At 73.9% G+C, this 42,416-nt stretch carries 45 protein-coding genes and 2 pseudogenes; 15 read left to right on the top strand and 32 right to left on the bottom strand.

What is annotated here, in order from left to right; genetic code table 11:
* Positions 1-501 (top strand): annotated as a pseudogene (locus tag IH61_RS0136085) (hypothetical protein); the annotation flags it as partial.
* Between the two features lie 257 nt (positions 502-758).
* Here IH61_RS0136085 and IH61_RS0136080 read toward each other — a convergent pair.
* The 12 genes from IH61_RS0136080 to IH61_RS50440 form a co-directional block, all read right to left on the bottom strand.
* Complete coding sequence (locus IH61_RS0136080; protein WP_031077861.1) at positions 759-1,061, bottom strand: DUF6087 family protein; 303 nt, start codon at positions 1,059-1,061, stop codon at positions 759-761.
* Positions 1,062-1,340: 279 nt separating this feature from the next.
* Positions 1,341-2,009: a hypothetical protein gene (locus IH61_RS0136075; protein WP_031077859.1), complete on the bottom strand. Its 669-nt coding sequence runs from the start codon at positions 2,007-2,009 to the stop codon at positions 1,341-1,343.
* A 92-nt stretch (positions 2,010-2,101) separates the two neighbouring features.
* Positions 2,102-3,100 (bottom strand): NRDE family protein, encoded by a 999-nt coding sequence (locus IH61_RS0136070; protein WP_051838618.1) that lies wholly within the window; start codon positions 3,098-3,100, stop codon positions 2,102-2,104.
* A gap of 14 nt (positions 3,101-3,114) precedes the next feature.
* Positions 3,115-3,654 carry an NUDIX domain-containing protein gene (locus tag IH61_RS0136065; protein WP_078911652.1) on the bottom strand — a complete coding sequence of 180 codons (540 nt, stop codon included), beginning with the start codon at positions 3,652-3,654 and terminating at the stop codon, positions 3,115-3,117.
* On the bottom strand, positions 3,651-4,166 hold the full coding sequence (locus tag IH61_RS43550) for an NUDIX domain-containing protein (protein WP_051838617.1): 516 nt from the start codon (positions 4,164-4,166) through the stop codon (positions 3,651-3,653). The genes IH61_RS0136065 and IH61_RS43550 overlap by 4 nt, the downstream gene beginning before the upstream one ends.
* 4 nt (positions 4,167-4,170) lie before the next feature.
* The gene (locus IH61_RS0136055; RefSeq protein ID WP_031077851.1) at positions 4,171-4,911 is read right to left on the bottom strand and encodes an aldo/keto reductase; all 741 of its coding nucleotides are present in this window, start codon (positions 4,909-4,911) and stop codon (positions 4,171-4,173) included.
* Positions 4,908-5,510 carry an AAA family ATPase gene (locus tag IH61_RS43545; protein ID WP_051838616.1) on the bottom strand — a complete coding sequence of 201 codons (603 nt, stop codon included), beginning with the start codon at positions 5,508-5,510 and terminating at the stop codon, positions 4,908-4,910. The genes IH61_RS0136055 and IH61_RS43545 overlap by 4 nt, the downstream gene beginning before the upstream one ends.
* Complete coding sequence (locus tag IH61_RS0136045) at positions 5,504-6,115, bottom strand: 3'-5' exonuclease (protein ID WP_031077846.1); 612 nt, start codon at positions 6,113-6,115, stop codon at positions 5,504-5,506. Before IH61_RS0136045 ends, IH61_RS43545 begins: the two co-directional genes overlap by 7 nt.
* Positions 6,116-6,123: 8 nt before the next feature.
* Positions 6,124-7,299, bottom strand: a complete 1,176-nt coding sequence (locus IH61_RS0136040) for a radical SAM protein (protein WP_031077843.1) — start codon at positions 7,297-7,299, stop codon at positions 6,124-6,126.
* Positions 7,296-7,817 (bottom strand): nucleoside-diphosphate kinase, encoded by a 522-nt coding sequence (locus IH61_RS0136035; RefSeq protein ID WP_051838615.1) that lies wholly within the window; start codon positions 7,815-7,817, stop codon positions 7,296-7,298. Before IH61_RS0136035 ends, IH61_RS0136040 begins: the two co-directional genes overlap by 4 nt.
* Positions 7,814-8,833 carry a thymidylate synthase gene (locus IH61_RS0136030; RefSeq protein ID WP_234327485.1) on the bottom strand — a complete coding sequence of 340 codons (1,020 nt, stop codon included), beginning with the start codon at positions 8,831-8,833 and terminating at the stop codon, positions 7,814-7,816. Before IH61_RS0136030 ends, IH61_RS0136035 begins: the two co-directional genes overlap by 4 nt.
* A 62-nt stretch (positions 8,834-8,895) precedes the next feature.
* Positions 8,896-9,708: an ATP-binding protein gene (locus IH61_RS50440; RefSeq protein ID WP_420714052.1), complete on the bottom strand. Its 813-nt coding sequence runs from the start codon at positions 9,706-9,708 to the stop codon at positions 8,896-8,898.
* A 291-nt stretch (positions 9,709-9,999) separates the two neighbouring features.
* On the opposite strand from IH61_RS50440, the gene IH61_RS0136020 reads away from it, so the two are divergent.
* Complete coding sequence (locus IH61_RS0136020) at positions 10,000-11,262, top strand: hypothetical protein (protein WP_031077837.1); 1,263 nt, start codon at positions 10,000-10,002, stop codon at positions 11,260-11,262.
* On the opposite strand, the gene IH61_RS0136015 is transcribed toward IH61_RS0136020, so the two are convergent.
* A complete protein-coding gene (locus IH61_RS0136015) occupies positions 11,243-11,902 on the bottom strand; it encodes an HAD family hydrolase (RefSeq protein ID WP_031077835.1) in 660 nt (219 codons plus the stop codon). The genes IH61_RS0136020 and IH61_RS0136015 overlap by 20 nt on opposite strands.
* On the opposite strand from IH61_RS0136015, the gene IH61_RS49820 reads away from it, so the two are divergent.
* Positions 11,901-12,272 carry an aldo/keto reductase gene (locus tag IH61_RS49820; RefSeq protein WP_078911651.1) on the top strand — a complete coding sequence of 124 codons (372 nt, stop codon included), beginning with the start codon at positions 11,901-11,903 and terminating at the stop codon, positions 12,270-12,272. The two genes, IH61_RS0136015 and IH61_RS49820, sit on opposite strands and share 2 nt — an antisense overlap.
* Before the next feature lie 600 nt (positions 12,273-12,872).
* Here the strand turns inward: IH61_RS49820 and IH61_RS0136005 are convergent.
* From IH61_RS0136005 to IH61_RS0135995, 3 genes are all read right to left on the bottom strand, one after another.
* A complete protein-coding gene (locus IH61_RS0136005; RefSeq protein WP_031077832.1) occupies positions 12,873-13,964 on the bottom strand; it encodes a polyprenyl synthetase family protein in 1,092 nt (363 codons plus the stop codon).
* 101 nt (positions 13,965-14,065) lie between these two features.
* On the bottom strand, positions 14,066-14,362 hold the full coding sequence (locus tag IH61_RS0136000) for a hypothetical protein (protein ID WP_031077830.1): 297 nt from the start codon (positions 14,360-14,362) through the stop codon (positions 14,066-14,068).
* Positions 14,363-14,557: 195 nt separating this feature from the next.
* A complete protein-coding gene (locus IH61_RS0135995; RefSeq protein WP_037973808.1) occupies positions 14,558-15,226 on the bottom strand; it encodes a TetR/AcrR family transcriptional regulator in 669 nt (222 codons plus the stop codon).
* Positions 15,227-15,544: 318 nt separating this feature from the next.
* On the opposite strand from IH61_RS0135995, the gene IH61_RS0135990 reads away from it, so the two are divergent.
* Together IH61_RS0135990 and IH61_RS0135985 are read left to right on the top strand one after the other, a co-directional pair.
* Positions 15,545-16,114, top strand: a complete 570-nt coding sequence (locus IH61_RS0135990) for an NAD(P)H-dependent oxidoreductase (RefSeq protein WP_199823437.1) — start codon at positions 15,545-15,547, stop codon at positions 16,112-16,114.
* Between the two features lie 5 nt (positions 16,115-16,119).
* Positions 16,120-17,562 carry a DHA2 family efflux MFS transporter permease subunit gene (locus tag IH61_RS0135985; protein WP_078911649.1) on the top strand — a complete coding sequence of 481 codons (1,443 nt, stop codon included), beginning with the start codon at positions 16,120-16,122 and terminating at the stop codon, positions 17,560-17,562.
* Positions 17,563-17,691: 129 nt separating this feature from the next.
* Here the strand turns inward: IH61_RS0135985 and IH61_RS0135980 are convergent, their stop codons facing one another.
* Positions 17,692-18,348, bottom strand: coding sequence for a scabin-related ADP-ribosyltransferase (locus IH61_RS0135980; RefSeq protein WP_031077822.1), 657 nt, complete (start codon positions 18,346-18,348; stop codon positions 17,692-17,694).
* A gap of 175 nt (positions 18,349-18,523) precedes the next feature.
* On the opposite strand from IH61_RS0135980, the pseudogene IH61_RS0135975 reads away from it, so the two are divergent.
* A pseudogene (locus IH61_RS0135975) lies at positions 18,524-19,648 on the top strand (UDP-N-acetylglucosamine--N-acetylmuramyl-(pentapeptide) pyrophosphoryl-undecaprenol N-acetylglucosamine transferase); the annotation flags it as partial.
* Between the two features lie 270 nt (positions 19,649-19,918).
* Here IH61_RS0135975 and IH61_RS0135970 read toward each other — a convergent pair.
* The 4 genes from IH61_RS0135970 to IH61_RS47475 form a co-directional block, all read right to left on the bottom strand.
* Positions 19,919-21,013, bottom strand: a complete 1,095-nt coding sequence (locus IH61_RS0135970) for a protein-L-isoaspartate O-methyltransferase family protein (protein ID WP_031077817.1) — start codon at positions 21,011-21,013, stop codon at positions 19,919-19,921.
* Positions 21,014-21,022: 9 nt separating this feature from the next.
* Positions 21,023-21,175 (bottom strand): hypothetical protein, encoded by a 153-nt coding sequence (locus tag IH61_RS47485; RefSeq protein ID WP_158845688.1) that lies wholly within the window; start codon positions 21,173-21,175, stop codon positions 21,023-21,025.
* A gap of 590 nt (positions 21,176-21,765) precedes the next feature.
* Entirely contained in the window at positions 21,766-22,299 is a 534-nt protein-coding gene (locus IH61_RS47480) for an ATP-binding protein (RefSeq protein ID WP_158845685.1), read from the bottom strand.
* A gap of 163 nt (positions 22,300-22,462) precedes the next feature.
* Positions 22,463-22,831, bottom strand: a complete 369-nt coding sequence (locus IH61_RS47475; RefSeq protein WP_051838612.1) for a hypothetical protein — start codon at positions 22,829-22,831, stop codon at positions 22,463-22,465.
* 149 nt (positions 22,832-22,980) lie between these two features.
* On the opposite strand from IH61_RS47475, the gene IH61_RS0135950 reads away from it, so the two are divergent.
* Genes IH61_RS0135950 through IH61_RS0135940 form a run of 3 tightly spaced genes read left to right on the top strand, consistent with a single transcriptional unit; the run spans position 22,981 to position 25,556 of the window.
* Positions 22,981-24,066 (top strand): hypothetical protein, encoded by a 1,086-nt coding sequence (locus IH61_RS0135950; RefSeq protein WP_031077811.1) that lies wholly within the window; start codon positions 22,981-22,983, stop codon positions 24,064-24,066.
* Between the two features lie 13 nt (positions 24,067-24,079).
* A complete protein-coding gene (locus IH61_RS0135945) occupies positions 24,080-24,748 on the top strand; it encodes a YdcF family protein (RefSeq protein ID WP_031077809.1) in 669 nt (222 codons plus the stop codon).
* A complete protein-coding gene (locus IH61_RS0135940; protein ID WP_078911646.1) occupies positions 24,696-25,556 on the top strand; it encodes a WbqC family protein in 861 nt (286 codons plus the stop codon). Before IH61_RS0135945 ends, IH61_RS0135940 begins: the two co-directional genes overlap by 53 nt.
* A 525-nt stretch (positions 25,557-26,081) precedes the next feature.
* On the opposite strand, the gene IH61_RS0135935 is transcribed toward IH61_RS0135940, so the two are convergent.
* The 3 genes from IH61_RS0135935 to IH61_RS0135920 all read right to left on the bottom strand — a co-directional run bounded on the left by IH61_RS0135935 (position 26,082) and on the right by IH61_RS0135920 (position 27,946).
* Positions 26,082-26,441, bottom strand: a complete 360-nt coding sequence (locus IH61_RS0135935; RefSeq protein WP_031077806.1) for a hypothetical protein — start codon at positions 26,439-26,441, stop codon at positions 26,082-26,084.
* Positions 26,438-27,019: a hypothetical protein gene (locus IH61_RS0135930; protein ID WP_158845681.1), complete on the bottom strand. Its 582-nt coding sequence runs from the start codon at positions 27,017-27,019 to the stop codon at positions 26,438-26,440. The genes IH61_RS0135935 and IH61_RS0135930 overlap by 4 nt, the downstream gene beginning before the upstream one ends.
* A gap of 393 nt (positions 27,020-27,412) precedes the next feature.
* Entirely contained in the window at positions 27,413-27,946 is a 534-nt protein-coding gene (locus IH61_RS0135920) for an SRPBCC family protein (RefSeq protein ID WP_031077801.1), read from the bottom strand.
* A gap of 222 nt (positions 27,947-28,168) precedes the next feature.
* On the opposite strand from IH61_RS0135920, the gene IH61_RS0135915 reads away from it, so the two are divergent.
* Positions 28,169-29,080, top strand: coding sequence for a LysR family transcriptional regulator (locus IH61_RS0135915; protein ID WP_051838611.1), 912 nt, complete (start codon positions 28,169-28,171; stop codon positions 29,078-29,080).
* Between the two features lie 29 nt (positions 29,081-29,109).
* Here the strand turns inward: IH61_RS0135915 and galE are convergent, their stop codons facing one another.
* From galE to IH61_RS0135890, 5 genes are all read right to left on the bottom strand, one after another.
* Positions 29,110-30,123 (bottom strand): UDP-glucose 4-epimerase GalE, encoded by a 1,014-nt coding sequence (gene galE, locus IH61_RS0135910; RefSeq protein ID WP_031077798.1) that lies wholly within the window; start codon positions 30,121-30,123, stop codon positions 29,110-29,112.
* A gap of 251 nt (positions 30,124-30,374) precedes the next feature.
* On the bottom strand, positions 30,375-30,854 hold the full coding sequence (locus IH61_RS43530) for a ricin-type beta-trefoil lectin domain protein (RefSeq protein ID WP_051838610.1): 480 nt from the start codon (positions 30,852-30,854) through the stop codon (positions 30,375-30,377).
* Positions 30,855-31,099: 245 nt separating this feature from the next.
* Positions 31,100-31,390: a hypothetical protein gene (locus tag IH61_RS0135900; RefSeq protein WP_031077794.1), complete on the bottom strand. Its 291-nt coding sequence runs from the start codon at positions 31,388-31,390 to the stop codon at positions 31,100-31,102.
* A gap of 88 nt (positions 31,391-31,478) precedes the next feature.
* Positions 31,479-32,582: an NADH:flavin oxidoreductase/NADH oxidase gene (locus IH61_RS0135895; RefSeq protein WP_031077792.1), complete on the bottom strand. Its 1,104-nt coding sequence runs from the start codon at positions 32,580-32,582 to the stop codon at positions 31,479-31,481.
* Positions 32,583-32,736: 154 nt separating this feature from the next.
* Complete coding sequence (locus tag IH61_RS0135890; RefSeq protein ID WP_031077790.1) at positions 32,737-34,131, bottom strand: uracil-xanthine permease family protein; 1,395 nt, start codon at positions 34,129-34,131, stop codon at positions 32,737-32,739.
* Between the two features lie 618 nt (positions 34,132-34,749).
* Here IH61_RS0135890 and lanKC point away from each other — a divergent pair.
* Positions 34,750-37,386, top strand: coding sequence for a class III lanthionine synthetase LanKC (lanKC, locus tag IH61_RS0135885; protein WP_051838609.1), 2,637 nt, complete (start codon positions 34,750-34,752; stop codon positions 37,384-37,386).
* A gap of 278 nt (positions 37,387-37,664) precedes the next feature.
* Positions 37,665-38,381, top strand: coding sequence for a DUF4328 domain-containing protein (locus tag IH61_RS42020; RefSeq protein WP_051838608.1), 717 nt, complete (start codon positions 37,665-37,667; stop codon positions 38,379-38,381).
* Between the two features lie 24 nt (positions 38,382-38,405).
* Here the strand turns inward: IH61_RS42020 and IH61_RS0135870 are convergent, their stop codons facing one another.
* The gene (locus IH61_RS0135870; RefSeq protein ID WP_234327483.1) at positions 38,406-39,176 is read right to left on the bottom strand and encodes an MBL fold metallo-hydrolase; all 771 of its coding nucleotides are present in this window, start codon (positions 39,174-39,176) and stop codon (positions 38,406-38,408) included.
* Between the two features lie 78 nt (positions 39,177-39,254).
* Between IH61_RS0135870 and IH61_RS0135865 the strand changes: the two genes are divergently transcribed.
* A complete protein-coding gene (locus IH61_RS0135865; protein WP_031077784.1) occupies positions 39,255-39,845 on the top strand; it encodes a CGNR zinc finger domain-containing protein in 591 nt (196 codons plus the stop codon).
* Between the two features lie 92 nt (positions 39,846-39,937).
* On the opposite strand, the gene IH61_RS47470 is transcribed toward IH61_RS0135865, so the two are convergent.
* A complete protein-coding gene (locus IH61_RS47470; RefSeq protein ID WP_158845678.1) occupies positions 39,938-40,093 on the bottom strand; it encodes a hypothetical protein in 156 nt (51 codons plus the stop codon).
* Positions 40,094-40,608: 515 nt separating this feature from the next.
* On the opposite strand from IH61_RS47470, the gene IH61_RS0135855 reads away from it, so the two are divergent.
* Positions 40,609-40,809: a hypothetical protein gene (locus tag IH61_RS0135855; protein WP_031077782.1), complete on the top strand. Its 201-nt coding sequence runs from the start codon at positions 40,609-40,611 to the stop codon at positions 40,807-40,809.
* Between the two features lie 50 nt (positions 40,810-40,859).
* A complete protein-coding gene (locus IH61_RS0135850) occupies positions 40,860-41,639 on the top strand; it encodes a class I SAM-dependent methyltransferase (protein WP_158845674.1) in 780 nt (259 codons plus the stop codon).
* Between the two features lie 180 nt (positions 41,640-41,819).
* Here IH61_RS0135850 and IH61_RS0135845 read toward each other — a convergent pair whose 3' ends face one another.
* On the bottom strand, positions 41,820-42,149 hold the full coding sequence (locus IH61_RS0135845) for a hypothetical protein (protein ID WP_051838606.1): 330 nt from the start codon (positions 42,147-42,149) through the stop codon (positions 41,820-41,822).
* Positions 42,150-42,416: the final 267 nt, after the last annotated feature.

The raw sequence follows: 42,416 nt of genomic DNA, 5'->3' as shown, positions 1-42,416 counted from the left end.
ACCACCCCCGCCCCGGCGGCCCCCACCACCCACGGAGCCCCCGCCGCCACCGCCTTCGCCGACTGGGTCCCCTGCGACGCCATCGGCGCCGACCAGCAGGACGCCGCCAAACTGCGCCCCATGCTCCAGCGCAACGTCTGCCTGGGCGCCACGGTTCGCGAATGGACCACCCCCGACGGCACCCGCACCCAGATCCGCCTGCTGCGCTTCGCCTCCGCGGGCGAAGCCTGGGACGCCTACACCACCGTGCGCGCCCGCAGCGTGCCCAAGGCCGTCCCCGAGTCCGACACCATGTCCCTCAAGGACTGGGACAGCGTCGACGGCGTCACCCTCACCGCCCTCAACGGGCGCAAGAAGGCCGCCAAGGACCTGCCCACCGGCCGCCTGGCCTACCTGTGCGCCTCCGACGTCATGGGCGTGGTCACCATGACCAACCCCGACGGCGTCCCCCTCGCCTCCTTCCGCCAGGTCGCCACCCTCCAAGCCGACCTCCTGGGCTGAACACCCGCGCGTCATCCCGTTGTTGAGCAACAGCACCCGCCGTTCCCCACCGTCCACCCCCCACCCGCCTGCCGGCGGGTGCCCGCCCCCGGCCTGGCCGTGCGCCGCACGGCCAGGCCGGGTGGCACACCGGGACCGCACCGCACGCTCGCGCCGTCATGCCCCAGGCCGAGCTGGCGAAGCAGGAGTCCGAGCAGCAGAGGGCAACGCACCGGGGCCACACGGGGGAGGGGCCTCGCCGCGCTTCGGACCCGCAGTCAGTCCTTGCGGTGCCGCCCGCTCCCCTTGCGCAGCAGCGCAACGGGGGTGTCGTCCTGCGGCGGAGCGAAGTCGGCGCCGCGCCGGACGATGACCGGGTACGCCTCCGAGTAGTTCTCGGCCACACCGACCGGCTGCCATTGGGCCCCGTCCCATTCGACGACCAGACGGGGCGTGTCCTCGAGGAGGCATCTGCGGGCGTCGGGGTCGAGGGCTATGGCATCGCGCGTGCCCGCCGGCCGGTATCGGCTGCGTCGGGCGGTGTACCAGGCGGACACGCTCTCCTCGTCGGGGTCGAGCACCGTTGCCCACCTCTCCTTCGCCGTCCCCCAGAGGCTAGTGGCCGAGCCTGCCCGGTGGTGGGAGCCAACAGGGCCTTCCGCCAGGTCGTCACCCTCCAGGCCGACCTCCCGGCCCGGCCCCGGGGCGAACGCCCGTGCGTGGCCTCCATGTTGAGAAGTCTCGCCGCCGTTCCCCACCGCCCACCCCCACCCGCCTGCTCCGTCCGGGGCCCGGCGGGCTTCGCCGGGCGCCGGACCACCGCCCGGGGCAGGGGCGGCTGGGCGGCCGTGGCCGGGCGGCTACTTGCTTCCCGGCGTCCACTTCATGCCGAGCCGGTAGGCCCGGGAGATCGCGTCGTGGATGATCGGGCCGTCCTTGGGGGTGAACCACCTCACCTCGCGCCCGACGACGAGTTCGCCCTTCTGCCGCTTGATCAGAGCGATCGCACATGCGTGTGCCTGCGGCGGGCACTCGTCGAGACGCACCTCGAACCGGTCGCCGCGGTCGGAGGTGAGGGTCACCACCGCGTCGAGGCCGCGGAAGTCCCCGGACCCGCCGTAGATGTAGACGAAGAGCAGCAGCTTGGAGAACTCGGCCTGGTGATCCAGATTGATCACGAGGTTCTCGCCCGCTGCCTGCGCCCCGGTCCGGTCGTCCCCGTCCAGCGCGACGTACGGGAAGCGATTCACCGCGCCGAACGCATTGCCCAGCGCCTGGACGACGGTCTTGCTGCCGTCACTGAACCTGATCATGCAGCCGAGGTCGAGGTCCACGTCCTTGGTGGTTCCCGCTCGCAGCGAGGCCCGCATCTTCTGGAACAGCCCTCGCGGTTCCCTGGCCCCCTGTTGGGCGGAGTCCTGGGGTGAGGTCCAGTTCAAGTTGACCCGGATGAGACCGGATGTCACACCGTGCTTGTCCAGGGAGACGGTGGGAGACGCCTTCGTCAGGACTACTTTGCCGGAGGCCATAGGGGGCAGCACCTTTCCGGGAGAACGGAATCAGGGCAGTGGGGGCTTCCGGGACCTGAGGCCCGGGGCCCCGGGGCTGAGCTTGGTGGACATCAAAGCCCCGGCCCGTTCCGGCGGGATCGACGTTCGCTGATTCGTGATCGCCCTGTCACCGGATCGCTCTCCGTGCAGGCGGGTGGTGCGGACAGCCGCCCCTGCGAAGAGCCTGCACATCGATCCTGCTGCAGGAGGTGCTGCCCGGGTGGGTGCTGGTCGTCGTGGCGGTTGACTGCGGTGCAAGGAGCGGTCCAGCGCCGCACGGGCCTCGGCTCCAGAACGACCCGGGGCGAGAGTCCGGAGTCGGAGTCGGAGACGGCGCCGAAGTCGTACCGTACCTGCTGATGAGCGAGGGCGAGCAGGGAGAGCGACACCGCCCCCCAGGCCCGGCCGCTCGACGACTCCAGACGACGTATCAGCGCTGCCGGATCGTCAACCGGGAGACCGTCGCCGCACGCAATCGGCAGCCACTGGCCCCACGCGTCGTCCGGCCGTCCGCCGAGTGGCTCAGGGCGCTCAACCGCTCGCAGCCGTGCCCGGAAGTGTGTTGCCCGGGCGGCCATCGTCGCGCGGATGTGGTGCGGGCAGGGCTGGGCACCCGCCCGGCCGTCCACGCCGTCGTTGAGGACGACGCTCAGACCGGCGGGCAGTTCGTGGTCTTCGAGGCTGTTGCCGGTCCAGCTCGTCACCCGCACCCCGGAGGGCCTGGCGACGATCAGGTGGAACGGGTCGTAGCACTCCAGCCGGAGGCTGTTGACCGGCCGGCCGCCGACGGCGATGAGGGGCAGCCCACCCCGGGAGAGTCGTTGCCGCGGGGAAGCGGTTCGGCCGAACCCGTTGAGCAGGCAGGCCGCCACCGGCTCGGCACCGGCCCCGGTGGCGACGGCAAGCCAGGCACCGCCGCCGCCCAGGTCCAGGCCGCCGACGACATCGGGCTGCTCCGGCCAGTGGAGGCCGGGCGGTAGCCATCTGCGGTCGGTATATTCGTCCCGGACGGAGAGCAGGAGCACCGGCGCCGCCGAGTCCGGCGCGATGCTGACGAACGCCGTGCACACGTTGCCTCGCCTTCCTAGCTCGTGGGGTTCTCCAGGTGGCGGGCGGCCATCAGGATGCCCAGCGACGCGCCCGCCGCCAGAGTGAGCCGGCCGCCGTACGCGGCCTCAACCGCCTCCGCCAGGTTCCACCACTCCAAGGTCATCCCGGCCTCCGAGCCGGTCAGCTCCTGCTGCCCGTACGTCAGGCCGGTCGCCAGGAAGACGTGCAAGCGGGAGGTGTGACGGGTCAGCAGGGCGACGCTGCCCAGCGGCGTCCAGGTGCGGGCGGTCAGCCCGGCCTCCTCGCGCAGCTCCCGACGCCCGGCGGCCAACGGGTCCTCGCCGGGCTCGACGGTGCCTCCCGGCGGGGTGACGACCTCGCCGTGGACGTAGGTGACCGAGCGGACCATGCCGATCCGGCCGTTCTCGCCCACCGGAACGATCAGCGCGCCGTCCGGCAGCTCGGTCACCCATACCTCGTCCGGCTGCCCGTCCGGCCGGGTCACCCGGTCGCGGTGGACGGCCATACGGGACGCGGCGAACACCGTCTCGCGGCCGTGCTGCCGCCAGATCACATCGGCCTGCCGCAGTGCAGGACGATCTGCTGCTCGTGCGCGAAGGCGGCGACCAGCGCGGTCAGCCGGCCGTGCATCGTGGGCGACACCTGGCCCTCCCAGTCGGATAGTTGATGGAACTGGTGGTCGTCGTGCTCGTCGGAGAGGGCGATCGAGTCGACCTGCTCCCAGGTGAGCGGCCCGGTGGAGAAGAAGTAGCTGCTGACCGGCGGCCAGCCCTCGGCAGGCGGGACGAAGTCCACGCCGACCGGGACCAGCGGCTCGGCCAGGTGCAGGCCGGTCTCCTCCAGCGCCTCCCGCCACGCACCCTTCGCCGGGGCCTCGCCCTCGCGCAGGAGCCCGCCCGGCGCCCACCAGCGCTGCGGCCAGCCCTTGGCGGCCCGGCCCTCGCTGGAGGAGTCGTGCAGGAGCAGCAGCCGCCCCTCCGGGTCGAAGAGCAGCACGCTGGCGCTGTGCAGAGCCCGGGGCAGCGTCCGGACGAACTCCTCCCGGGGCATCCAGGTCTTCGCCACCGGGTCAGCTCGCCGACGAGAACAGGGCGAGCAGGTGCTCCGGGTCGGCGGTTCCGGGGATCGGCGCCACGTGCGGCCCGAGGTCCAGCAGCCACCGCAGCGCCTTGTCCGGGTCGAGCTTGCCGGCGTTCAGCGGCCGGTACGGCACGTACGGGATGCCGCGGGTCCGGCAGTGATCCACCGCCGGGTCGTCCGGCTCGGTGACGTTGAGGACGTTCTGAACCGCGGCGACGGGCACCACCGCGGCGGCCTCCTCGATCTGCTCGACCGTCACCTTCGACAGGCCGATGGCGCCGATCTTGCCCTCGGACCGCATGTCCTCCAGTTCGCCGACCTGCTCGGCAAGCGGCACCGCGGGGTCCACTCGGTGCAGGTAGCACAGGTCGATCCGCTCGGCGCCCAGGCGGCGCAGGGACGCCTCGGCGGCGGCGCGCAGGTACGCGGGGCGCCCGAGCGGCTTCCACACGTTCGGGGCGGGCCGCACCATGCCGACCTTCGTGGCCACCAGCAGCTGCGCCGGATAGGGGTGCAGCGCGCGGCGGACCACCTCCTCGACGGTGTGCGGGCCGTAGGCATCGGCGGTGTCGATGTGCAGGACGCCCAGATCGTGCACAGCGGTGCGCAGCAGGGCGACGGCCTGCGCCGGATCGGCGGGGTCACCCCAGGTGCCGGGGCCGGTCAGGCGCATGGTGCCCAGGCCCAGGCGGGGGACCGGCTTGCCCGCGATGGTGATGGTCTCGCTCACGCCTTCGCCTCCCAGGCGACGGTGATCGCCTCGACGGCCATCTCGACGGTCTCCGCGTGGCCGTCGTTGGGCACCGGGACATACGGGACGCTGTGCGCCTTCAAGGCGCGGTGCAGCTGCTCGTCCACGCCCGCGCGGAACGCGGCGTCGGTCCAGTCGGGGTCCTTGCCCGGGTGCTGGGCCAGCGGCAGCGCCGGGTCCAGCACGGTGGCCAGGAACACGGCCGGCCGGGGGCTGGCCAGCTGCGCCATGCCGGTGAGGCGGGACAGCTCCTCGGGGTCGGGCCGCCCGTCGCGGTGCCGGAGCGCGGCCAGGTAGTAGGCGAGGGCGTCGAACGGGGTCCGGTCCACGATCACCACGTCGGCGCCGAGTTCGGCTTCCAGCGCGGCGGCGCAGGTGGAGCTGATGATCCAGGCGGTGGACTCGAAGGTGTGCCGGGTCATCTTCGGGAACCCGAGCCCGGCGGCCCGCTTCGCGAAGCCCCCGGTGCGGGCGACGGTGAGGCCGGTGGAGCGCAGCTCCATCTCGATGCGCCGGGCCAGGGTGGTCTTGCCGGTCGAGTGCGTACCGGCGATGTAGAGGCGGACGGGTTTCACCACAGTGTCGGTTCCTCCGGTTTCGGCGCAGGCAGGGCGGCGCCGGGCAACCCGGGCGGGACCGCGGCAGCGGTCAGCGCGTCCCAGGTGTCGTAGCGCCCGGCGAGGTCGAGCAGCAACAGGGCGGTGGCGTAGGCGTCGTAGGCGGCGCGGTGGCGCTGGCCGGGGACGGCCGACAGGTCGATGCCGGTCATGGCGATCAGCGCGTCGAGGCTGTAGCCGCCGGCCTTCGGGTAGGTGGCTCGGGCCAGTCGCAGGGTGTCGAGCACCCCGGCGGGCTTCCAGCCGGGCATGTGCCGCAGCAGCACGCCGTAGTCCACGTGGGCGTTGTGCGCGCAGACCCACGCGCCCTCCAGGTCCGCGTGCACGCGCGGACCGATCTCCTCCCAGGTCGGCGCGTCGGCGACGTCCTGGTTGCGGATTCCGTGCACCCGCCGCGCGAACGGAGTGATCGGGTGGGGCGGGCGGAGCAGGACGGAGCGGACGGACGACGGCACCAGGGCCCCGTTCTCCACGGGGACGGCCGCGACCTCGACCAGGTCCGGCGGCTGGGCGCCGTTGCCCTCCACGTCCACGACGAAGATGCGGGGCCAGGTGCCGAAGTCCATGGGTGCTCCTACGTGTTGTCGGCCCAGCCGATCTCGGCCCGGCCGTGGCGGCGGTGGCGGTGCGGCTTGTCACGGTCGTGGACCTGGTAGCCGAAGCCGTGCTGGAGGAAGTAGCGCGGCGGCTCGTTCAAGCCCTGGACGATGATGGCGCGTTCGTCCACCTCAACGTCCCCGACCGCCCCGAGAGCACGGGCCTGCTCGGTCGCCTCCTCCAGCGTGGGGGCCTGCCAGGCGTCGCGGCACAGACCCAGCTGCGCGACCGGGCAGATGTCGCACAGCTCGCGGATGCCGTAGTGCCCGTTGTAGTCGGGCACCTTGTGGGCGTACGCGACGCCGCAGCTGGTCTTGCGGAACAGCGGCCCGTACGGCTCGCCCCGGTCGTCGGGGCGGCGGAAGGCGTCGAGGATGCGCCGCTCGGACTCCTCCGGCATGATCTTGCGCCGGGCGGTGTCCGAGTACGGCAGCGGAAGCCCGTGGTCGGCGTAGTACCCGGCGATCTCCTCGCGGAAGAAGAGGCCGGTGAACACCGTCGCGTCGGCGTGCCTCGACAGCTCCAGGGCACGCTGGATGTGGGTGTCGGAGTCGTTGAGGCCGGGGACGATCGGGCGCCAGTACAGCACGGTGCGGTAGCGCTCGGCGTGCTGGTGGAGGGTCCGGAGGCTGGCGGCGGCGATGTTCGAGTCCACCGGCTCGATACCCGGGTGGTCGATGCCGGAGTGCGTGACCAGCATCGTCAGCCGCAGGTTGCGGAAGCTGTTCAGCACCGCGCAGTCCTGCGGCGTGACACGCCACCGGGTGATGACCAGGACGTGGTTGGTGAGGCCCTGTTCGTCGAGCAGCCGCAGCGTGTTGAAGGTGTGCGGCTTGACGACCGCCAGCATCGGGTCCGTCGCCCGGTTGAAGATCTGGATCGGCGTGCGGTGCGGGCGGAAGTACCGGTGACCGGTCAGCAGTTCCACCGCCGCTTCGTCACTCATCAGCGCCCGGGGCGTCTTGAGCTCGAAGTTGCCGAACAGGTGCCGCACGCAGTACCCGCAGTCCAGCGGGCACCCGACGATGTGGTTCAGGCTCAGGCCCGACTTGCGGTATTCGATGACCTCGGCCAGCTCCGGCTTGAGCCCCGCGGTCTGCTCGGGGGTCAGCAGGGGCAGCGGCCGCCGGGCCCCGGGGGTGGTGGTCGTCATCGGTGTTCCTCCTTGATCTCCAGTAACCGGTGCCGGCCGGCACCGAACCAGGTCCCGAAGTCCCTGCGGGCGGCGCGGGCGTGGTCAGAGGTATGGACCAGGTTCTCCACCAGGCGCTGCTGCGCCCTGGCGGCGGTGAGGCTGTCGTCGCCGAGGTCGGCGCGGATCGTGCCCGCCTCGGCCTGCGTCGGGTCGAAGTGCCCCAGCAGTGCGCGCAGCCGCTGGGGGGTTCCCGGTGCGCCGTGGGCGAGCGCCACGACGACTGGCTTGCCCACGTAGGTGCTGCGCAGGCAGACGGGAACGTCCACCTCGAAGAGGTCCTGGCCGACCAGCAGGTCCCAGTAGTGGACGTGGATCTGCCAGTCCTGCACGACGACCTGTCGCTGGTGGACGATCCGCGCGGCGCGCTCCAGCCGGGCCAGTACCTGATCGGTCAGGCCCCGGCGCAGGCAGTCCGGCTTGAGGAGCACCACGCTCCAGCGGGACCAGTCGACGCCGCTCAGCGCGTTGCCCCTCACCCGGCGGCCCCGACCCGAGCCGGCCAGCGCCGCTCGAACTGCCAGCGGGCGCCGGGCTCCAGCGCGTCGAGCAGCTGCGGATCGACGTCGTCCGCCGGGCAGTGGACGATCTGCCTGTGCGCCTCGAACAGCAGCAGCACGCGCTGCCAGTACCGGGGCAGGTCCAGCTCGGCGACGTCCCTCGGGGTGTACTGAACCTGGTTGGTGCGCAGCAGCGCCTCGTGCTCCAGTACCGTGCGGATGTGCTTCAACGTGCTGGTGGCGGGCATCACCGGGGCGATGAAGCGCGGCGGTGCGTCGGGGCTCACGAACTCGGCCTCCTCCAGCACCTTGCCCGCGCGCTCCAGGTCCTGGAGGCCGACGTGCATCGAGCCCACGTGGTGGGTGTAGGAGCCCAGGCGCAGCCCGAGCAGCGCGGCGGCGAACTCCTGGATCAGGGTGAAGGAGTAGACGTCGCAGACCATGCCGCGATTGGCGTCGTTGGCCCGCATGTAGGTGACCATGTGTAGGTGGCCGTCGCGGGCCAGCAGGTGGAGGCCGGCCAGGCACGGCAGGTCGGGGTGGCCGATCTCGTCGAGGTCCCGGGTCTCGAAGGCCGGCATGTAGGCCCGCTTGCTGTCCTTCTCGGCGCGCAGCAGCGCCAGCGCCTGCTCGAACGCCGAAGGCATCCCGCCCAGCCGGGGGGCGAAGATCCGCGCCCCGTAGGACGAGCCCTCGATCGTCGTGCCGTTGCGCGAGTCGGCCCGGCGGCGGTTGGCGTAGTGCCCGATCAGGTCGAGGTTGCGCATGCCGCCCAGGTACCAGAGCGCTTCCGCGTGGTGGTACACGGGGTTGACCGGCCGGCTCGTCAGGTACAGGGCGCGCCGGCGGGGGTCGGTGAGCCGGAAGCTCGCGCCGATGATCTCCCGACTGTCGTTGCCACGAGCCGAGTTGACGAACTCATGGTTCTGGGTGACGTGCTTCAGTACGGCGGCGTAGGCGCGCTGGAAGGAAGGGAAAACGGCGGGGGCGATCACACTGAACTCCGCTTCTCTGGAGTAGCTGTGGAAGAAAGGAAGGAGCCGATGGAGCTCGGCACCTACCAGAGGGCCCGGTCTGGGACGGTGGTCGCCGCGGCCGGGGAGCAACGCGCCGGGGACCTTTGTCCGGGCGGGGGCCCGGTCTCAAGGGGGGAAGGCCGGGCCGTGCACCGGAGGCCCAATTCGTCAACGGGCCACCGGGATCGGCCGATCCTGCGCCCCGACGGGCGCGGTCCGGTTCGCGGCAGGCGCGGCAGGCGCGGCACCGGTCGGAGCGGCAGCACGGTGCCCTGGCGCGACCCGCCCTCGCCGGGCGGGTGCTGCGGGGCCCGGCAGCGACCGGGCCTTCTACGGCCGGACCGTCGTGCCGCCCATATTCGCTCCGGCGCCACCGGGCCCGGCGGCGCCGACACCGCCGCCCGGCGCCGCTGCGTCCGCGCGGCGACACGCAGGCCCGTCACCACGGCCAGGCCCGGGCCAGGCAGGTCGAACTCGGCCCATACCGACTTCCCGCCCTCGGCAAGGGAGTCGACGCCGAACCGGTCCGCCACGGCCAGGACGAGCGCGAGCCCACGGCCTCCGACGGCCTCCCCGTCCGCCGCCCGCAACTCGGGCCGTTCGGACCCGGGATCACTGACGCACACCCGCAACGCACAGTCCCCGGTGAGCCCCATCGCCGCGTCCAGCACCACACCCGGCTGGCCGCCCCCGCAGCCATGAACGACCGCATTCGTGGCCAATTCGGACAGCACAAGCCTCACGTCATTCACAAGACCGTCCAACTCCAGTGGATCCAAGCCGAGTTCTGACACCGCCTGCTGCGCCCAGCGGCGGACGGAGCCGATGCTCACCTGGTTGGCCGGGAACCCCATCGTGACGGTTCGTGATCTCGGTTCCATGGGGAGCCTCACTCGCTCGGGGTCGGACAGGGTCTCTGGGATGCCGACGGGAGTCGCCGACCTCCCGGCATGCGGAATCCCGCTGTCGGTGATCGCACGCTTGCGTTCGGTGACGCTGGTAATCGTCGCCGCCGCGGCCAGCGCCATGAAGGGCTTGCAGAGGACTCATGGAGGACTTCTTTGGCGGCAAAGGGTCCAGGTGAGTCCCTAGAGAGTCCTCGCCGTCATAGAGTTGACTCACCATCGGCTCGCGCGGAGGACCGTATGCCCAACATCGCGCTCAAGGCGGCCCGTCAGGCCGCCGGCTACACCACGCAGCAGGCCCTCGCTGACGCCCTCACTAAAGCGGCACGCCAGCTCGGCCTGCGCGGATTCGAGGTCGGCGTCCGCCAGATCCGCCGCTGGGAGTCCGACGCCCCGCCATGGCCGGGTGAGGACAGCCAGCGCCTCCTCGTCCACGTACTCCACCTGCCGGTCGAGAGCCTCGGCTTCCGCCCTCCCTGGGACAGATCGCAAAGCGCCCCGCATGCCCTTCCCGTGCCGGCGCCCGCCGTCCCGGTGACGCTGCGTGGTTCACTGCCGCGACCCCACGGCGTCGCCGGGGCCCAGCCCGGAACGGTCGGCGCGGACTACGCCGTCGTCACCGAGGCCCACCGGCGCCTCTACCTCTCCGTCGCCCCCGCCACCCTCCACCGGGCGGTGACCGAGCATGCCGCGCTCGGCAGCGCGCTCCTCGGCGAGACGTCCGGCGTGGCGCGGCACGTCCTCGCCGCCGCTCTCGCCGAGTCGCTTCTCCTCCTGGCGCGGATCGAGTTCTTCGACCTGCGGCAGCCGGACAGCGCCGATACGACGCTCGTGTGCGCACTGCAGGCGGCGGGCGAAGCGGGCGACAGCCTGCTCGGCGCCGCCATCCTCGCCCACAGTGCGTTCGTCCCGGGCTGGGCCGGGCGCCTGCCGGAGGCCCGCGAGCGGATGCAGGCCGCCCGGGCGTACACCCGCAGGGCTCCCGCCGTCGCGGGCGAGGTACTCGCCTGGCTGGACGCGGTCGAGGCCGAATGCCTCACCCGCAACGGCGACCAGCGCGGCGCGCTGGCCCTCCTGCGGCACGCCGAGGACGTGCTCGCGGCCGGCGGCACCACACCGGCGCCCGAGTGGTTCACCTGGTTCTCGGCCGCGCGGCTGCGGGCCTTTCGCGGAAACACGGAACTGACCGCCGGGCTCATCCCCCAGGCGCGCACGACCTTGGAACAGGTGCTCGCCGAACTGCCGCAGACCGACGGCAAGCAGCGTGTCGTCGTACTCGGCGACCTGGCCGCCGTCGAGGCGGCGGCCATGCGCCCCGAGCAGGCGTGCGCGCTCCTGGAGCAGGCCCTCGACCAGCTCGCGGCCACCTGGTACGCCACCGGCATGGACCGGGTGCGCGAAGCCCGCCGGGCGCTCGCCCAGTGGCAGGACACGGCGGTGGTGCGGGCCGTGGACGACCGGCTGTACTCCTGGTCGGCGACGCTCAACTCGCTGCAGCGTTGAACTCGGCGATCAGCTTCGGCAGTTCCACCAGTGAGTCGATGCGCATCGTCGCCTGCCCGGCGGCCGGGTCGTGCTGCTGGATCCAGCCCCACGGCCCGCGACGGATCAGGGCCGTGCGCATCCCGGAGCGGGCGGCGGGCAGGACGTCGTTGTCGAGCCGGTCGCCGACGTAGAGGATCTCGTGCGGCGCGGCCGGTACGGCCTCGGCGAGGCGGGTGAAGAACGCCGGGTCCGGTTTGCTGGCACCCCAGTCGTCGGAGGTGGCGATCAAGTCGACGTCACCGGTGAACAGTTCACGCAGGATGGCGCCGGCCCGCACCGTCTGGTTCCCGGCGACCGCCAGCCACAGGCCGTCCGCGCGCAGCCGGGCGAAGGCGTCCCGGACGTCGGGGTAGAGGTCGTCCTCGCCGAACGTCTCGGGCCGCCCCGCGGCCGCCCGCTTCTCGCGCTCCTCGTACAGGTCGAAGCCGGGCCTGAAGACCTGGAACGTCTCCCGGTAGTCGAGCCCGCGCGCGATCGTCGCGCCGAACTGCGCCACGAAGGTGTGCCTGGGCACCCCGAGCCAGTCGGCCCAGGTACCGTACTCCCGGGTCTCGTCGACCAGGCACTCACCGACATCGAACACCACAGCGCGAATCATGTCCGCAGCCTATCGGCGTGAGGACGTCCTTTCCGCGTCCTCACGAAACGACGGGTCAACGCCCAGCGAGCCGGGACGCCGCCTGCCCCGGTTCGCCCCGCCGCCGGGCGAGCTGGGGCACACTGCGGCCCAGGTGGCGCTGGCCTGGACGCTGGGGAAGCCGGGCGTGACGAGCACGCTGCTCGGCGCCCGCACCCCCGCCCAGCTGGAGGACAACCTGGGCGCCCTGGCGCTCGAGCTGACGGACGCCCAAGTGGCCCGGCTCGACGCGGCGGGCGCGATCACCCTGGGCCAGCCGCACGACCTGCTGGCGGGCGAGCCCATCCGCCAGGTGACCACGGGCGGCCTGCGGATCGAGGCCCGCCGCTGACGGGAGCCGGCGGGCGCGGGCCGGTGCCGCCGGACCTGGTCGCCGTGGGGGTCGGGACCGGCGTCCATCCGCTGCCCGCCGGCGCCGACCCGGCCCGGCGGCTCGACGGTGGCCGCCGACTGCGCCTTCGGCACCTCCCCCGCGCTGCCGGGCAGGCAGCGCACGAGCGGGACCCCCGAACGAGTTTGTCGCCCGGTGGACCTGCCGCAGACACGCAACAGCGGTACACGGCAGTGGGACCGGCGCCGGCGGCGAGGCCCCCAGAGGTTGGCGGGGCGCCCCGACGTGCAGGCCGCCAAGGGCGCCGGCCCGGCGGTGTCGCCGCGCGGGTGGGGTGATGCGGGGCCCCCGTGGGGGTGGTTCGGGTGCGAGCGGGGCTCGGGGCGGGCTGTCGTGCGCCGGAACTCCCGGGGCCTGCCGTCCGGATGACGACCTGTTGCCTCGACCCTCGAGCTGTGGAGCACCGTTGCCCGGACAGTCCCGGCAGCCCCGCGTTGCCGCCGCCCGCGCTCCTGGCGCACCTGCCCGCCGCCACCTGACGCGGCCGGGCCCGCCCGCCGCCACCGCCGTCACCGTCACCGGTGCCGGTGCCGGTGACGGTCAGTGGTCGCGGGCCACGCTCCAGGCGGGCAGGTGCTCGAAGAACGCCACCGCCTCCTGCCGCCAGCGGCCCCGCCACGCGGCGGCCTGGCGCGCAGCCCGGTGGGCGTGGCGGCGGGCGTCGTCCCGCAGGGTCCGGTCGATGTCGTGGGTGCGGGCGATGCGGCGGACGCGTTCCAGGGTGTCCCCGTCGAAGGCCGGGTCCGCCAACGCGGCGTCCAGGACGGCGCGTTCGGCCGGGTTCGCGGCGGCGAGCAGGGCGCGTACGGCGTAGCTGCGCCGGCCGGCGCGCAGGTCGGAGCCGCAGGGCTTGCCCAGGCGGGCCGGGTCGCCGAACAGGTCGAGCCGGTCGTCGTGGATCTGGTTGGCGGTGCCCAGGGCGGTGGCGTAGGCGCGCAGTTCGCCGTCGTGCTCGGCGGGGTCGGCGCCGGCGGCGAGCAGGCCCAGGCGCAGCGGGGCGAGGACGGAGTAGCGGGTGGACTTGAACTCGGTGACAGTGTGCAGGAGTTCGAGGTCGGGGTCGGGGTGGAAGTCGCGTTCCAGGTCGAGGATCTGCCCGGTCACGGTGGCGGCCGCGGCGTCGGCGTGGACGGCGGCCATCTCCAGGGCGCAGGCGGGCGGCAGGGCGGCGGTGAGCAGGACGCGCACCGACAGGAAGGCCGCCAGGTCGCCGGCGAGGACGGCCAGGGCCAGGGCGGTGTCGGGGCGGTCGGGGAACTGGTCGCGGTAGGCGTAGTAGGTGGAGGGGCCGGCGCGGCGCACGGGTGCGTCGTCGATGATGTCGTCGTGGATCAGGCCGTGGGTCTGCAGCAGTTCGATGGCGACGGCGGCCTCCTGAAGCCCGCTCACCTCCTCGCCGGTGACCAGGGCGGCGGCCTCGTGCAGCAGCACCACCCGCAGGCGCTTGCCGCCGCGCAGCGACAGCTCGCGCACCAGGTCGAGCGCGCGGGCGGGGAACGCGCCGTACGGCGGGGTCTGCAGGGCGCCGCCGGCGGGGTCGGTCAGGGAGTCGAAGTACGCGGCGAAGTGCGCTTCGAAGCGGCGCTGGTGGCCGGCGGCGCGCTGCAGGGCGGCGGTGAGGGCATCGTTCACCTGGCAAGACTTCCACACGCCGCCGCCCCCAAGGCCCGCAGGTCGCAGCGCCCGCAGGCCGTAGCCCGCAGCACTCGCAGCACCCGCAGGCCGTCAGGCGCTCAGGAGTCGTCGATCGGCACCCCGACCTTCCAGCGCGTGCCGGTGAACGGCGGGTCGGTGGTGGGCGCCAGGCCCACCGTGCCGTCGCCGGTGCGCCCGTCGAGGAAGCGGTTGCCCGGGGCGTCGCCCTGGCAGACCAGGGTGACGACGCCCTCGAAGCCGCCGTTCATCTGCCACCGCGTCCCGCTGAACGGCTCGCCGGAGTGCGGGGCCAGGCCCACCGACCCGTCGCCGGTGCGCCCGTCGAGCAGGCGCGGGCCCTGGACGGTTCCCAGGCAGGTGATCAGGACGTTCATGACCGGCTCCCTTCCGTCGCCGCCGCGTGGCGGTGACCTGGGCCGAAGGGGGCGCGGTCGAGGAGGCGCGATGAGGCGCGATGCCCCTGTTGCCAATCTGCGCCCGCCGCCGGGGCGGGTCAAACGCGCCGCCCCGCCCCGGCCCGGCCGTACGCCCGCGGCCCGCACCCGGTTGTACGGCCCGCCCGCGGCCCGTCAGGCGGCCCGGTAGGCCCGCAGGAACGCCGCCACGCCGCCGGTGATCTGGCGCCGCGTCTCCTCCTCGGGCAGTGCCAGCACCCCGTAGTGCGTCAGCTGCACGATCGAGTGCGAGGTCAGCGCCATGAAGTGCGCCGCCGCCAGCGCCGCGTCCCCGTGCACGTCGAGCAGCCCGGCGCCGGCCAGGGCGGCCATCGCCTGGGCGAGCGCGCGCCCCACCGGGCCCGGTCCGGCCTCGCGCCACGCCTGCAGCACCTCCTGCGGCACGTGGTCGGCCTCGGCGTGGATGTGGCGCACCAGCGCGAAGTGGTCCGGGTGCTCGGCCATCAGCGCGACGAAGGCCCGCGCCAGGGCGACCAGGTCGCGCTCCAGGTCCTGCGGCGCCGGCGGGTGCTCGGTGTCCAGCAGGGCGCCCAGGCGGGCGATCTGGGCGTCGCGCACCTCGCCGGAGGTCCACGACACCACCGTACGGAACAGCTCGGCCTTGCCGCCGGGGAAGTGGTTGTAGAGCGTGCGGGTGGAGACGCCCGCCGCCGCGGCCAGCGCGTCGACGGAGGCGCGCGCGTAGCCCTCGCGGCCGAAGACGGCGCAGGAGGCGCTCGCGATCGCCGTCCGCCTGGCCAGCGCGCGCGGCGACAGCCCGGCGGCCTCGTTGCTGCTGCTCACCGTGAACCCCTCTCAAGAATTACAACGAGCGTTGCACTTTTTACAACGCACGTTGTACTTTACCGGAGGAGCGGCCGGGACCACCGGCCGACCGCCGCAGGAGGGGAATCCGCCATGCCCGACACCACCGCCACCGCCACCACCACCGACGCCGACACCACCGCCACCACCACCGACGCCGACACCACCGCCACCACCACCGACGCCGACACCACCGCCACCGCCACCACCACCGACGCCGACACCACGGACGCTGCTGCCACCGCCGCCACCACGGACGCCGCCGCCACCGCTGCCGCCGCTGCCCTGCGCGTCGCCGTGATCGTGGGCAGCGTCCGCGAAGGACGCCTCGGCCCCACCGTCACCGACTGGTTCCTCAAGACCGCCGGGACCCACGCCCCCGACCTGCACCTCGACGTCATCGACCTCGCCGGCGTCGACCTGCCCCTGGCCATGCCCGACTGGGGCGGCGCCCCCACCCCGCAGGCCGCCGCCGCCCTGGCCGCCGTCAGCCCCCGACTCGCCCGCGCCGACGCCTTCGTCGTCGTCACCCCCGAGTACAACCACAGCTTCCCCGCCGCCCTGAAGAACCTCATCGACTGGCACCGCGAACAGTGGCAGGCCAAGCCCGTCGGCTTCGTCTCCTACGGCGGCCTCGGCGGCGGCCTGCGCGCCGTCGAGCAACTGCGCCTGGTCTTCGCCGAGTTGCACGCCGTCACCATGCGCGACTCGGTCAGCCTGCACGGCCCCTGGTCCGGCATCGGCCCCGACGGCGAACCCCGGGACACCGCCGTCAGCGAAGGCGCCGCCAAGGGCATGCTCGGCCAACTCCACTGGTGGGCCCGCGCCCTGCGCACCGCCCGCACCCAGCACCCCTACGGGGCGTGAACCCCGTGACCCTCCGACCCGCCACCCGACCGGCCACCGCCACCGCCACCGCCACCGCCACCGCCACCACCGCCACCGCCACCGCCGTCACACCGCCGCCGCAGCGGAGCTCCGCCGTGGGACGCACCGTCGCCGTCGTCGTCACCGGCTCCATGCTCTCCGTCCTCGACACGACGATCGTCAACGTCGCGCTGCGCCGCCTCACCGAGGTCTTCCACGCCCCCGTCGCCACCGTCCAGTGGGCCACCACCGCCTACACCCTCGCCCTGGCCGCCGTGATCCCCGCCGCCGCCTGGGCGATGGCACGCATCGGCGCCAAACGCACCTACCTCCTGGCCCTCGCCCTCTTCACGGCCGGCTCGCTGCTGGCGGCCTGCGCCTGGGACGTCAGCGCCCTGATCGCCTTCCGTGCCCTGCAGGGCCTGGGCGGGGGCCTGCTGATGCCCGTCGGCATGACGACGGTGATGCGCGCCGCCGACCGCACCGGGATGGGACGGGCCATGGCGCTGCTCGGACTGCCCGTCCTGGTCGGCCCCGTCGCCGGACCCGTCCTGGGCGGATGGCTGCTCGACACCCTCTCCTGGCGCTGGATGTTCCTGGTCAACCTGCCCGTCGGACTGCTCGCCCTGGCCCTTGCCTCGCGCCTGCTCACCCCGGACGCGCCGAGGGCGGGGGACACCGCGCACGCGCCGAAGCTGGACGTGCCCGGACTGCTGATGCTCTCACCCGGCCTGGCCCTGCTGCTCTACGCCCTCGCCGGCGAGCACCCCGCCTGGCCGCCCGCCGCCGCCGGCGCGCTCCTGGTCGCCGGATGGACGCACCGCTCCCTGACGATCCGTCAACCCCTGCTCGACCTGCGCCTGTTGCGCGACCGCACGTTCGCCGCATCCGTCGCCACCCTGGCCCTGTTCACCTGCGGCTACTTCGGCTCGATGCTGCTCGCCCCGCTGTACTGGCAGCAGGTACGCGGCCACGGCGCCATGGCGGCCGGACTGCTCGGCGCGCCCGTCGGCCTCGCCGTCGGGGTGTCCATGCAGATCGCCTCGCGGCGCATCGACGCCATCGGGCCCCGCCGCCTCGTCCCGCCCGGCGTGGCCCTGGGCGCCCTCGGCATGGCGCTGACCGCCCTGCAGACCGGCCAGGCCGGCGTGCCCGCCTGGCGGGTGGTCGCGGCGGCGATGGCCATGGGCGTCGGCGCCGGGATGGTGCTCATGCCGACCATGACCACCGCCACCCGCCACCTGCCCAAGGACAGGATCGCCGCCGCCACCACCGCGCTGAGCATCAACTCCCAGCTCTGGGCCTCGATCGGCACCGCCCTGATCTCCGCCACCCTCGGCGCCGCGGGCACCGCCCCCTCCGGCTTCCGCACCGCCTACGCCCTCGCCGCGGGCGTCCTGGCCCTGGCCCTGCTCCCGGCATGGGCACTGGTGCGGCGGCGCGGGTGAACACCCGTACGGAGCCCGGCCGTTGAGCCCGCTCACCGCCGTTCCCCATCATCCGCCCTCCGCCCTCCGCCCTCCTGCCGGCGGGTGCCCGCCCCCGGCCGGGGGCGGGCCCGTCAGGGGGCGTGCCCGTCAGAGGGTGGCCGCCGCGCTCTTGTACGGCGCGAAGCCGGCGTTGGACTTGCAGCCGAGGTTCTCGAAGGTGCTGACCTTCGTGTCCGGATCGGTGGAGGTCAGGCGGTACTTGCAGGCGCCCTTGAGGTACCGGCCCTCGACCCCGCCGGGAAAGTCGATCTCCTTGTTCCACAGGTAGGGGGACTGGTAGTCGTTGACGCGGGCGGTGGCGTTGACGTCGATGCCGCCGGGGGCGTGGATCTCGTAGACCCAGCCCGTCCTGGCGGCCCCGTAGGTCGCGAACTTCTGCGCCACCCACATCGCGCAACTGGTGCTCAGGTGGGCGCTGTTCTGCCCACCGCCCTTGACGATGTACTGGTCGAGCGGGATCAGCTGCTCGCCGCGGGGGACGAAGCCGGACTGGAAGATGTCCTCCACGTTCTCGCGGGTGTCGCCGCGCCAGAGCGTGTTGACGTCGTTGCGCCACCGCCAGCGCTCGGCCGTCGCCGTCTCCGCGACCGCCTGGGCGATCTGCGGTTCGGTCGTGGTGCGCCACCAGTCCGAGGCGCGGTAGTCGGCCACCGGCCCGCAGGGGCCGGTCAGGTCGTCGGCGGCACCCGCCCGCAGGGCGGGGGAGGCGGCCGGGGCGGCGGCCGGGGCACCGGCACCGGCCACCGCCCTGCCCGCCGGCCGCCGCCGTTCCCCACCGTCCACCCCACCCGCCCGCCGGCAGCCCCGAAGGCGTCCCTGAGTACCAGTCAGGCCGGCGGCCGAAGTGCCCTGGTGGCACTGGTATGTTCCAGCGGTGCACCAAGACCCCAGCGACCTCCTCGCCCGTCTCGGCCGCCCCCTGCGGCTGATCGTCACCGGCGGGGGAACGGGCGGCCACACCTATCCGGCCCTCACCGCGATCCGCACCCTGCGTACGCGCCTGGCCGAGGCCGGAGGCGCCCTGGACGCGCTGTGGATCGGCACCGCCGCCGGCCTCGAGGTGAGGGTGAGCGCCGCCGAGAACATCCCCTTCACCACCGTCGCCACCGGCAAGATCCGCCGCCACGCCAACCCCCTCAGGATGGTCTCCCCGGCCAACGTCCGGGACATGGGCCGCGTCCCCCTGGGCGTGGCCCAGGCCCGCTCCGCGGTCGCCGCCTTCGCACCCGACGTGGTCCTCGGCACCGGCGGCTACGTCGCCGTGCCGGTGGGGATGGCCGCCCGGATGTGCCACCGCCCGCTCGTGGTCCACGAGCAGACCGTCCGCCTCGGCCTCGGCAACCGGGCACTGGCCCGGATGGCCACCCGCGTTGCGCTCTCCTCCGAGTCCACACTGCGCCTGCTGCCCAGGGCCGTACGCGCCAGAGCCGTGGTCACGGGCAACCCGGTACGCCCCGAAGTGCTCACCGGGCAGGGGGAGAAGGCGATCTCGGCGCTCTCCCTGTGGGGCTTCGACCGGTCGCTTCCGACGGTCTACGTCACCGGCGGCGCCCAGGGCTCCCAGCAGATCAACGAACTGGTGAGCGAGGTCCTGCCCGGGCTGCTCGGCCACGCCAACGTCATCCACCAGTGCGGGCCCGGCCACGAGGGACGGCTGCGCCGCCGCGCCGCCGCACTGCCCGAGCACCTGCGCCCCCGCTACCTCGCCACCGGCTTCGTCGGCCCGCAGCTGCCGGACGTACTCGCCCTCGCCGACGTCGTCCTCTCACGCAGCGGCGCGGGAACACTCGCCGAGCTGACCGCGCTGGGCCGGGCCGCCGTCTTCGTCCCCCTCGCGGCCTCCGCCGGCGGCGAACAGGAACACAACGCCCGCCACCTCGCCGACGCCGGCGCGGCCGTCGCCCTCCTGGGACCGGCCACCCCCGACGCCCTGCGCCAGGCCATCGGCCCGCTCCTGACCGACCCGGCCCGCCGTGCGCGGATCGCCCAGCGGGCCGCCGAACACGGCCGCCCGGACGCCGCCGAGCGCCTCGTCGACGTCCTGCCCCCCCCCCCCCCCCCCCCCCCCCCCCCCCCTTCCGGGGGGCCCCCCACCCCTGGGCTGGCCGCGCGCCGCGGGGCGGGCGGCGCGCGGCAGCGCCGAATCTGCGCCTCAGCAGGGGTGAACACCCGTGGGTCATCAGGTGCGTTGAGCAGTTCTCCCGCCGTTCCCCGCCATCCACCCCCCACCCGCCTGCCGGCGGGTGCCCGCCCCGGGCCGTTGCGTCCGCCGCCCGGCCCAGGCAGGCCGGGCGGCGGACCGTGAGCCAGGGTGTCAGCCCTGGCCCGGGAGGGGGTTGTCGGGGTGGTCCAGCCACACGGTGTGGCCTTCGGGGGTGACGGTGAGGCCGAGGCGCTCGAAGCCGGGGCGGCCCTGGTCGTGCCACCAGCGGTAGGCGGCCTCCAGTTCGTCCCACAGGCTGCGGGGCCCGGACTGGGAGACGGCGTGCGGAGCGTCCCAGTCGGCGTAGCGGCAGTGGGCGTAGGAGGTGCCGTCCCAGATCTCGGTGCGGCCGGTGCCGGGCCGGTCGTATCCGGCCCACATGTCCTGGCGGTACAGGTCCGGCAGGCGCAGGCCGACGGCGAAGGCGGCGTGGGTGTGGCCGGCCAGGTCGGCGGGGTCGGTTGCGGAGGCGCTGCGGCGGATGTCGTCGATGTCGAACTCGCCGCTGTCGGGGCGCTGGTCGCGCACCCACATGAACGAGACGTCCTCGACGAAGGGGCCGCTCGCCGAGCGGCCGTCCTGGGCGACGGTGAGCCGCAGCAGCGCGCCGTTGCAGAACGGGGTGCCGTAGGGGGCCAGGACGATTCCGCCGGGCCCGGTCTGTTCGACGATCGTCCAGGGAAGGCGCTGGAGCGCGGCGGTGAAGTGCACCCGGTCGAAGGGAGCGCCCTGGGGGTGGCCCAGGGTGCCGTCGCCCGTGATGACGGCGGGGTGCAGGCCGACGGTGTGCAGCCGGTGGCGGGCCTGGTCGGCGAGGTGGGGGTCGACTTCGACGGTGGTCAGGTTCGCGTCGCCGACGCGGCGGGCGAGCAGGGCCGCCGTCCAGCCGGTGCCGGTGCCCACCTCCAGGACCTTCATGCCCTCGGCCACGTCCAGGTGGCGGAGCATCTGCGCGACCACGGTGGGCATGGAACTGGACGACGACGGCGTGTCGCCGCCGTCGTAGACCTGTGTGACCAGGGCCAGGTCGGAGGTGACCAACTCCTCCCACCGGTGGGGGCGTTCGGCACGGTCGACCCACTCGCCGTCGTGGAGGATCCGGTCCGGGGTGAACACCTCGCGCGCCGTGGCCCGGAAGGTCTCCTCCCAGTCGGCCGACAGCGCCCCGCACTCCCGGAGCGCGTCCGTCAGCTTGTCCCAACTCATGTTTCCCCCTTACGGCTTGGACGGCTTGGGCAGGTCGGTGGGCGGCGCGTCGCGCTGGCCGTCGTGCGGCGCGGTGTCGGGCTTGCCGGAGTGGCCCCCGCCGCTGCCGCCGCCGGCCTTGCCGGGGCCGTCGTTGCCCGATCCTCCGCCGTGCTTTCCCATGGGCTTTCCCTTCCCGTGAACGGACTCTGGTGGTGATCCCAAGCGGGCGGCGCCGCAGACCAGTTGCTGCGCCGCCGCCCGCTCGGAAGTGTCAGGCGCGGGCGGTGACGGGGATCATCGGCCCGGGACCGGGCGGCGCGGGCGGGCCCGGGGGCGCGGGCGGGGTGGGCGGCTTGGGCTGCGGCGTGCTCATACTGGTCGCTCCTCGTACGGGTGGGCGGGCCGCCGGTTGGCGGTCTGACTGTTCGGTGTTGCGGGCCCACCCCGGGGCGCAGCGGTCTGCCAGGACCGGCGATCGGGGCGGGGCTCTGGTGACCCGTGCCGATGTGTTCGTTCGTTCGGAGGGTCGGTGGTGAGGGCCCGGTCTCAAGGGAGGGCCGGGCCCGCGGTGACGGCCCGATTCGCCGACAGGGCCGCCGGAATCGGCCGAACCGGCGGCTTCGCCGGGCACGGTTCGGCGTCGCGGTGATCCGGCGCCGGTCGGAGCGGCGGCGGCACGGCTCATCGCGGCCCGCCCCTTGCAGGGCGGGAGTTGCAGAATCCGGAGGAGACCCGCAGGGCATCGGCTGCGGTGGGCTACGGCCGGACGGTCACGCCGCCGGTATTCGCTCCAGCGCCACCGGGCCTCCTGGCGGCGCTGGAACCCTCGTCCGGTACCGGTCCGCTCGCGGAGCGGCTACGGGGAGCGGCGTGGCGACCCGCAGGCCGGTCGCCACAGTGCGGGCCGGTACGGGCGGATTGAACTCGACCCACACCGACTTCCCGCCCCCATCAAGAGGATCGACGCCGAACCGGTCCGCCAGGGCGAGGACGAGCCCGAGGCCACGGCCGCCGACAGCCTCCCCGTTCGCAGCCCGGAGCTCGGGCCGGCCGGGACCGGGGTCGCTGACGCAGACCCGTAGCGCACCGCCCGCGGTGAGCCCCAGCGCGGCGCTCAGCGCCACACCCGGCCGTCCCCCTTTGCAGCCGTGAACGACCGCGTTGGTGGCGAGCTCGGACAGTACGAGCTGAACATCGCCCAAGAAGTCCTTCAACTCCTGGGCGTCCACCCCCAGTTCCGGCAGCACCCGCTGGGCCCAGCGGCGGACGGATCCGATGCTCGCCCGGTCGGCGGGGAACCTCATCGTGACGGACTGTGCTCTCGATTCCATGGGACGTCTCACTCGCTCGGGGCCGGACAGCAGGGTCGTGGGGTGCCGGATTACGTGGTCGCCGCTCTCCTGCCGTACGTGCCCTCTGGCTGTGGCAGCGAGCTGATCACGAGCCCGGCCTCGTACTGGTCGTACGTCAGGCGGGAGTTGCGGCAGCGCGGCTGTTGCGACGGCGGCTCGCCGGCCGCCCTCGCGCGATGAGAAGCCGTATGCCCGCATCGGAGAGGGACCTGAGCCGGCGATCGGCGTCGGCACGGTTGCCGAGGTGCGCGATCGTGGGCAGGACCACGGCATACAGGTCGGCCCTCTCCTGGATACAGCTGAGGAGGGCATCGGGTGTGGCGCCGTCATCGGTGATCACCTCGGCGAGGCGAAGCTCCCGGCGCTTGCAGAAGTCGCCGAGGACGCCGGTCAGCGCCTGTCGGCGAGGCAGTGCCGAGGCGACGGCCTCACGTAGGAGTCCGACCACCACGGGCTGGGGTACGGGGAGTTGCTCGGTGAGCATCCGCTTCCTTCCGGTCGCTGAGGTCGTCTGCTCCGAGGCTGCCCGAACCCGGACCGCCAGGGAATCGCATGCCGTGGCAGTTCCGTGGCAGTTCCGACGCACCGTCACCGTCCGCGGTGCTTCGATGGCTTCAGGAGTAGGAGGTGGCGATGGCTGCAGTGATCGTGTGGACCGGGCTCGAAGCGAAGGCTCTGCGAGTGGCGTGCCGCAAGTCCGTGCGGGACTTCGCGGCGCTTCTGGGCATGTCGGTGAGGGCGGTGACGAACTGGGAGAGGTTGGGAGCAGGAACCCAACCCCGGCCGGACACGCAGGCGATCTTCGATACCGTGCTGCGCCAGTGCGACCCCGCAGCCCGGATGCGGTTCGAGGCCCTCGTAGCGCAGCAGACCGGCGCTCCGATGCACGCGGAGATGCAGGCGGGGCCCCGGGCATGGGAGTACGAATCGTGGACGGAGGACATCGAGCGGGCTGTCCTGGCCGCCGCTCGGCAGGACTTCGTCTTCGCCGGAAGCCTGCTGGAACGTTGGCGCTCGCGCTGGGCCGTGCGCGACCTCGACGAGCGGGGTCTCTACCTGTTGGCCCGTTCGAGCGCGCTCGAGGGTGACCTGCGCCGTGACCAGGGTGTGCTGCTCGGCCCGCTGTCGGCTTCGACGTCGTACACCCAGGCACGAGCGCTGTTCACCCAACTCGACATCCCGAGGCGGACCGCGCAGTTGGACCTGTCGCTGGCGGTGGTCACGGAGATGGCGGGGAGACTCGACGCGGCGGCGTGCCGGTACTCGGAGCTGTCCGGCGACGTCCGCCTCAGCTCGCGGGACCGTGCGCGGGCGGCCCTTTGGGTCGGCACCGCGTTGGACAAGCAAGGGCGGCACGAGCAGGCCGTCGGCATCACGGAGTCGGTGATCCGGGTGTTCGAGGGTCTGGGAGAGGTGGAGGACTGGGCGACAGCGCACCAGAAACTCGCGCTCGCCCACCGGGGCGCCGGGAACCTCGGGGAGGCGTCCCGGCAGATCGAGATCGCGCGGTCGAACGCCACCGGTTCGGCCCCGATGCAGGACGTGCGGCTGGCCGCCGCTCACGGGCACATCCTGCTGAGCGACCGTGCTACCGCCGGAGAGGGGCTCGCCCTGCTGGACCGGGCTGAGGGCTTGGCGGCCAAGTACGGTATGTCTCACCAGCAGAGGAGCATTCAAGGCATCCGGGCCGGCTTCCAGCGGGCACCGTGCCTCCAGTGAGCGGGAGAACGACGTGGCGGACGCTCGGCAGCGCGAGATCACCGACCGGCAGTGGGCGGACGCCACGCTGATCTGGGAGTACCACCAGATGGGGCAGGAACCGCGGCCGTGCGATGTGGCGATCGGCCTGGGCTGCCACGACCTCGGCGTCGCCGCGGAGGCTGCCAGGTTCTACCTGGACGGCCTGGTGGGCAGGATCGTGTTCACCGGCGGGCCGAACCCGTCCAGGCCGGACCACTTCCCCCGCGGTGAGGCCGTGCACTTCACCGAGCACGCTCTCTCGCTCGGCGTGCCCGAGCATGCGATCCATCAGGAGCCGAGGGCCCGCAACACCGGGCAGAACATCCAGTTCTCCCGGGAGGTCCTTCAGGCCGTCGGTGTCGACGTGCACTCGGTGCTGCTGGTGAGCATGCCATACATGGAGCGCCGGGCGTACGCCACGTGCCGCAAGGTGTGGCCGGAGGTGGAGGCGGTGTGCGCCTCGACCCCGATGAACCTGAACGACTATGTGAAGACGATCGGCGACGACGGGCTCGTGATCGACAGCCTCGTGGGCGACCTCCAGCGGGTGATCGAGTACCCGAAGCTCGGGTTCGCCGTCGCCCAGGATGTCCCGGAGACCGTCCGTGATGCATACCAGCGGCTTCTGGCCGACGGATTCGACAGCAAGTTGCTCGTCTGACGCCGCACCGGCCGCCGGGCCGGTCTGTGCCATCCACCAGCCGAACCTGTTTCCCCGCCTGTCCACCCTCGCCAAGCTGTTCGCCGCGGACGTGTGGATCGTCCTGGACGACGTGCAGTTCGCCCGCCGTGACTACCAGCACCGCGCCCGCCTCGCGCCAGCCGCCGGCACGCCGGGCCTGGCCCGGTGGCTGAGCATCCCCACGCACCTTCCGGCAGGGCGGGCGACGTTGATCAGGGACGCCCGGGTGGTCGCTCCGGTGCTCAGCCGCCACCGAATCGCGGACCTGCTGCGCGAGCACTACCGGACCACTCCCCACTGGGCGGCGTTCAAGCCCCGGCTGGAGGTGCTCCTCGACGTGTTCGAGCGCACCGATCGGACCGGGACCGTGGCACAGGAGTCCACACTCCTGCTCCTGTCGATGGTCGGCTGGAGCGGCCGGGTGGTGGTCAGCAGCGACCTGAACGCGAGCACCAACCGCTCCCAGCGTCTGGCTGACCTCTGCTCGGCGGTTGGCGCCGCGACCTATCTCTGCGGGACGGGTGGCATGCGGTACATCGAACCCGCGGTGTTCGACCGGGCCGCCGTCCAACCGCGGCCCTTCGCGGTCCCGAACAGCGGCCTGTGGGCCGGCGCGTCCCGAACGAGCGCGGTCGCCGCGCTCACCGCCTACGGGCCGCAACGGCTGGCCGAACTCCTGGAGCACCGTGCTGCCGCTCGATCGAGGACCTCCCGCTCCGCGCCGCCATGGCCCGTCCCTCTGCACGAGCCCGTCCCCGCAAGGCATGTCCACCCGCGGCCCCTCTGACCCGGTCCCGTTGTACGGTGCGGCGTCCGGCCGGTACGGCGCCCCGTCCTTCACTCCGGCCTCGACCCTGCGGAGCGGTGCCGGAGCCCAAAGGTGCTGGGTACGGGCTCTGCAGCGCGGGCGGGGTGCTGGAATCCAGAATGATCACGTCTGCACCGGGGGACGATCCCGGCGCGGGCATCCTGCGCGGCGACGGCGTACACCCGCCGCAGCAGGTCCGGGCCCTCGTCCAGCCGAGCCGATGCGCATCGTTGCCCGGCCGGCGGCCGGGCCGTGCCGCCGAACCGAGCCCCCACGGCCTCCACCGGATCAGGGCGGCACGACTGTCAGGGAGTTGACGCGGGCGCCGCGCCCGGTCGCGACGTTTCGGCAAGTCCCTTGCGGGGTTGTACTGCCGGCCCGGCTTCGCCGTTTGCCCCGGTGGACGGTGGCGTCGGTTCCCGGGTTCGCAGGCCGGGGGCGGTGGAACGCCGGCGGGGCCGCAGGGGGAGTCCCTGCGGCCCCGCCGGGGTGCGCCGGGCGGTGTCAGGGCAGTTGCTCGACCAGCAGGTGGGCGTTGGCGAGGTCGAGGCCGGTTGCCCGGCGCAGGTGGCGGATCGCCTCGTCGCGCTCGCCCGCGCTCAGCAGGCCGAGCAGTTCGGCGTGCAGGGCCGGGTCGCACCGGGCCAGACGGGCGGCCGCTTCGGCGGGTGTGCTGGGGAGGCTGCCGTCGCGGACGAGGGCGGCCAGAGCGGCGGGGCCGTGCACCAGCGCGAGGAGGGTGTCCTTGCGCAGTGCCTTGACGGCCCTCGTGTCGTCGCCTGCCGCGTGCAGGGCCAGGGCGGCCTGCTGGGCCTCGGCGGGGACGGGCGTGAGGGTGGCGGCCGAGGCCGCGGGTGCGGTCACGAGCAGTGGTGGCGGATCGAGTCGATGCCCAGGACCTCGCCGGCCAGCGAGCCGAGTACGGGGCCCAGCTGCTCGAGCTTCTCGTGGCCGGTGGCGACCCGGATCAGCAGGTAGGCGGCCTTCTTGACGCCGCCGGCGGTTTCGATGAACTTCTTGAGCTTGACGATCTTCAGGTAGGGGATGGCGCCCGAGGCGAGGGCGACGGTGATGGCGGCGGCGCACCCGAGGGCGTGCCACCAGCCGAATGCCTGGACCTGCCCGGGCCCGGCCTGCGCGGCCTGGGCCTGCGCGGCGAGGTCGGGGTAGTTGTCCTGGAGGTACTCCTGGACGGACAGGTCGCCGGCCGCGACGACCTCGTCGGGCATGTCGTCGATGATGCCGAGGAGCTTCTCCATCTGCTCGGCCTCGGCGGGGTCGGCCTCCTGCTCCCCGGCCGTGGTCGCGGCCCCGGCCGTGGTCGTGACCGCGGCCCGGTACTCGGTGGCGGAGGCGGCCTGGGCGGTGCCGACGCCGGCGATGCCGACGGCCGCGGCGCAGACCATAGCGATGGCGGTGTTCCTGAGCGTTCCGGTGCGCATGACGATGTTCCCCCGTCTGATCGGTGTCAGCCGGCAGCAGTTCGTGCCGGTCACGAACTCCGTTGGAATGAAAGGTACTTGACGTGCATTCAGATCCCTCGGACCCATCCCGACGGCCTGGTTCGTCAGCAAGCCTCAGTGGTGACGGGAAGCCGGGCAAGGGATCCGATGGAGATCTGATGAAGATTTGAGCTTCCGGCGTTCAGGGCCCGCGGCCGGCGCCCTGCCGGGTCCGCTTCCTCCCGGGCGGCCCGGACCCGGGGACCACCCGCCGCCGCGAGCGCGTCGAGCGCGTCGAGGGCGTGGAGGGCGTGGATCCGGGCGACAGCCGCCGCCGCCCTCCCCGCCCGCGCCCGCCCGCGCCCGCCCGCGCCGGGCGTGCCCGGTGCGCCCCTAACCGCCCTGCTCCGCCAGCGACTTGACGCCCGCCAGCGTCGCCTCGATCCCCGCCCGCAGCTCGGAGAGCCGCAACGCGACGAACTCCTCCTCCCGCTGCGGATACGCGTCGATCGCCGCGCTCAGCCCGCTGCGCCCCGGGCCGATGACCGCCGACAGCCGCACCCGCACCCCGCCGCCGTCCCCGTCCGCGAGGTCGAAGCGCCAGCGCGCCAGCGACCCCGGCAGGGCGTCGACCGGGTCGCCGTAGCAGCCGTCGGCGTCCATCACGCCCCAGGCGAAGACGCGCCCCTCGACCAGTTCCGTCACCTCGCAGACGGTCCGCCAGTCCGCCATGCCGGCACGGCTGTTGTGGCCCTCGAAGCGCGCGCCCACCGCGGGGCCGCTCGCCCCGTCCAGCCAGGCCGTGCGCTGCAGTTCGGGGCTGAGCCGGGCCGGCAGGGCGATGTCGCTCACCAGCTCCCACACCCGCCCGACCCCCGCCCGTACCAGCACCTCGCCGTGCGTGCCCGGCCCCTGCGCGTACCGCATCCCGCTCGCCCCCCGTGTTCCGTACGTACGTCCCCCTACGGGTCGGCACCCGCCGTGCCCCCGCCCCTCGGCGTCCGGAGCGCCGCGAAGGCAGCGGGCGGGTTGCCGCCCACTTCAATGCCGCCCACTTCAACGGGCCCAGCAGCGATGATCGATCCCCCTCGACACCCAAGTCAATCCACCGATTCACTGGGACACCCCCAAGCGATACCTTGGACCACCATGACCCTCGACGATCTGCGCGTCTTCGCCGCCGTCTGCCGGGCCGGCTCCCTGAGCGCCGTCGCCCGCGACCTGACCTGCAGCCAGTCCGCCGTCAGCCAGCACGTCAAACGCCTGGAACGCGAACTCGGCCTGCCCCTGATGGAACGCCACCCGCGCGGCGTCGTCCCCACCGCCGCCGGACGCCTGCTCCACAACGCGGTCGCCAGCGGACTGGGCGGCATCGACCACGCGCTGCGCACCATCGCCGAACTGGCCCACGGCGAGGGCGGATCGGTGCGGGTGACCACCGGCGCGGTGAGCATCCGGCACTTCATGTCGGGCGCGGTGGTGGACTTCCGCCGCCGCTTCCCGCGGGCCAGCCTGGAGTTCCAGACGGAGGTCTCCAGCCGCAGCTGCCTGCAGGCGCTCGGTGCGGGCCGGGTCGACCTGGCCTGGATCACCATGGGCGCGGCGGTGCGCGGCATCGAGCAGCGCGGCGTGGTCAGCCTGCCCTGGGTGCTGGCCGTCGCCGCCCAGGACCCGCTCGCCGCCCGCACCCGCGTCGACGTCACCGACCTGCAGGACGCCCGCCTCATCGGCCTGCCGGCCAACTCCGTCGCCCGCTCCCAGCTCGACGCCCAGCTCGCGGCCTTCGGCATCCGCCCGGTCTTCGACACCGGCGTCGCCGACTGGGACACCGCCATCCTGCTCGCCGAACTGGGCCTGGGCCAGGCCGTCGTCCCCGCCCTGCCCCAGTGGCAGGGCCCCGGCCACCCGGGACTGCGCCTGCTGCCCCTGCCCGGCCTGCCCCCGCTCACCGCCGGCTGGGCCGTACGCGACTGGAACACCCTGGGCCCCCTGGCCCGCATCTTCGCCGACACCGTCGCCGCCCACTTCACCCACCCGCCGGACGCACCCGGCGACGCGTGAACGAACGGCGCGGCCGGCGCGGCGGCTCGTCAGCCCGCGCCGAGGACGCCCTCGCGCACGGCGTGCCAGCGCAGGGAGTCGCGGATGCCGTCCTCGAGGGTGTGCTCGGGCTTCCAGCCGAGCAGGGCGGCGGCGCGGGTGCCGCGGGTGTAGGCGCCGGCGGCGTCGCCGGGGCGCGGGCCCGTCTCGACGACCCGCAGCGGCCGGCCGGTCACCGCCTCGAAGGCCGCGACCAGTTCGCGCACCGTCGTGCCCGTGCCCGTGCCGAGGTTGATCACCTGGTAGCCGCCGTCGCCGGCCTGCGCCACCGCGTCGAAGGCGAGCAGCGCCCTCACGTGGGCGTCGGCGAGGTCCCAGATGTGGACGTAGTCGCGGATGCCGGAGCCGTCGCGGGTGGCGTAGCCGGTGCCGGTGAGGGTGAACGCCTCGCCGCTGTGGTGGCAGTCGATCATCGCGCCGAGCGCGTGGGTGGGCCGGCGCACCTGCAGGCCGGAGCGCAGGCGCGGGTCGGCGCCGACGGGGTTGAAGTAGCGCAGGGACACCACCCGCAGGCCCCCCGCGGCGGCGGTGTCGCGCAGCACCAGCTCGAAGACCTCCTTGGTGCGCGCGTACGGGCTCAGCGGCGCGGTGGGGGAGTCCTCGTCGACGGCGAAGTCCCCGGTGACGTCCCCGCCCGCCCGGTACAGCGACGCGGAGGAGGAGAACAGCAGCCGGGTGCAGCCGTTGCGCGCCAGGTGGCCCAGGAACGCGATGCCCTTGGCGACGTTGGCCCGGTAGTAGCCCAGCGGGTCCGCCACCGAGTCCGGGACGACGATCAGCGCCGCGCAGTGGACGACGGCGTGCACGTCCGGGTGCTCGGCGAAGACCCGGTCCACCAGCGCCCCGTCGGCGATGTCGCCCTCGTAGAAGGCGCGCCCGGCGGCGAACTCGCGCCGCCCGGTCACCAGGCTGTCCAGCACGACCACCTCGTGCCCCTCGTCGAGGAGCCGGGAGGCGACGGTACTGCCGATGAAACCGGCACCGCCGGCGATGAGGACCTTCACGACGGGGCTGCTCCTCGCACTCGACACCACGGCCCCGCCGCCCGGCGCGGCCGTCCGCCCGCCCCGGCCGGCGGATTCCGGCGACCCTACACCGGCACCGCCCGCCGGCCACCCGTGGCCAGAACCCGGCATCCCTGCTAGAGAACCCGGCACCCCGGCCAAGGAAGGGGCGCCGACCGGACCCCGCCCGGCAGACGCCCGTGCCCGGGGCCGCCCCAACGCGGCCCCGGGCACAGCGAGCTGACGGTGCGTCAGACCAGGGCGAGGCTGATCTGGTCGTTGAAGACCACCCAGTGCTGGCCCGGGTCGGAGGTGTCGCACGGCTTGGTGGAGACGTTCGGGGTGCCCCAGGCGTCGGCCAGACAGTAGGCGGGCGCGAAGGTCAGGGAGATCTGCTGGCCCGTCACCGTCCAGTACTGGCCCTGGTCGGAGGCGTTGCAGGGCTTGGTGGACACGTCGGTGGCGTTCCAGGTGTTGGCCAGACAGTAGGCGCGCGCGTTGCTCAGCGCGATCTGCTCGCCCGACAGGGCCCAGTGCTGGCCCGCGTCACCGCCGTTGCACGGCTTGGCGGAGATGCCCGCCGCGCCCCAGGTGTTGGCCAGGCAGTACTGGTTGGGCGTGCGCACGGCCGCCCGGGCGGTGCCCGCCCCGCCCGGGCCGAAAGCCGGCAGCAGGGAGGCGGCCAGGGCGGCCGCGGCGATGGCGAGCGTCTTGCGCAGGGCGAAAGCCATGAGGGGGGTTTTCCGTTCTGCTAGAGGCCGCACCGGTCGGGCACGGCCGGGGGCGCCGCCCGGACTCGGCCCGGGCGCACGAGATTTCTAGAATCGATCGCCATCGAACCAACGGTGCTGCGCACCGGGTCCACCCGGACGGCCGCCTTGTGCGACAAGTCCCGGCCCACCCCGCCCGCAAGGACGCCCGCCCCGCCCCCGCCCGAGGGGGACCGGCCGGGCGCAGCCATCAACTCGCCTGCGCGCTACGGCAGGTCCCCGCCCCGTTCGTGGCGCAGCCGCAGGACGTCGGCCATGGTGGAGGTGGGCAGGGTGCCGTTGCGGGCGGCGGCGATGATGCGGTCCTGGTCGGGGTCGGCGTCCATTTCCGCTTCGCACCACCAGCGGTTCAGGACCAGCTCCGCCTGGTCGATGGGGGCCTGGCCGAGCTCGCGGTAGAACTCCATCCGGCGGCCGCCCTGCAGTGCGGCGGCGATGCCGTCGGGAGTGCGGGGTACCCGGGGCTGCGGGGGGTGGTGCGCGGGTTGGACGCTCATGGGACTCCTCCTGCCTCTGCCTCTGAGGACCACGGTATCCGGTGCCGGTCGGCCGCCGGCCCGGCGACCGACCGGCACCGAGCCGCCCCTACGCCCGGTGGTACTGGAGCGGGCCGCGGACCTCGGCGCCGAGCCGGGCTGCGGCGTGGCGGGCCCAGGAGGGGTTGCGCAGGAGTTCGCGGCCGATGAGGACGGCGTCGGCGCGGCCGGCGGCGATGATCTCCTCGGCCTGGCGGGGCTCGGTGATCTCGCCGACGGCGGCGACGGGCAGGCCGGAGCCGGTGCGCACGGCTTCGGCGAAGGGCACCTGGTAGCCGGGGCCGGTGGTGACGGCGGCGTCGGGGACCAGGCCGCCGCTGGAGACGTCGATGAGGTCGACGCCCAGGGCCTGGAGCTCCTTGGCCAGGCGCACGCTGTCCTGGAGCGTCCAGCCCTCGCGGGCGTCGGCGGGGTTCTCGGAGAGCCAGTCGGTGGCGGAGACGCGGAAGAGCAGCGGCAGGTCCTGGGGCCACACGGCGCGCACCGCGGCGGCGGCCTCCAGGGCGAAGCGGGCGCGGCCCTCGAAGGAGCCGCCGTAGGCGTCGGTGCGGTGGTTGGACTGGGGGGAGAGGAACTCGTGGATGAGGTAGCCGTGGGCGCCGTGCAGTTCGACGGCCTGGAATCCGGCAGCCAGCGCCCGCTGCGCGGCCTCGGCGAAGCGGCGCACCAGGACGCCGATCTGCTCGGTGCTCAGCTCGTCGGGGGTGGTGTGGGCGGGGGAGAAGGCGCGGGCACTGGGGGCGAGGGGGCGCCAGCCGTGCGGCTCCTCGGGGGCGAGCGGGCGCCCGCGATCGACCCAGGTGCGCTCGGTGGACGCCTTGCGCCCGGCGTGGGCGAGCTGGACGGCCGGGACGGTGCCCTGCTCGCGCAGGAAGGCGGTGATGCGCTTGAACGCCTCGGTCTGGGTGTCGTTCCACAGGCCCAGGTCGTAGGGGGAGATGCGGCCCTCGGGGGTGACGGCGGTGGCCTCGACGATGATCAGCCCGGTGCCGCCGACGGCGCGCGCGGCGTGGTGGGTGAAGTGCCAGTCGGTGGGCGCACCCGCCGCCTCGCCGTCCGGGGCGGCGCTGTACTGGCACATCGGCGGCATCCACACGCGGTTGGGGGCGGTGACGCCGCGCAGGGTGTACGGGGTGAACAGGGCGCTGCTCATGGCGGGGCTCCGGATCGGCTGGGAGGGGCGGGGTACCAAATTCCCTGCGCACACAATAGTTGCACGCGCAGCTAATTGACAAGGGCAAGGGATGGTGGGGGGAGGGGGAGGGGCGGGGCGCCGCAGCACCCCGCCCCGGTCCCACGGAAGACCGTCAGCTGCGCCCCTCCTCCGCACCCGTGCGGTCGTAGGAGGAGGTGCCCGCGTCCAGCAGCGGCTCCTGCTCCTTCAGGTGCGCCGGCGCCAGCGCCCGCAGCGCGTGGTAGCCGGTGATGACGACGATCGTGCCCAGCGCGATGCCGCTCAGCGAGAAGGTGTCGGTGAACTTCAGCGTCACGTTGCCGACGCCGATGATGATGCCCGCGGCCGCCGGCACGAGGTTGAGCGGGTTGCGCAGGTCGACGCCGGAGCGGGTCCAGATCTGCGCGCCGAGCAGGCCGATCATCCCGTACAGGATGACGGTGATCCCGCCGAGCACCCCGCCGGGGATCGCGGCGACGACGGCGCCGAACTTGGGGCACAGGCCGAACAGCAGCGCGAAGCCGGCCGCGGCCCAGTAGGCGGCGGTGGAGTAGACGCGGGTGGCGGCCATGACGCCGATGTTCTCGGAGTAGGTGGTGTTGGGCGGCCCGCCCAGGGCGGTGGAGAGCACGGAGCCGGCGCCGTCGGCGGCGATGGCGGTGCCCAGGCGCTCGTCGAGGTTCTCGCCGGTCATCTCGCCCACCGCCTTGATGTGCCCGGCGTTCTCGGCGATCAGCGCGATGACGACGGGCAGGGCGACCAGCACCGCCGACCACTGGAAGGAGGGGCCGTGGAAGGCGGGCAGGCCGATCCAGTCGGCGCGCCCGACCCCGGACAGGTCCAGGCGCCAGTGCTCGACCGCGTGGCCGGCGGCGTCCACGGTGTGGACCTTGCCCAGGACGCGGTCGAACAGGAAGGAGATGCCGTACCCGAAGAGCAGCCCCAGGAAGATCGCGATCCGCGACCAGAAGCCGCGCAGGCACACCACCGCAAGTCCCGTGAACAGCATCACCAGCAGCGCCGTCCACTGGTCCTGCGGCCAGTAGGTGGAGGCGGTGACCGGGGCGAGGTTGAAGCCGATCAGCATCACCACCGCGCCGGTGACCACCGGCGGCATCGCGGCGTGGACGACCCGCGCGCCGAAGCGCCGCACCGCCAGGCCCGTCAGGAACAGCACCGCGCCGACGACGAGGACCGCGCCGGTGACGGTGGCGCTGGTGCCGCCCTGGGCGCGGATGACGGCGGCCACCCCGACGAAGGACAGCGAGCAGCCCAGGTAGCTGGGCACCCGGCCGCGGGTGGCGAGCAGGAAGATCACCGTGGAGACGCCGGACATCATGATCGCCAGGTTCGGGTCCAGGCCCATCAGCACCGGCGCCACGAAGCTCGCCCCGAACATGGCGACCACGTGCTGGGCGCCCAGGCCCGCCGTCCTGGGCCAGGAGAGCCGTTCGTCCGGGCGCACCACCGCCCCGGGTGCGGGGGTGCGCCCGTCACCGTGCAGCTTCCAGCGCACGCCGAGATCCATGTGGGGGTTTCGCTTTCTTCCAGCGGGGGGCGTACGGGCGGGGGCGCCGTACGGCCGGGTTTCGCGCCCATTGTCCCGGCCGCCGCCAGGGGCGCCCGCACCCGCCCCGCCCCTGACCAGCGCACGAGCCCCGCCGCCGCCGCCCCGTGCGGTCCCGGCCCCGGGGCGTACAGGACTCCAGCACCGCCGAGTTGGCCGAAAATCGCACCGGCCGCCCGTGTCCGCGGACCCCGCCCCCGGCCCGCACCCGCGGGACCCGTCGCGCCGTCACTACGTCCGTAGTGCCACTACGCCGGTAGTGGCACTACGGACGTAGTGACGGCGCATCCCCCGCCAACGGAGGCCGCCCCCGCCCCGGTTCACCGCGAACCGGCCGAACCCCCATCCGGCATATCCGGACACAACCACCGCCCGGGCAACACCGGTTAACACGCCGTCAACGAATTGGCAACGCCTTGCCCGCGCTCCCCGGGCCGTGGATAACTGTGAACCCCCGCACCGAAACCGAACGCTCGGTCGGCCGGGGCATCCGGACAGCATCCGGACAGCAACCGGACATCCGGGGCCGGCCCACCCGCCACCGAGCCCCCACCCACCACGGTCCAGGGGGAACCCCGCATGCGCCCGTCCGACTACGAGCCCTACTGCCAGGCGGACCGCGTCCACTACGACGACCCCGCCACCCGCGACGACACCGCCGAGCTCTACCCCCAGGCCACCGCCCCCCTGCCCGGCGGCTGGGAACGCACCCGCGACGGCGTCTGGGTCTACCACCACCCCCAGGGCACCGTCCTGCCCGACCAGGGCTGGAAGATCCACGTCTCCGGCACCCCGGACGAGGCCCCGCGCATCATCGACACCGTCCTGGCCCACTGCCACACCCACGCCCTGAGCGTGAAGTACCTGCGCAGCCGCGAGACCGTCCTCAAGGCCAACGCCAAGTACGCCCCCCGCGGCTCCAGCGGCAAACTCCTCACCCTCTACCCCCGCGACGAGGACGAGCTGCGCACCACCCTCGAGACCCTCGAACCCCTCCTCGAAGGCCACCGCGGCCCCTACATCCTCAGCGACCTGCGCTGGCGCACCGGCATCCTCTACGTCCGCTACGGCGCCTTCCGCCAGCTCTACTGCCTCGACGACCAGGGCCGCACCGTCTCCGCCCTGCGCGACGTCACCGGCACCCTCGTACCCGACCGGCGCCGCCCCGTCTTCTCCGTCCCCGACTGGATCACCGTCCCGCCCTTCCTCGACGAGCAGATCCACACCCGCGCCACCCCCGAACCGGCCCCCGACGACTTCCCCTACACCATCGAACGCGCCCTGCACTTCTCCAACGGCGGCGGCGTCTACAAGGCCCGCGACCGCCGCGACGGGCGCACCGTCGTCCTGCGCGAAGCCCGCCCCCTGGCCGGACTCGACACCCACGGCAGCGACGCCGTCCAGCGCCTGCACCGCGAACGCGACATGCTGCGCCGCCTGGAGGGCCTCGACTTCGTCCCCCGCCTGTACGAGCACCGCACCGTGTGGGAGCACGAGTACCTCGTCGAGGAGTTCATCGACGGCGAGAAACTCGAACGCTTCCTCTTCACCGGCCGCCACCCCCTCCTCGAGGGCGACCCCGACCCGCAGCGCATCGCCGAACACACCGCCCTGGCCCTCGACTTCGCCGAGCAGCTCACCGCCATGCTCGCCACCCTCCACGGGCGCGGCGTGGCCTTCGGCGACCTCCACCCGGGCAACGTCATGGTCCGCCCCGACGGGCGCCTGGCCCTGGTGGACTTCGAGCTCGCCTTCGACCTGGAGGACGGCACGCCCCCCGCCTTCGGCGCCCCCGGCTTCATCAGCCCCGCCGCCCGCACCGGCACCGCCGTCGACCACTACGCGCTCGCCTGCCTGCGCCTGTTCCTCTTCCTGCCGCTGACCTTCCTCATCGAACTCGACGCAGGCAAGGCCGCCGACCTGGCCCGCGCCGCCGCCGCACGCTTCGCCCTGCCCGACACCTGGCCCGATCAGCTCCTCGCCGACCTCACCCGCGCCACCGCCGGCCCCCTGCCCCCCGGCAGCCTCCACACCCCCGGCACCGCCACAGGCACCGCCGCCGCCACCGGCACCGCCGCCCCCGGCGCCGCCGACCGCGGTCCGGCCGAACTGCCCGACACCGCGACCCCCGAGGGCCTGGCCCGCCTGGCCGACGACCTCGCCGCCGGCATCCTCGCCGCCGCCACCCCCCACCGCACCGACCGCCTCTACCCCGGCGACCCCGAGCAGTTCACCCGCCAGGGCACCGACCTCGCCCACGGCGCCGCCGGCGTCCTCTACGCCCTCACCGCCACCGGCCGCCCCGTCCCCGCCGAGCACCTCGACTGGCTCCTGGAAGCCGCCCGCCACCCCAAGGCCGTCCACCCCGGCCTCTACGACGGCCTCGCCGGCACCGCCCTGGCCCTGGACGCGGCGGGCCGCGGCGACGACGCCCGCGACGTCCTGGAACGCGTCCACCACCTCACCGCCACCCGCGACGACCTCGGCGTCCTGGGCCCCTCCCTCGCCTCCGGCCTCGCCGGGCTCGGCCTGGCCCACCTCCACTTCGCCCACCGCCACCCGGGCGAGGGCGCCGACCTCACCCGCCGCGCCGAAACCCTCGCCCACCGCCTCACCGCCGCCCAGCCCCCCACCCGCACCGGACTGCTCCACGGCCCCTGCGGCAGCGCCCTGTTCCTCACCCGCCTGTACGAGCACACCGGCGACAAGCAGTGGCTCACCGCCGCCCGCACCGCCCTGACCCACGACCTCGCCCGCGCCCGCCACGACCGCAAGGGCCTCCTGCTCGCCCACGACGGCCGCACCACCGCCTACCTCGCCGACGGCTCCGCCGGAGCGGCCCTGGCCGCCCGCGCGCTGCTCGCCCACCTCGACGACCCGGCCCTGACGGAGGCCGCCGAGCAGTTGGAGAAGGCGTGCGAGGCCGAATTCGTCCTCATGCCGGGCCTGTTCGAAGGCCGCGCCGGCCTCATCACCGCGCTGGCCGCCAGCCCCGCCCCCCGCGCCCGCACCCACCTGCACCGCCAACTCGCCCGCCTGGCCTGGCACCTGGTACGCCACCAGGGCCGCGCCGCCGTCCCCGGCCACCAGCTCCTGCGCCTGTCCCACGACCTGGCCACCGGCTCCGCCGGGCTCCTGCTGGCCCTGCACGCCGCCGCCACCGGCCGCAGCGCCCTTCCCCTCCTTGACCCCCGGGACGCGTCCGCGCCCCGGTGACCACCGAGAAAGAAAGAGGTAACACCATGGCCTTCATCCTCGACCTCCAGGGCCTCGCCGAGGAGTCCGAGTCCATCGTCGAGTCCCTGTGGTGCAGCCACTGGTCCTCCCGCGCCTGCATGTAGTCGGGAGAACCACCGGTGCCCGCCCCCCCACTTCGGGGGGCGGGCACCACCCGCTTTCGCCTCCTCCGCACGAAAGGCACTGGTGTGCACGAACGGTGAAGCCCTAGGGTGGCGGACCGTCAACCGTGGTCCATTCCTGGAGTGCTTACCCCGATGTCCTCGCCCGCCGTTTACCAGCCGCCGCGTACGGTCGCCACCGTCACCACCGTCCTGCTCGCCGTGAGCGCGGGGGTGGCGATGCTCGCGGCCGTCGCCGCGCTGCTCATGTACGGCTCCGCCGACGACATGGGCCCCCACATCCTCAACGGCGCCGACGCGCTGGTCGTGCTGTCGAGCGGGCTGCAGATGCTGGCCCTGGCGGGCACCGCGGCCGCCTTCATCACCTGGTTCCACCGGGTGCGCGTCAACGCCGAGGTGTTCGACCCGATGGGCCACCGCAGGTCGCGCGGCTGGGCGATCGGCGGCTGGTTCGTCCCGTTCGCGAACCTGTGGTTCCCCCGCGAGATAGCCGTCGACACCTGGCAGGCCAGCACCCGCCTCGACGCCTCCGGGGTGCGGGCGCCGCTGCCGCACACGCTGCTGAACGCCTGGTGGGTCACCTTCTGCGCGGGCAGGATCATCGGCCGCATCGGCAGCCAGTTCCTGGACAGCGCCGAGTACTCCGACTCCTACCGCACGGCCGCGACGTGGCTGCTGACCGCGGACGCGCTGGACGTGGTGGCGGCGGGCCTGGCGATCGCGGTGGTCCAGAAGCTGACGGCCGCGCAGGAGGAGCGCCACGCGGAGGCCGTCGCCCGCGCCTTCCCCGGTACGGGCTTCCCCGGCGCCCCCGGTGCCCCCGGCGCCCACGGCGCCACCGCCTGGAACTGACGCCCCTCCCGCCGCCGCCGCGCCTCAGCCCTTCGCGCTCTCCTGGAGCCGGTCGGCCAGCCCGGCGGCGGTGAAGGCGGCGACCAGGTCCTCGTTGCCCTCGGTGAAGTGGGCCCAGCTGTCCTGGTGGACGGGCACCACCGCGCGGGCGCCGAGGATCCCGGCGGCGCGGGCGGCCTGGGCGCTGTCCAGGACGAGGGTCGCGCCGTCGAACAGGACGGGGAAGCGCGGGGCGCCGGCGAAGAGGATGGCGGTGTCCACCGGCGCGAAGCGCGCGGCGATCTCCTCGACCACCTCCAGGGAGGCGTTGTCGCCGCTGACGTAGACGGTGGGCAGGCCCTCGCCGGTGAGCACGAACCCGACGACCTGGCCGGTGACGGCCTCGACCTGCTCGCGCGTGCCGGGCCCGTGCAGGGCCGGTACGGCGGTGACCGTGACGGTGCCGCCGCCGGGGCGCTCCAGCTCGACCTCCTCCCAGTCCCGCAGCCCCCGGGCGCTGCCGCCCAGGCGCTCGCCGCCGCCGGGGGTGGTCAGGGTCAGCGGCACGTGCGCGAGCAGCTCGCGCCCCGCGTGGTCGAGGTTGTCGGGGTGCTCGTCGTGGGAGAGCAGCACCACGTCCACCCGCCCGAGCTCCTCCAGGGAGCCGTCGGGCGGCGCGAGCTTGGTCAGCTGGGGGCGGCCGGGGCGCCCGTAGTCCCCGGGGCCGTCGAAGGTCGGGTCGGTCAGGAAGCGGAGGCCGCCGTACTCGAAGAGCGCGGTCGGGCCACCGAAAACGCGCACGGGAAGCTGCGTCACGACATTCACCTCACGGATGGGAGTGATGTATCCGTGAGAGAAACTAGGCGATCCTCACGGATGAGCGCAAGAGCTACCATGAGATCCATGACCGAAGCCGACCCCGGCATCCCCCCGGCCCCCGGGGAGGAGCAGCACATCTGCCTCGCCCTGGCCAACAGCGCCCTGACTCTGCCGGGCCTGCACCTGGACCGCCTGGCCACCCCCGCCGACGCCGAGCACTGGCTCCTGGCCCAGGGCCTGACCCCCGCCCCCGCGGGCCTGCAGGAGATGTGCGCCGCCCAGGTCCGCTCCCTGCGCGAGCACCTGCGCTCCCTGCTCGCCTCCCGCACCAGCGCCCAGCCCGCCCACCCCGCCGCCCTCGCCGCGGTCAACGACGCCCTCACTCGCGTCCCCACCGCCCGCCTCCTGCAGTGGGACGAGCGGACCGGCCCCTACCGCAGCACCCCCCACCCCACCACCGCGATGGTCGACCACGCCCTGGCCGCCATCGCCGCGGACGCCGCCGACCTGCTCACCGGCCCCGACGCCCCGCGCCTGGCCGCCTGCGCCTCGCCCCCCTGCACCCGCTTCCTGCTGCGCCAGGGCCGGCGCCAGTGGTGCTCCACCCGCTGCGGCGACCGCGCCCGCGCCGCCCGCGCCTACGCCCGCCGCACCACCCCCGACTGATCCGCCCTCAGGCCCCGCGCAACGCCGAAGGGGAGGCGCCACCAGGCGCCTCCCCTCCACGATCCGCCCGGCACCGCCCAGGTGCCGAGCCCTCAGTGCGCACGCTTGGCCACGCGGCGCGTGAACCGGGCCGCCACCGTACGGCGGCGCAGCCGCTGCGCCTCCTTGGCCTCGCGTACCAGGCGCTCGTGCTCGGCGCGGTGGGCGAGCTCGTTGGCGGTCTGCTGGAAGGTGTCGTACTCGATCATCTCGGGCTCCCCATCGGGTTCTTGCTCTGTTTCCCTGACGAGTAAGACTTTCCTCTCCCAGTGGGGGCCCGGGCATCGGGCGCCTGCCCCATCTTCGGGCCCCCGCACGCCTTAGCCCCGCCCCCCGCACCCCCCTTAGACCCGCCGGATCCCCGATCCCCAGGCGTAGAGACCCCCCTTACCTTCCTTAGAGGTACTTAGACGCCTTAGACGCCTTAGATCTGTGGGGTTGACAGCCCGCCAACGGCCCCTTCCCCGACACCCCCGGTTCACCTTCGACCTCCCAGGACGCCCCGGCCTCCAGGCCGGGGAGATGAGGGGCCCGCCCGAAGGGCGGGGGAGGGCCCTCGCCCCGGAGCCACGAAGCGGCGGAGCGGGCTGCGGGACCTGGACACCGCGTACCGGAACGTCCTCGACCAGGGCGGGGAGGATGTCGATTCTGCCGGTTGATCAACGACGGCCCCCGCGCCTAGGCTGCCGACGAACCGTCGCACCACGAACCGAAAGGCCCCGCCATGGAGTTGAGCCCCCGCCACAGCGCCCTGATCGCCACCGCAGCGGCCGCCCTGGCCGCCGCCGCCGTCACCGGCGTCAGCGTCGCCCGGAGCGAGCCCGCCGGCGCCGGCACCGGCATCACCGTCGAGGCCCACATGGCCCTCGGCAGCACCCCCGCCGAGACCCCCGCCCTGGTCGTCCCGGACCACATGTCCCTCTGAGCAGGCGTCCCCCCCTGAGCAGACGTCAACTTCCCGACCCGCCACCAGCGTTGACGACACCACCCGCCGACCCGACGGTGCGCCTGGTCACCGGCACCGCCGAGCGACTGGCCGCCCTGTGGGCGTCCCGGCCCGAGATCCGCCACCCGGGCTGGGAGCGCCCCTTCCGCCCCCTCGCCGACCTGCTGCCCGCGGCCGACCTGGACTTCGCCGCGCACAACCCCCAGATGGTGCCCCTGCTCTGGTACCCGGCGCTGCGCCACGGCCCCGCCGCCCGCCCGGTCGTCGAGGTCTTCGACCACCTGCCCGAGGGCCTGGGCGCGCCCCTGCCCCGCCGCCAGGACCTCTCGCGCATCTACGCCTGGGCCCTGGCCTCGCACACCGCCCTGCGGTGGATCGCCGACTGCCTGGACACACGCCCCCTGCTGGAGGTCGGCGCCGGCAGCGGCTACTGGGCCCACCTGCTGCGCCGCCAGGGCCTGGACGTCCTGGCCACCGACGCCGAGGCCCGCGCCGGGCACAACGGCTGGACCTCCCGCTTCCGCTACACCGACGTCCGCCCCGGGGACGCCGCCGAGGACGCCGCCGCCCACCCCGGGCGCGTCCTGGCCCTGCTGTGGCCGCCCCACCGCGAGGCGATGGCCGCCAACGCGCTGCGCGCCTACCGGGGCGAGGCCCTGCTCTACCTCGGCGACGGCCCGGGCGGCCTGTGCGCGGACGACGCCTTCTTCGCCGAGCTCCAGGCCCGCTGGCGCCCCGTCTCCTCCTGCCCGCTGACACTGCGCTGGCTGGGCAACCGCGACCGCGCGCTCTTCTACCGGCGCCGCTGACCGCCCGCCCGCCCGCGTCGGACGGACGCGTGCGCGTGCGGGCGTGCCGACCCACCGCATCGCGGCCGCGGTGGTGTCGAGCCGGCGGCCGAGCCCGTCCAGGGCGAATGAGACGCGCCGGGGTCGCCGCCCGCCGGCGGCAACCCCGGCGCGTTCCGACCGGGCGTACGAGAGGGGGCGTCAGCAGCCGCTGAGGATGTCGATCGCGACGACCTGCGAGCCCAGCGACCAGCCCTGGCCCGGGTAGAGCCGGTCGGTGAAGCCGCTGGAGTACTTCAGCAGCGCGCAGTCGTCGTGGCGGGCGTTGGTGACGTACGCGGCCGAGCGGGTCAGCGAGCCGGTGTTCTGCCAGCCCTGGTCCTTGTACATGGTGAGGATGTGGCCGTTGCCGTCCTCGAAGCACACGTACGGCCAGGGGCAGGTCTCCTCGGCCGAGGCCGTCGGCGCGAGCGCGAGCGTGGAGGCGGCGAGCGTTGCGGCGAGCCCGAGGGCGGCCGTGATCTTCTTCATCAGTTCTTCCTCGTCAGCGGACAGCGGACAGGCGTCCGGCACGGCCACCAATGTAGGCGCGCCGAAAGCCCCCGACCGCGCCCGGCGAAGCCGTCTCACCCCCGCCCACCAGCACTTTGAGACGCCGACACCCCGCGAACTGGAGACGTCTCAACCCTGGGCGCCACGTCAGCGCCCGCCCGCACCCCGCAGGCCGGAGACCCGGCCCCGCCCCGCCGCCGCCACCGACCGGCCCCGCCCCGCCGCCGCCACCGACCGGCCCCGCCC

Origin of the sequence: Streptomyces sp. NRRL WC-3742, assembly GCF_000720635.1 — a bacterium.
Taxonomy (GTDB): domain Bacteria; phylum Actinomycetota; class Actinomycetes; order Streptomycetales; family Streptomycetaceae; genus Kitasatospora.
This window is presented reverse-complemented; position numbering and strand designations above follow the sequence as displayed.

Excerpts from the sequence above, each read along its gene's own strand:
- IH61_RS47485 (WP_158845688.1), bottom strand. The coding sequence starts at position 21,175 with ATGGGAAAGCACGGCGGAGGATCGGGCAACGACGGCCCCGGCAAGGCC.
- IH61_RS0135895 (WP_031077792.1), bottom strand. The coding sequence starts at position 32,582 with ATGAGCAGCGCCCTGTTCACCCCGTACACCCTGCGCGGCGTCACCGCC.
- IH61_RS0136075 (WP_031077859.1), bottom strand. The coding sequence starts at position 2,009 with ATGGCCTCCGGCAAAGTAGTCCTGACGAAGGCGTCTCCCACCGTCTCC.
- lanKC (WP_051838609.1), top strand. The coding sequence starts at position 34,750 with ATGCGCCCGTCCGACTACGAGCCCTACTGCCAGGCGGACCGCGTCCAC.
- IH61_RS47475 (WP_051838612.1), bottom strand. The coding sequence starts at position 22,831 with ATGCTCACCGAGCAACTCCCCGTACCCCAGCCCGTGGTGGTCGGACTC.
- IH61_RS0135950 (WP_031077811.1), top strand. The coding sequence starts at position 22,981 with ATGGCTGCAGTGATCGTGTGGACCGGGCTCGAAGCGAAGGCTCTGCGA.
- IH61_RS50440 (WP_420714052.1), bottom strand. The coding sequence starts at position 9,708 with ATGGGGTTCCCGGCCAACCAGGTGAGCATCGGCTCCGTCCGCCGCTGG.
- IH61_RS47470 (WP_158845678.1), bottom strand. The coding sequence starts at position 40,093 with ATGATCGAGTACGACACCTTCCAGCAGACCGCCAACGAGCTCGCCCAC.
- IH61_RS47480 (WP_158845685.1), bottom strand. The coding sequence starts at position 22,299 with ATGAGGTTCCCCGCCGACCGGGCGAGCATCGGATCCGTCCGCCGCTGG.
- IH61_RS43530 (WP_051838610.1), bottom strand. The coding sequence starts at position 30,854 with ATGGCTTTCGCCCTGCGCAAGACGCTCGCCATCGCCGCGGCCGCCCTG.
- IH61_RS0136040 (WP_031077843.1), bottom strand. The coding sequence starts at position 7,299 with ATGACGACCACCACCCCCGGGGCCCGGCGGCCGCTGCCCCTGCTGACC.
- IH61_RS0135970 (WP_031077817.1), bottom strand. The coding sequence starts at position 21,013 with ATGAGTTGGGACAAGCTGACGGACGCGCTCCGGGAGTGCGGGGCGCTG.
- IH61_RS49820 (WP_078911651.1), top strand. The coding sequence starts at position 11,901 with ATGTCCGCAGCCTATCGGCGTGAGGACGTCCTTTCCGCGTCCTCACGA.
- IH61_RS0135900 (WP_031077794.1), bottom strand. The coding sequence starts at position 31,390 with ATGAGCGTCCAACCCGCGCACCACCCCCCGCAGCCCCGGGTACCCCGC.
- IH61_RS0135940 (WP_078911646.1), top strand. The coding sequence starts at position 24,696 with ATGCATACCAGCGGCTTCTGGCCGACGGATTCGACAGCAAGTTGCTCG.
- IH61_RS0136045 (WP_031077846.1), bottom strand. The coding sequence starts at position 6,115 with ATGGACTTCGGCACCTGGCCCCGCATCTTCGTCGTGGACGTGGAGGGC.
- IH61_RS0136015 (WP_031077835.1), bottom strand. The coding sequence starts at position 11,902 with ATGATTCGCGCTGTGGTGTTCGATGTCGGTGAGTGCCTGGTCGACGAG.
- IH61_RS0135845 (WP_051838606.1), bottom strand. The coding sequence starts at position 42,149 with ATGAAGAAGATCACGGCCGCCCTCGGGCTCGCCGCAACGCTCGCCGCC.
- IH61_RS0135865 (WP_031077784.1), top strand. The coding sequence starts at position 39,255 with ATGAGATCCATGACCGAAGCCGACCCCGGCATCCCCCCGGCCCCCGGG.
- IH61_RS0135920 (WP_031077801.1), bottom strand. The coding sequence starts at position 27,946 with ATGCGGTACGCGCAGGGGCCGGGCACGCACGGCGAGGTGCTGGTACGG.
- IH61_RS0136020 (WP_031077837.1), top strand. The coding sequence starts at position 10,000 with ATGCCCAACATCGCGCTCAAGGCGGCCCGTCAGGCCGCCGGCTACACC.
- IH61_RS0135890 (WP_031077790.1), bottom strand. The coding sequence starts at position 34,131 with ATGGATCTCGGCGTGCGCTGGAAGCTGCACGGTGACGGGCGCACCCCC.
- IH61_RS42020 (WP_051838608.1), top strand. The coding sequence starts at position 37,665 with ATGTCCTCGCCCGCCGTTTACCAGCCGCCGCGTACGGTCGCCACCGTC.
- IH61_RS0135930 (WP_158845681.1), bottom strand. The coding sequence starts at position 27,019 with ATGCGCACCGGAACGCTCAGGAACACCGCCATCGCTATGGTCTGCGCC.
- IH61_RS0135915 (WP_051838611.1), top strand. The coding sequence starts at position 28,169 with ATGACCCTCGACGATCTGCGCGTCTTCGCCGCCGTCTGCCGGGCCGGC.
- IH61_RS0136000 (WP_031077830.1), bottom strand. The coding sequence starts at position 14,362 with ATGAACGTCCTGATCACCTGCCTGGGAACCGTCCAGGGCCCGCGCCTG.
- IH61_RS0135855 (WP_031077782.1), top strand. The coding sequence starts at position 40,609 with ATGGAGTTGAGCCCCCGCCACAGCGCCCTGATCGCCACCGCAGCGGCC.